The sequence below is a fragment of the Staphylococcus sp. HMSC077D08 genome, from assembly GCF_001837945.1.
GTDB classification, from domain to species: Bacteria; Bacillota; Bacilli; order Staphylococcales; family Staphylococcaceae; genus Staphylococcus; species Staphylococcus epidermidis.
Window position 1 is genome coordinate 117586 of the sequence record NZ_KV834828.1, and the last position, 57671, is coordinate 175256.

Annotated in this window: 42 protein-coding genes and 3 pseudogenes (2 of these 45 only partly in view); 29 read left to right on the forward strand and 16 right to left on the reverse strand. The window is 31.8% G+C overall.

Features of this window, described 5'->3' with window-relative positions:
• Window positions 1–1267, reverse strand: the 5' portion of a protein-coding gene (locus HMPREF2663_RS11680; protein WP_002490901.1) for a bifunctional metallophosphatase/5'-nucleotidase. 269 nt of this gene lie to the left of the window's left edge; only the first 1267 of its 1536 coding nucleotides appear in the window; it begins with the start codon at window positions 1265–1267; the stop codon falls past the left edge of the window.
• A 96-nt stretch (window positions 1268–1363) separates the two neighbouring features.
• Window positions 1364–2914, reverse strand: coding sequence for a motility-associated ABC transporter substrate-binding family protein (locus HMPREF2663_RS11685; RefSeq protein WP_070846512.1), 1551 nt, complete (start codon window positions 2912–2914; stop codon window positions 1364–1366).
• Between the two features lie 234 nt (window positions 2915–3148).
• Here HMPREF2663_RS11685 and HMPREF2663_RS11690 point away from each other — a divergent pair, with 234 nt between their 5' ends.
• The 12 genes and pseudogenes from HMPREF2663_RS11690 (at window position 3149) to HMPREF2663_RS11745 (ending at window position 16443) form a co-directional block, all read left to right on the forward strand.
• Entirely contained in the window at window positions 3149–4105 is a 957-nt protein-coding gene (locus tag HMPREF2663_RS11690) for a phosphate/phosphite/phosphonate ABC transporter substrate-binding protein (RefSeq protein WP_070846514.1), read from the forward strand.
• Window positions 4106–4213: 108 nt separating this feature from the next.
• Window positions 4214–4987 carry a phosphonate ABC transporter ATP-binding protein gene (gene phnC / locus HMPREF2663_RS11695; protein WP_070846516.1) on the forward strand — a complete coding sequence of 258 codons (774 nt, stop codon included), beginning with the start codon at window positions 4214–4216 and terminating at the stop codon, window positions 4985–4987.
• A 49-nt stretch (window positions 4988–5036) separates the two neighbouring features.
• Entirely contained in the window at window positions 5037–5789 is a 753-nt protein-coding gene (phnE, locus tag HMPREF2663_RS11700) for a phosphonate ABC transporter, permease protein PhnE (RefSeq protein WP_162832815.1), read from the forward strand.
• Complete coding sequence (phnE, locus tag HMPREF2663_RS11705; protein ID WP_002476085.1) at window positions 5786–6601, forward strand: phosphonate ABC transporter, permease protein PhnE; 816 nt, start codon at window positions 5786–5788, stop codon at window positions 6599–6601. The genes phnE (HMPREF2663_RS11700) and phnE (HMPREF2663_RS11705) overlap by 4 nt, the downstream gene beginning before the upstream one ends.
• A gap of 275 nt (window positions 6602–6876) precedes the next feature.
• A complete protein-coding gene (locus HMPREF2663_RS11710; protein WP_070846518.1) occupies window positions 6877–8178 on the forward strand; it encodes a hypothetical protein in 1302 nt (433 codons plus the stop codon).
• A gap of 73 nt (window positions 8179–8251) precedes the next feature.
• Window positions 8252–9541 (forward strand): annotated as a pseudogene (gene asp2, locus HMPREF2663_RS11715) (accessory Sec system protein Asp2); the annotation flags it as partial.
• Window positions 9528–10100, forward strand: coding sequence for an accessory Sec system protein Asp3 (gene asp3 / locus HMPREF2663_RS11720; RefSeq protein WP_070846520.1), 573 nt, complete (start codon window positions 9528–9530; stop codon window positions 10098–10100). The pseudogene asp2 and the gene asp3, both read left to right, overlap by 14 nt.
• Window positions 10093–12483: an accessory Sec system translocase SecA2 gene (gene secA2 / locus HMPREF2663_RS11725; RefSeq protein ID WP_070846522.1), complete on the forward strand. Its 2391-nt coding sequence runs from the start codon at window positions 10093–10095 to the stop codon at window positions 12481–12483. The genes asp3 and secA2 overlap by 8 nt, the downstream gene beginning before the upstream one ends.
• Before the next feature lie 17 nt (window positions 12484–12500).
• Window positions 12501–14009, forward strand: a complete 1509-nt coding sequence (gtfA, locus tag HMPREF2663_RS11730) for an accessory Sec system glycosyltransferase GtfA (protein ID WP_070846524.1) — start codon at window positions 12501–12503, stop codon at window positions 14007–14009.
• The gene (gene gtfB, locus HMPREF2663_RS11735; RefSeq protein ID WP_070846526.1) at window positions 14002–15342 is read left to right on the forward strand and encodes an accessory Sec system glycosylation chaperone GtfB; all 1341 of its coding nucleotides are present in this window, start codon (window positions 14002–14004) and stop codon (window positions 15340–15342) included. The genes gtfA and gtfB overlap by 8 nt, the downstream gene beginning before the upstream one ends.
• A 105-nt stretch (window positions 15343–15447) precedes the next feature.
• Window positions 15448–15795 (forward strand): magnetosome magnetite crystal formation protein family, encoded by a 348-nt coding sequence (locus tag HMPREF2663_RS11740; RefSeq protein ID WP_002446939.1) that lies wholly within the window; start codon window positions 15448–15450, stop codon window positions 15793–15795.
• 168 nt (window positions 15796–15963) lie between these two features.
• Entirely contained in the window at window positions 15964–16443 is a 480-nt protein-coding gene (locus tag HMPREF2663_RS11745; protein WP_070846528.1) for a peptide-methionine (S)-S-oxide reductase, read from the forward strand.
• Window positions 16444–16588: 145 nt separating this feature from the next.
• On the opposite strand, the gene HMPREF2663_RS11750 is transcribed toward HMPREF2663_RS11745, so the two are convergent.
• Complete coding sequence (locus tag HMPREF2663_RS11750; RefSeq protein ID WP_002446941.1) at window positions 16589–16945, reverse strand: hypothetical protein; 357 nt, start codon at window positions 16943–16945, stop codon at window positions 16589–16591.
• Between the two features lie 340 nt (window positions 16946–17285).
• On the opposite strand from HMPREF2663_RS11750, the gene HMPREF2663_RS11755 reads away from it, so the two are divergent.
• Window positions 17286–18458, forward strand: a complete 1173-nt coding sequence (locus HMPREF2663_RS11755; protein WP_002446942.1) for an MFS transporter — start codon at window positions 17286–17288, stop codon at window positions 18456–18458.
• 161 nt (window positions 18459–18619) lie between these two features.
• Window positions 18620–19309: a flavin reductase family protein gene (locus HMPREF2663_RS11760; RefSeq protein WP_002446943.1), complete on the forward strand. Its 690-nt coding sequence runs from the start codon at window positions 18620–18622 to the stop codon at window positions 19307–19309.
• A gap of 231 nt (window positions 19310–19540) precedes the next feature.
• Here the strand turns inward: HMPREF2663_RS11760 and HMPREF2663_RS11765 are convergent, their stop codons facing one another.
• Both HMPREF2663_RS11765 and HMPREF2663_RS11770 read right to left on the reverse strand, forming a co-directional pair.
• Window positions 19541–19717, reverse strand: a complete 177-nt coding sequence (locus tag HMPREF2663_RS11765; protein WP_001831885.1) for a hypothetical protein — start codon at window positions 19715–19717, stop codon at window positions 19541–19543.
• 313 nt (window positions 19718–20030) lie between these two features.
• Entirely contained in the window at window positions 20031–20459 is a 429-nt protein-coding gene (locus tag HMPREF2663_RS11770) for an organic hydroperoxide resistance protein (protein WP_002446944.1), read from the reverse strand.
• A gap of 249 nt (window positions 20460–20708) precedes the next feature.
• Here HMPREF2663_RS11770 and HMPREF2663_RS11775 point away from each other — a divergent pair, with 249 nt between their 5' ends.
• Window positions 20709–22739, forward strand: a complete 2031-nt coding sequence (locus tag HMPREF2663_RS11775) for an LPXTG cell wall anchor domain-containing protein (protein ID WP_002476087.1) — start codon at window positions 20709–20711, stop codon at window positions 22737–22739.
• Window positions 22740–23107: 368 nt separating this feature from the next.
• Here HMPREF2663_RS11775 and HMPREF2663_RS11780 read toward each other — a convergent pair whose 3' ends face one another.
• A complete protein-coding gene (locus HMPREF2663_RS11780) occupies window positions 23108–25075 on the reverse strand; it encodes an amidase domain-containing protein (protein WP_070846530.1) in 1968 nt (655 codons plus the stop codon).
• A 288-nt stretch (window positions 25076–25363) separates the two neighbouring features.
• Between HMPREF2663_RS11780 and HMPREF2663_RS11785 the strand changes: the two genes are divergently transcribed.
• Window positions 25364–28222 carry a YhgE/Pip domain-containing protein gene (locus tag HMPREF2663_RS11785; protein WP_002458341.1) on the forward strand — a complete coding sequence of 953 codons (2859 nt, stop codon included), beginning with the start codon at window positions 25364–25366 and terminating at the stop codon, window positions 28220–28222.
• A 310-nt stretch (window positions 28223–28532) separates the two neighbouring features.
• Here HMPREF2663_RS11785 and manA read toward each other — a convergent pair whose 3' ends face one another.
• The 4 genes and pseudogenes from manA to HMPREF2663_RS11805 all read right to left on the reverse strand — a co-directional run bounded on the left by manA (window position 28533) and on the right by HMPREF2663_RS11805 (window position 34083).
• On the reverse strand, window positions 28533–29483 hold the full coding sequence (manA, locus tag HMPREF2663_RS11790) for a mannose-6-phosphate isomerase, class I (protein ID WP_060545495.1): 951 nt from the start codon (window positions 29481–29483) through the stop codon (window positions 28533–28535).
• Window positions 29484–29498: 15 nt separating this feature from the next.
• Window positions 29499–31439, reverse strand: a complete 1941-nt coding sequence (locus HMPREF2663_RS11795; RefSeq protein WP_070846532.1) for a fructose-specific PTS transporter subunit EIIC — start codon at window positions 31437–31439, stop codon at window positions 29499–29501.
• 84 nt (window positions 31440–31523) lie between these two features.
• A pseudogene (locus HMPREF2663_RS11800) lies at window positions 31524–33391 on the reverse strand (transcription antiterminator).
• Window positions 33392–33948: 557 nt separating this feature from the next.
• Complete coding sequence (locus HMPREF2663_RS11805; RefSeq protein WP_001831873.1) at window positions 33949–34083, reverse strand: beta-class phenol-soluble modulin; 135 nt, start codon at window positions 34081–34083, stop codon at window positions 33949–33951.
• A gap of 298 nt (window positions 34084–34381) precedes the next feature.
• Between HMPREF2663_RS11805 and HMPREF2663_RS11810 the strand changes: the two genes are divergently transcribed.
• Window positions 34382–35161 (forward strand): (S)-acetoin forming diacetyl reductase, encoded by a 780-nt coding sequence (locus HMPREF2663_RS11810; protein ID WP_002486877.1) that lies wholly within the window; start codon window positions 34382–34384, stop codon window positions 35159–35161.
• Window positions 35162–35605: 444 nt separating this feature from the next.
• Here HMPREF2663_RS11810 and HMPREF2663_RS11815 read toward each other — a convergent pair whose 3' ends face one another.
• The 3 genes from HMPREF2663_RS11815 to HMPREF2663_RS11825 form a co-directional block, all read right to left on the reverse strand.
• Window positions 35606–37768 (reverse strand): hypothetical protein, encoded by a 2163-nt coding sequence (locus HMPREF2663_RS11815; RefSeq protein ID WP_070846534.1) that lies wholly within the window; start codon window positions 37766–37768, stop codon window positions 35606–35608.
• On the reverse strand, window positions 37761–38675 hold the full coding sequence (locus tag HMPREF2663_RS11820; RefSeq protein WP_080048038.1) for a DUF1672 domain-containing protein: 915 nt from the start codon (window positions 38673–38675) through the stop codon (window positions 37761–37763). Before HMPREF2663_RS11820 ends, HMPREF2663_RS11815 begins: the two co-directional genes overlap by 8 nt.
• Window positions 38676–38879: 204 nt before the next feature.
• Window positions 38880–39383: a hypothetical protein gene (locus HMPREF2663_RS11825; protein ID WP_002486837.1), complete on the reverse strand. Its 504-nt coding sequence runs from the start codon at window positions 39381–39383 to the stop codon at window positions 38880–38882.
• Between the two features lie 305 nt (window positions 39384–39688).
• On the opposite strand from HMPREF2663_RS11825, the gene HMPREF2663_RS11830 reads away from it, so the two are divergent.
• The 9 genes from HMPREF2663_RS11830 to HMPREF2663_RS11870 all read left to right on the forward strand — a co-directional run bounded on the left by HMPREF2663_RS11830 (window position 39689) and on the right by HMPREF2663_RS11870 (window position 51613).
• On the forward strand, window positions 39689–40933 hold the full coding sequence (locus tag HMPREF2663_RS11830; protein WP_002486866.1) for an ArgE/DapE family deacylase: 1245 nt from the start codon (window positions 39689–39691) through the stop codon (window positions 40931–40933).
• 432 nt (window positions 40934–41365) lie between these two features.
• Complete coding sequence (locus tag HMPREF2663_RS11835; RefSeq protein ID WP_070846536.1) at window positions 41366–42889, forward strand: M4 family metallopeptidase; 1524 nt, start codon at window positions 41366–41368, stop codon at window positions 42887–42889.
• Window positions 42890–43402: 513 nt separating this feature from the next.
• The gene (locus HMPREF2663_RS11840; RefSeq protein WP_002486840.1) at window positions 43403–43864 is read left to right on the forward strand and encodes an arginine repressor; all 462 of its coding nucleotides are present in this window, start codon (window positions 43403–43405) and stop codon (window positions 43862–43864) included.
• 337 nt (window positions 43865–44201) lie between these two features.
• Window positions 44202–45437, forward strand: coding sequence for an arginine deiminase (arcA, locus tag HMPREF2663_RS11845; RefSeq protein ID WP_070846538.1), 1236 nt, complete (start codon window positions 44202–44204; stop codon window positions 45435–45437).
• Window positions 45438–45541: 104 nt separating this feature from the next.
• Window positions 45542–46549 carry an ornithine carbamoyltransferase gene (argF, locus tag HMPREF2663_RS11850; protein ID WP_002458332.1) on the forward strand — a complete coding sequence of 336 codons (1008 nt, stop codon included), beginning with the start codon at window positions 45542–45544 and terminating at the stop codon, window positions 46547–46549.
• Between the two features lie 260 nt (window positions 46550–46809).
• A complete protein-coding gene (gene arcD / locus HMPREF2663_RS11855) occupies window positions 46810–48213 on the forward strand; it encodes an arginine-ornithine antiporter (RefSeq protein WP_002496632.1) in 1404 nt (467 codons plus the stop codon).
• Between the two features lie 244 nt (window positions 48214–48457).
• Window positions 48458–49144 (forward strand): Crp/Fnr family transcriptional regulator, encoded by a 687-nt coding sequence (locus tag HMPREF2663_RS11860; RefSeq protein ID WP_001831835.1) that lies wholly within the window; start codon window positions 48458–48460, stop codon window positions 49142–49144.
• A gap of 291 nt (window positions 49145–49435) precedes the next feature.
• Complete coding sequence (locus HMPREF2663_RS11865) at window positions 49436–50194, forward strand: alpha/beta hydrolase (RefSeq protein WP_070846540.1); 759 nt, start codon at window positions 49436–49438, stop codon at window positions 50192–50194.
• 252 nt (window positions 50195–50446) lie between these two features.
• Window positions 50447–51613, forward strand: coding sequence for a CapA family protein (locus tag HMPREF2663_RS11870; RefSeq protein WP_070846542.1), 1167 nt, complete (start codon window positions 50447–50449; stop codon window positions 51611–51613).
• A gap of 346 nt (window positions 51614–51959) precedes the next feature.
• On the opposite strand, the gene HMPREF2663_RS11875 is transcribed toward HMPREF2663_RS11870, so the two are convergent.
• Window positions 51960–53609 carry an alpha-keto acid decarboxylase family protein gene (locus HMPREF2663_RS11875; RefSeq protein WP_070846544.1) on the reverse strand — a complete coding sequence of 550 codons (1650 nt, stop codon included), beginning with the start codon at window positions 53607–53609 and terminating at the stop codon, window positions 51960–51962.
• Window positions 53610–53778: 169 nt separating this feature from the next.
• Here HMPREF2663_RS11875 and HMPREF2663_RS11880 point away from each other — a divergent pair, with 169 nt between their 5' ends.
• Entirely contained in the window at window positions 53779–54225 is a 447-nt protein-coding gene (locus HMPREF2663_RS11880) for a MarR family winged helix-turn-helix transcriptional regulator (protein WP_002446968.1), read from the forward strand.
• Window positions 54226–54376: 151 nt separating this feature from the next.
• Here HMPREF2663_RS11880 and HMPREF2663_RS13145 read toward each other — a convergent pair.
• Together HMPREF2663_RS13145 and HMPREF2663_RS11885 are read right to left on the reverse strand one after the other, a co-directional pair.
• A pseudogene (locus HMPREF2663_RS13145) lies at window positions 54377–54592 on the reverse strand (hypothetical protein); the annotation flags it as partial.
• Between the two features lie 367 nt (window positions 54593–54959).
• A complete protein-coding gene (locus HMPREF2663_RS11885) occupies window positions 54960–55919 on the reverse strand; it encodes a CHAP domain-containing protein (protein WP_046044167.1) in 960 nt (319 codons plus the stop codon).
• Between the two features lie 242 nt (window positions 55920–56161).
• On the opposite strand from HMPREF2663_RS11885, the gene esxA reads away from it, so the two are divergent.
• Both esxA and esaA read left to right on the forward strand, forming a co-directional pair.
• Window positions 56162–56455 (forward strand): WXG100 family type VII secretion effector EsxA, encoded by a 294-nt coding sequence (esxA, locus tag HMPREF2663_RS11890; protein ID WP_002458326.1) that lies wholly within the window; start codon window positions 56162–56164, stop codon window positions 56453–56455.
• A gap of 133 nt (window positions 56456–56588) precedes the next feature.
• Window positions 56589–57671, forward strand: partial view of a type VII secretion protein EsaA gene (gene esaA, locus HMPREF2663_RS11895; protein WP_070846546.1) — the start only. Its footprint extends 1968 nt past the window's final position; the window shows 1083 of its 3051 coding nt (coding positions 1–1083); the start codon lies at window positions 56589–56591; the stop codon falls past the right edge of the window.

Consider the following 57671-nt stretch of genomic DNA (forward strand, 5'->3'; position numbering starts at 1 on the left):
CTGCAAATATGTCATAGTTGAAATGCTGAGGTTTAGGTTCTAGAAACTCTTTATTAACTGTGATTTTATGGTTAACAATGTCAAAATAACTTGCGCTTCGTTCAATTGCAAGTTTAATATCTTTTCCACTAAGTTCTATCACTTTAAAAGTATTAGGAAAAGGATAATTATTGATGATATCACGCATGGTTACTTTCTCATCAAAGCCATTTGCGGAATCAAATAGTGCTGTACATGCAATATCTGCACCACTTTTTTCTAGTAAAATATAATTAAGAAGGTTAACAAATGCATGCGGTGATTTTCTTGCCTCAAATGAATTGTTTATTCTCATAGCGTAGGGGAGTTCTGCGATTTGAGTATCAAGCCAATCTTCTAATTGATTACGTAAAACGATATCTTCGTCATTCGGCTTAAAGGAGGTATTGTTATGAACATTCATTAATTTACATTCTTTAATTAATACTTTTTTATCATGCGTATATTCAATAACTATTTTTCCAACTTTTGTACCTTTTGAACCTGGTTGAATGATGGCTGTTTGGTTCTTGATTGTCGCAATATCACGATGTTGATGGCCGGTTATCAACACATCGATACTATCGCTAAACTGACTTAGAATATCATACCCTTCGTTTTCCCCAGTAAGCGCCTCTGTCGGGATGCCACTATCTAAATCACGTTCAAAGCCACCATGATAACTTACTACTACAATATCACTCTTTTCCCTAAGTGTAGGTAACTCAGATTTTAATGTGTGGAAAGCACTGTTAAAAGTGAGTGTCTTAATGTAATCAGGTTGTTCCCAGTGAGGGATATATTGAGTGGTTAATCCAATAGTTCCTATAGTTAAACCATTTACTTTAAAATAATGAATACCTTGGCCAGTGAATGGCTGTGTATTTTCAATTATATTTGCACACAAAACTGGGTAATGAAGTTGATTGATGGCCTGTTTTAGATAAGGTAAATCATAATTAAATTCATGATTGCCAACAGTTCCAAAATCAAACCCTAAACGATTATATATTGATGTTAATGGGAGACTACTCTTTAATTTAGATACTAAGTAGTTACATAATGGAGAACCTTGTAAGAAGTCTCCATTATCAATCTTTACACTGTCGTCATAGTGCACGCAGTCTTGCTCGATAAGATGATTGGCTTTTAACAACCCCATGGGTAAATCTTTTCCTCTTGATGAAAAATCTGTTGGGAATATAAAACCGTGGACATCACTAAGGATATAGAAAGCAATTTGAGACATTGAATTAACCTCCTCAAGTACGGGGAAGAGACATAGTTCTGTGATATATAAATTAAAAACAATGTCTCACTTTTCAACACTAAGTTATTATCGGTGTTAAAAATTTTCATTCATTTTTTGAGTTAATAGAATTTTTTTCCCTTGTTTAACACGAATATTAGCATCTTTAATTTCATCTGTCACTCTAGCTGTGAGTGTGATTGAGGCTTCACCCGCTCCAGTTGTTTTAATTGATTGGCTAGGACTATAGCCGGGAGTATTGAATTGGTTACGGTTAGAAGAAAAGCTACCGATTTGCTTACCTCCATCTTTATAAAGTCCAACTCTTACATCGTTAATTGTGCTATTAGGCTCATATCCCGTGAGTTTGATTGTAAATTGAAATGGATGATGCGGTTGGATATTTTGAGGTAAAGTTAATTCAACTTTGCCATTTTGTTTTTGATGAGAAGAGCTATTGTCATCTACTCCATCGTCTGCCCCCTGTTGATCACTTCCATAACTCCCTTTTTTAAATGTTGAACGATCATACCATTTGTAACCTTCTATTGGGTTAGTCCACGGTTCTTTTTGAGGTTCAATTGAATTCTCAGGTTGCTCAAAGTTAAGTAACGGTGTTTTATGATCAAGTTTAATACGCATGTCTTTCATAGAAGATTGAGATTCTTTTTTGCCTAGCCATGTTGTTAAATTATTTAATAACTTTCCATTATCTTGTTCTTTAAAACCATCGTACGTTTTTTTAGGTTTCCCATTATCTTCACGAAGATATTTAGGTGAACGATCTTCTACGAGAGAGCTATCACCAATAAATGCAGCTTTTCCTTTACCAATTTTTGAAATGGCTACATAAGGTCCTTCGTTGATGCCACCACCATTGTAAATACCTTGATCAACTGCGTGAGACCATTTTTGACTATGTGTTAAATGTTCGGGCATATAAATAATGCCTTTAGCTTTATTAGGATTAGTTATTGCTAATGTTGAACCTGAGTGCATTGAAACTGAGTGTACACCTTTAGTAATACCAAAGCTATCTTTGCTTGAAACGATATTTTGAGTATTGATATCTCCAAGTGCATTATATCTAAAACGAACACCGAAGTTTTGTGAGAGCCAATCAGAACTCTTAACGTTATGCATAACGTTAGAATTTTTTTCTTCATTATTCATATCTTTAGTCATATTTTGGTATGCGCCACGTCGATAACCATTCATTGATTCTGAAGAATCAATACGGTTTAAATTACGATCGGCATTATAGTGGTCTGAGATGAAAATGACGCTACCACCATTTTTAACAAAATTAATGATTGCTTTCTGCTCATTTTCTTTAAATGGATTGTTAGCTTCGGGAATAACTAATACATGCGCCTGCTGTAAAGATTGATCAGAAATGTTTGATTCTCCTTCTAGTTCTTTAACTTGGTAACCTTGCTTTCTCATTGAATCTGCATAATCTGAGAAAGCGCCATCAATCACCCAATCGGCAGCGCCCGCAGTTTGAGCGTGAGAATTATCAAAAAGTACTGTTTGTTGTGTCTGATTTGTAGCAGTAGATTCTGTTGATGCAAATGTTGATGGAATCACAGTCACAGAAAGAACAGATGTAACTAGTATAGAACTTAAAGTTTTAAATATTTTCATCTCTATGATTACTCCTTATATAAAAGATGGAATTTTTAAAAAGTATAGTATAAAAGTATAGCGTATTGTGCTTGCTTAACAGATTTTTTACAATTTCTTACGATTTATTATAAAAAATTTATAATTTTAATTAAAATTAAATGCCCATCACTTATAAGATATGCTAATCTATAAATATAGTTTCAAAAATATACATATTACACCAATATTGATATGAAGGGGACAGTAAGTAGAATGAAAAATCTTAAGTTTTTAGTGGTGCTTGTTTTATCGGTGGTTATTTTTGCAGCAGCCTGTGGGAATTCAAGTTCTTTGAATAATAATAAAAGTTCTGATAGCGGATCAGATTCAAAATCAGGTAGTTATACACCTAAAGAATTAACAGTACAATTTGTACCATCTCAAAATGCTGATACACTTGAAGCTAAGGCAAAACCGTTAGAAAAATTGTTGTCAGATAAATTAGGGATTCCGGTTAAAGTATCAGTTTCAACAAACTACAACACGATAGTTGAAGCGATGAAATCTAAGAAAGTGGATGTTGGTTTCTTGCCACCAACTGCATATACTTTAGCACACGATCAAAAGGCAGCGGATTTATTATTAAAGGCAGAACGTTACGACGTTAATGAAGATGGATCTCCAAGTAAAAAGTTAGTTGATGATTATAAATCAGAAATCCTTGTTAAAAAGGACTCTGGTATTAATAGTCTCAAAGATTTAAAAGGTAAAAAAATAGCATTACAAGATGTAACTTCTACAGCAGGATATACATTCCCTCTAGTAACATTAAACAAAGAAGCTGGTATTGATGCAACAAAAGATATGAAGATAGTCAATGTTAAAGGACACGACCAAGCAGTTATTTCATTGTTAAATGGAGATGTGGATGCAGCAGCTGTATTTAATGATGCACGTACAGTTGTAAAAAAAGATCAACCAAATGTATTTAAAGATACTAAAATATTAAAACTCACTAAACCTATTCCTAATGATACGATTTCAGTACGTCCTGATATGGATAAAAAATTCCAAGATAAATTGAAAAAAGCTTTTAAAGAAATTTCTAAAACTAAAAAAGGTCATAAAATCATTAGCGAGGTATACTCTCATGAAGGTTATGTTGATACTAAAGATTCAGACTTTGATATCGTTAGACAATATGAAAAAGCTGTTCATGATATGAAATAAATTGAATGAATTATAAAAAGAAAAGCTAAGGGATTAAACGTGAAGGTTTGTAGACCTCTTGCGGTTTGAGTCTCATAGCTTTTCTTTATAAAAGAAGGGTGTTTGTTGATGAGTCAAATCGAGTTTAAGAATGTTAGTAAAGTGTATCCAAATGGCCATGTGGGATTAAAAGATATTAACTTAAATATAGAAAAAGGTGATTTTGCAGTTATTGTTGGATTGTCTGGAGCAGGTAAATCAACATTACTACGATCGGTTAATCGGCTACATGATATTTCCAAAGGTGAAATTACTATCGAAGGTCAATCAATAACTAAAGCACGCGGTAAAAAATTATTAGAAATGCGTCGAAGTATAGGGATGATTTTTCAACATTTTAACTTAGTTAAGCGTTCAACAGTGCTTAGAAATGTTTTGAGTGGTAGGGTAGGATACCACCCTACTTGGAAAATGATACTTGGTCTTTTTCCTAAGGAAGATAAAGTCAAGGCAATGAATGCTTTAGAACGTGTCAACATTTTAGATAAATATGACCAACGCTCTGACCAGTTGTCAGGTGGTCAACAACAACGTATATCAATAGCTAGAGCGTTATGTCAGGAACCAACCATTATATTAGCAGATGAACCAGTTGCTTCATTAGATCCATTAACTACAAAACAAGTGATGGATGACTTAAAGAAAATCAATGAAGAACTAGGTATTACTATTTTGATTAATTTACACTTTGTAGATTTAGCAAAGGAATACGGCTCGAGAATAATTGGTTTAAGAGCGGGAGAGCTCGTTTATGATGGTCCCGCGTCTGAGGCAAATGATGAAGTATTTAATCATATATACGGTCGCTCAATTAAGGACGATGAAAAATTAGGGGTGGAATAAAGTGACGACACCAACAACGCATAAATATAATCGCTATTTAAATAAACGGATGTCTCTTAAAACTAGCTTTTCAATTATTTTAATCACGGGTTTGATTATTTGGAGTTTTATTTATACTGGTTTTAGCATTGGAGATTTAATGATAGGTCTTCCACAAATTGGCGTATTCTTCAAACAAATGATACCACCAGATTGGGGTTACCTAGATCATATTACACAACCAATGCTAGACACGATTCGTATGGCAATTGTCGGTACTTTTCTAGGAAGTATTGTCTCCATTCCAATAGCGCTACTATGTGCGAGTAATATTGTTCAAACTAAATGGATTGCGATACCATCACGTTTTGTTCTTAATATTGTACGCACAATACCTGATTTATTATTAGCTGCCGTATTTGTAGCCATATTTGGTATTGGACAAATTCCGGGTGTATTAGCACTTTTTGTTCTAACAATATGTATCATTGGTAAATTATTATATGAATCATTAGAAACAATTGATCCAGGACCTATGGAAGCTATGACAGCTGTAGGGGCTAATAAAGTGAAATGGATTGCATTTGGCGTTGTTCCTCAAGCACTTTCATCATTTATGTCATATGTGCTATTTGCTTTTGAAATTAACATTCGGGCATCAGCAGTTTTAGGTCTTGTTGGCGCAGGTGGTATTGGGTTGTTCTACGATCAAACGTTAGGATTATTTCAATATAAGAAGACAGCAATGATTATCCTGTTCACTCTAATCATTGTAGTTATTATTGACTATGTGAGTTCGAAAGTGAGGGAAAGATTAGCATGAATACGTTGGATAGTAAATATGAATTAAAATCAAAAAAACATCGTCAACGAATAATTAAAAATTGGATTATAGTCATTGTTGTTGCAGCTATAATTATATGGGCGTTTGCAGGGATTCCAGGCCTTGAACTTAAAAGTAAGTCTATTGAAATATTAAAGTCTATCTTTTACGGATTATTTCATCCAGATTTAAGTTACATATATATACCTGATGGTGAAGACTTACTTAGAGGTTTGCTGGAAACTTTTGCTATTGCAGTAATTGGCACGTTCATTGCATCAATTATATGTATTCCTTTTGCATTTTTAGGCGCTAAAAATATGATGAAATTACGACCAGTTACGGGTATAAGTAAATTCATATTAAGCATTATACGTGTGTTTCCTGAAATTGTAATGGCGTTAATATTTATTAAAGCTGTTGGACCGGGTTCGTTTTCAGGTGTACTTGCACTGGGGATTCATTCAGTCGGTATGTTAGGGAAACTTTTTGTTGAAGATATTGAAAGTTTAGATTTTAGCGCTGTAGAATCTTTAAAAGCGAGTGGAGCAAATAAAATGAAGACGTTAATGTTTGCTGTAATACCACAAATTTTACCATCGTTTATTTCACTTATTTTATATCGATTTGAATTGAATTTACGTTCAGCCTCCATTTTAGGATTAATCGGCGCAGGTGGCATAGGTACACCATTAATTTTTGCTTTACAAACACGATCTTGGGACCGAGTTGGCATGATTCTAATTGGTTTGATTGCGATGGTCGCTTTAGTTGATTTAATATCTGGCGCGGTTCGTAAACGTATCGTTTAGTGCATTTATGGTGAAAGGATATGATTATTGTCTAAAGCATTAATTGTTTTCATTTATTGGAATAAAAATTTTAATTTAAGACATACGTCATATTCATCATTTTAATTTTCGGTAGGAATGTATTCATGTTATAATTCTAAAATATAATGAAATTATTTAGAAAAATATTTTGTTGATAGCGTGTAATTATTTATAATAGAAATATAATGACATGTTCGTAATTAAAAATTGATCAAACACTTACATCACGAATTAGACAACTTGAGGCTTATATCATGAAACAATTTTTAAATATCACTCAACGTAAATTTATCGAATGGTTGATTATCTTATCCATTTTTATGATTAGCATTCCTAATAAATGGACATTAATGATATCTATCGCTTTATCTTTATTACTTCTTAAAAGAGGGGCACTAGGTGTCGTTCAATTAATCATACTCTATATGCTCAGATCGCAGATATATACTCCCTTTGACACACTAGAGATGACGTATTACATAGTAAGTATGAAATATATCTTGACTTATGTCATTGGGGTATTTTTTCTATTTAAATATGTAAAAAATTGGATAAGAAATGAAATGATATTAAGGTTTATCAAATCTACTATGATTATTATGCTACTTTATATCATAATGAGTTTAGTTGTATCTAACGATCCGATAGAATCTATTCTTAAATTACTTAACTTCTTTATACCGCTAATTTTGATTGTTATGTATGTTAGTTTAATAAAAAAGATAAAAAATCTTATTAACTGGATTAATCAATTTATCACGCTAATGATTGCCTTTACTTTTTTACTTATAGTTATAGCGCCAAAATCATATTTAATTGATGGGGAATCACTTCGAAGTGTTTTCAAAGATGAACATTCATTCGCAATTATTCTTGCTATGGGACTAGTTTTATATATGGTAACAAAAATCAAACAACAAGATTATGATGTATTCAATTTATTATTGTTAAATATTGGAATGATAGAGCTCTATTTATCAAATTCTCGTCATATTTTTATATCTGTTATTTTATGTCTAATGCTTCTATTACCGTTATCTCACATGAAAAAGAGAATTAAACATCCCATAATTGGTGCTATGATACTAATGACAATTGCTATAATCAATCAACCATACATTTATCACCTTTTTATTAAACTAATCTTAAAAGGGAAGAATAGCCAGGAAGTCTTTATGCCGAGTGATATGAATATTAAAGCTATTGATTATGCGCTAACTGAGCATCCTTTTTTAGGAAGCGGTTTTGGTATACCGATGATAAAAGCGAGTTCAGAAATACAATACTTTAATGTAGAAACGAGTAATATCATCTTCGGTATGATTATCTTTACTGGAATAATAGGACTTACTTTATGTACGATATACATGCTTCATATGGTACTTTTAGTTACTTTTCCAATGAGTATAACTATTTTATTATTTTTAATCACTATCTTTGTTAATATGAATCATATTATTTTATTTGATTCCATGGGGCTAGGCATATTGTGTTATATATTTTGGGGAATATATTTAAAAGAAGGTATGTATCAATACAACAACGGACAATGGTAAATAATATTTTGTCTAAAGAAATTCATTAATCAATAATTTTAAAACTAACTTTATTTAAAGTTAGTTTTTTATTCGTTACCAACAAGATAAGAAAATACAACGTAATTTTATAAAACCACTCATTTATGAAAATGAAGAACAATTACAACAAAAATTAGAAGCAGTTACATTTCCTGGGCAATATGGAGATAAAGTAAAACCTATTCATTGTCGCGTTAGTATTCATTTTGATGGTTCTTATCAATTTAATGGAAATGAATCTATTGAAGTATCAGGACGATTTGGGGAATCATACCAACCCCTCATTACATGGAGTCAAAATATCATCGCTGATGCCAATAAGGTGAATCAAATATGGCCAAAATTTAAAGTTGAAGGTGATGCTAAAATCCAATATACATTGAGATTGACGCCTGTTTATTCAACTGATCAACCAGTAGAAAAGCTAATATATGAACAAGACGATTTAGACGCTCCCATAGAACTACCTGCTCGTCCTTATCAAACATATGTGAGTGTATCAATCAAAGCTAAAGGTAAAGGAACATTATTTATAGGTGCTATTCATAAACGTTGGTCACGCTTGGAATTAGGGCAGTTCATATTAGGCGGAAAACGATATAGTGATGAAAATAAGCAAGAATTTATACATTACTTTCATCCTGGAGATTTAAAACCACCACTCAATGTATATTTTAGTGGGTATCGTACTGCTGAGGGCTTTGAAGGGTACTTTATGATGAAACGCATGAATGCTCCATTTATTTTAATAGCTGATCCTAGAATCGAAGGTGGTGCCTTTTACCTAGGGTCAGAGAATTATGAACAGGCAATCCGTAAGGTCATCCAAAATGCTTTGGATTATTTGGGATTTGCGAACAACCAATTAATTCTTTCAGGGGTATCAATGGGATCATTTGGCGCACTTTATTACGCTACAAAATTAAATCCAGCGGCTGTTATTGTAGGAAAACCTTTGATAAATCTAGGTACTATTGCTAATAATATGAAACTCGTTCGTCCAAACGATTTTGGAACGTCACTTGATATTTTGCGATTGAATCAAAATGACATAACTAACAAAGATGTTGTTCAGTTAGATAATCATTTTTGGAAGCAAATTCAGCATAGTGATTTGTCAATGACAACATTTGCGATTGCTTACATGGAGCATGATGATTATGACAAATATGCATTTCAAGATTTATTGCCTGTTCTTACAAAACAACATGCACGTGTGATAAGTAAAAGAATTCCTGGTAGACATAACGATGATTCTGCTACTGTTACTCATTGGTTTATTAATTTTTATCATTTAATCATGGAAGAGCGATTTGGGAGGGTGACACATGCAAAAAGATAGGAAATTTGAAGTCAAATGGCGACTAGTTAATTCATCAACGTTTATGTATGGTACAAAATTACGTTTTAATCAAGATAATATCTATTTTGAGAACCCTTTGATGCCATCCGGTACAATCATTCACAGTTGCTATATGTTAACTGATTTTGCAGAAGACCGTGTAAGCCCTAAGCTACCTATTTTAAAAAAAGGGCACCAATATCAATTTCAATTTAATTTTGAAGTTGAACCTAAGGGTGTGGCTTATTTTAAAATGAAATTTTATCGTAAGAATAAAGAAATTCTTAGTCATCAAATTTTAAAAAATAAAAAAGAAAATATTGTCTATCCTAGAGAAGCATATTCATATGATTTAGAACTTATTAATGCTGGCATGAATCATTTATCTTTTCGCAATATAATTGTGCAAGAATTAAGAGAAGATAGTAATCAAGCTTACGAGGCAACGAAATATATAGATCCTGAGAAAAAACTTAAAGTAATTAATCAAATCATAACCAATATAAGGACACATCATCTAGACATATCAAACTATCACAGGAGTGATATGAATGGCTAAAGGTGTCAACCAAATTATTAATAATATTAGGTTAAGAAAATTGCGTAAAATATTAAATCAAATTAATGCGTTGAGTGAGGAATTCTCAAATTTTAGTGATGAAGCACTTCAAGCGAAGACAAAAGAATTTAAAGTTTATTTAAATGATAATAAATCTTCACTCAATCACATTCTGCCACAAGCTTATGCCACAGTTAGAGAAGTTTCCAAGCGAGTTTTAGGTATGTATCCAAAAGATGTGCAGATTTTAGGAGCAATCGCTATGCATCAGGGGAATGTTGCAGAAATGCAAACAGGAGAAGGTAAGACGCTTACAGCTACCATGCCTCTGTACTTAAATGCACTTACAGGTAAAGGTGCTTATCTAATCACAACAAATGATTACTTAGCAAAACGCGATTTTTTAGAAATGAAACCACTATATGAATGGCTAGGCTTGTCTGTATCATTAGGATTTGTGGACATTCCAGAATACGAATACGCTGAAAATGAAAAATATGAACTGTACCACCATGACATTGTTTACACGACTAATGGGCGATTAGGATTTGATTATTTAATTGATAATTTAGCTGATGATATTCGTGCCAAATTTTTACCGAAATTAAACTTTGCTATTATTGATGAAGTCGATTCTATTATATTAGATGCTGCCCAAACGCCTTTAGTTATTTCTGGTGCGCCACGTGAACAATCTAATTTATTTCACATCGTTAAAACGTTTGTTGAAACACTTGAGAAAGATAAAGACTTCATAGTTAATTTTAATAAAAAAGAAGTGTGGCTCACTGATGAGGGCTCGGAAAAAGCAAACCATTATTTCAAAGTGAATAATATATACCAACAGCAATATTTTGATTTAGTGAGGATGATTCATTTATCGCTTAGAGCTAAGTATTTATTCAAATATAATTTAGACTATTTTATTTTTGATGGTGAGATTGTGCTTATAGATAGAATCACTGGTCGTATGCTACCTGGAACGAAGCTTCAGTCTGGTTTACATCAAGCTATAGAGGCTCTGGAAAATGTTGAAATTTCTCAAGATATGAGTGTGATGGCAACCATAACATTCCAAAATTTATTTAAACAATTTGATGAATTTTCAGGTATGACTGGAACAGGTAAATTAGGGGAAAAAGAATTCTTTGATTTATATTCAAAAGTTGTTATAGAGATTCCGACGCACAGTCCGATTGAACGTGATGATAGACCCGATAGAGTATTTGCTAATGGTGACAAAAAGAACGATGCAATTTTAAAGACAGTGATTGATATACATGAATCTCAACAACCTGTGTTACTAATTACACGTACTGCAGAAGCGGCAGAATATTTTTCAGCTGAGTTATTTAAACGTGATATACCTAACAATTTATTAATCGCTCAAAATGTAGCTAAAGAGGCACAAATGATTGCTGAGGCGGGACAATTATCTGCAGTTACTGTTGCTACAAGTATGGCAGGGCGTGGAACTGATATAAAGTTATCAAAAGAAGTTTATGATATCGGTGGCTTAGCAGTGATAATTAATGAACATATGGATAACAGTCGTGTTGACCGTCAATTAAGAGGGCGCTCAGGTCGCCAAGGAGATCCTGGATATTCACAGATTTTTGTATCACTTGATGATGATTTAGTAAAACGTTGGAGTAACTCTAACTTGGCAGAAAATAAAAATCTCCAAACGATGGATGCATCTAAACTAGAAAGTAGTGCACTCTTTAAAAAACGTGTAAAGTCAATTGTTAATAAAGCGCAACGTGTATCTGAAGAGACTGCTATGAAAAATAGAGAAATGGCAAATGAATTCGAAAAAAGTATTAGTGTTCAACGAGATAAAATTTATGCTGAACGTAATCACATACTTGAAGCAAGCGATTTTGATGATTTTAATTTTGAACAGCTTGCACGAGATGTGTTTACAAAAGACGTTAAAAATCTTGGCTTAAGTAGGGAACGTGCACTTGTGAATTATATATACGAAAACTTAAGTTTTATCTTTGATGAAGATGTATCAAATATTAATATGCAAAATGATGAAGAAATCATACAATTCTTAATACAACAATTTACTCAACAATTTAACAATCGTTTAGAAATTGCGACGGATTCATATTTAAAACTTCGTTTCATTCAAAAATCAATTTTGAAAGCGATAGATAGCGAATGGATTGAGCAAGTGGATAACTTACAACAACTTAAAGCCAGTGTAAACAATCGACAAAATGGACAGCGTAATGTCATTTTTGAATATCACAAAGTGGCTCTTGAAACGTATGAATATATGTCTGAAGATATAAAAAGGAAGATGGTTAGAAATTTATGTTTAAGTATTCTAACCTTTGATAAGGACGGAGATATGGTCATTCATTTCCCATAAACAAAGAGGTGTTAGACATGACGATTTATAATATCAATTTTGGAATCGGTTGGGCCAGTAGTGGTGTTGAATATGCACAAGTGTATCGAGCAAAACTATTAAGGCAATTACCTTATCCAACAAAATTTATATTTTTAGATTTTATTCAATCAGAAAATATTCAAACACTAACAAGCAACATAGGTTTTAAAGATGATGAAGTTATTTGGCTATATCAATACTTCACAGACGTAAAAATCGCGCCTACAACGTACACAGTTGATGATTTAATTTCAGAGTTAGGTAATGAGGTTACTCGAAAAGAACAAAACGGTAAAGTATTACGACTCTATTTAAATAATCAGCAAACATTCGTAACCTGCTATTTAAAAAATGCTGACGAACATTACGTTGATCGTGCGGAGTTTGTGGTGAATGGAATGTTAGTTAGGAAAGATTTTTATAGCTATGTAAGAACATTCTCGGAGTATTATGCTCCTTTTGACAATAAAGCTAAAATATATATGCGTCAATTTTATAATGAAGATGGATCAATTGCATACCGCGAATATATAGATGAAGATGAACATGTTTTTGTGTTTGATGATGCACGTTTATACAGTAAACAAGCACTCGTCGCATACTTTATACGCCAATTGCGATTGGATTCAGATGATATCATTATTATTGATCGAGCAACTGATGTGGGACAAGCCATATTAGAAAACAAGGGGTCCAGTAAAGTTGGCGTAGTCGTTCACGCTGAACATTTCAGTGAAGGTGCGACTGATGGGACTCACATTTTATGGAATAATTATTATGAGTATCAATTCGAAAATGCACAGTATATTGATTTCTTTATCACAGCGACAGATTTGCAAAGGCATACACTAAGTGAACAATTTAAACAATATAAGAATGATTGCCCACGTATACGTACAATTCCAGTAGGTAGTATAGAATCGTTACAATATCCTGAAAAAGAAAGAAAACCATATTCCATCATAACCGCATCACGTCTTGCTACCGAAAAACATGTTGATTGGATAGTGGAAGCTGTGATTAAAGCTAAACATCAGTTACCTCAATTGAGTTTTGATATCTACGGACAAGGAGAAGAACAAGAAAAAATTAAAAATATTATTATCAAACATCGTGCTGAGGATTACATACAAATTAAAGGACATAGAAATCTTCGTACAATATATCAGCAATATGAATTATTCATAGCTGCCTCACAAAGTGAAGGATTCGGACTGACATTAATGGAAGCGGTTGGCTCAGGTTTAGGTATGATTGGATTTGATGTGAATTATGGCAGTCCGACATTTATACGACATCATCAAAATGGCTATTTGATACCGATAGATTTTGAACAAGCGTCTACTGATGATATCACAACGCAAATCGCTCATATGATTATTCGATATTTTAAAGATGGTCCCATAAGGGCACATGAGGTATCGTATAACATTGCCGAATCATTTAAAACATCGCATATTGTTGATCTATGGAGACAACTCATTGAAGAGGTGCTATATGATTAATTTATTCGAAAGTTATAATCAAGAAACACAGGAATTACATCACTCTCTTAAGCATGCTGGTTACAATCACTTTACGATTGTAATTAATGATGATGGTTTTTTACCTGATGATGTGACATCGCCGTATCGTTTTTTCGCAGCATATCAAATTTATGAAGATGATACCCCTGCTTTTTTTAATGATATTGATACGCCTCCTTTTTGGGAAATTAAAGGAGATGCGACAATGGCTACCATTACAGATATGGGTGAGCTTAGAGGTAAAATCTTTTATAAGGAACATTATAAGACACGGGTAGTTAGCCATGTAGAGTGGCTTGATTCAAAACAGCGTTTGCGTTCGGTTGATTATTATACAAAAGAAGGATTTAAATTTGCTGAAACAGTTTACGATTTGTTAGGTAATGCAATATTAAAAAAGTATATGACACGTGAAGGTAAAGAAGTGATTTATGAGAATTATGTAACTAACGATGTAGTTGTAGAATATGAAGGGAAATCTTATTTTTTTGAGTCATATACAGAGTGGATTAAATTTTACTTGAGTGAAATGGGCGTTGAGATAAAAGAAGTTATATTTAATACTTTATCAACACCATTTTTAGCAATTTATCATTTACCGACATTGAAAAAAGGTATTTTATTTTGGCAAGAGCAATCTCATGGTTATATCCCAGGAAATATGAAAGTCATGTTATCACAAAACCTTCAAAGTCGCTTTGCCGTTATTGTTCCTAATCAAAATGAATATAAATTAATCAAAGAACAACTATCTAGAGAGGAACAACAGAAAGTATATGCATCTGGTTACTTATATGACATGTATAAACGGAATCATTATTCTAAGAATGTATTAACATTAACAAATTCAGATCAAATACCACATGTTGAAACGTTGATACGTTTGCATAAAGATTATCAATTTCACATAGGCGCTAAAACTGAGATGTCTTCAAAATTATTAAGTTTATCGCAATATGAAAATGTTAAATTATATCCAATAATTAAAGATCAAACAGTTCAAACCTTATATCAACTATGTGATATCTATTTAGATATTAATGAGGGGAATGAAATAGGGAATGCTGTAAGAAGCGCATATAATCATCAATTGTTAATTATGGGATATAAAGAGGTTGTTCATAATCAAGATTTCGTTGCAATAGAAAATCAGTTTCTTGTAAATGATATAAGTCAGTTGAGTAACGCTTTGAAGGAGATAGGGACTCATCGTGGTCAATTTGAAACACGTTTAGCACTACAACAACGTCATGCTAATGCTGTGTCGGTATCAACATTTAAATATGCATTAGTACAAGCATTAAGTGGTTAATCATTAGTATTTTTGTATCGAAACTTACAATATTGTAATTGTATTCCATATCACTTAAATGAATACTCAGAATGTGTTTATATTTAAATTGAGGTGATTGATTGTATGGAAAATTTTGATAAAAGCTATCATGATAAAACGGATGATATGTTAGGGGCTTTAAGTTATCTAAGTGTATTTTTTGCACCTGTATTGTTTCCATTAATCGTATGGATTGTTGGACAACCACCAGCATCTACGTATTCAAGAAATGCATTATTTAACCATATATTGAGTTGGGTGTGTTTGGCATTAGGACTTATATCATTTGCTGCTGGACTATCCTTGATTGATTCGACAAATGGAGTTGCTGTACTAGTGATAGGAGTAATTATTGGAGGTATTCTACTTATCGCTTCGCTTGTATTATTTATTATTAATATTGTGAAGGGTATCAAATTATTGATGCCTTAGTAAGACAGAATGAACAGAGTAATCAAGTTAATAATATGGAACCTGATACATCAATCATATGTACAGGTTCTTTTCTTATTTGATTGTAATTGAATGAACTGAGAGACTTATTTTGAATTCTTTATTATTGAAAAGGGAGTTAACACATTTGTTTTAGGGAGTGAGGATATGGAAACGGTATATTTTGCTGGTGGATGTCTCTGGGGAACTCAAGCTTTTTTTAATACGATTCCAGGAATTATTCAAACAGAAGCTGGAAGGGCAAATGGAACGTCGAAATGTTTAGATGCTCCTTATGATGGCTATGCCGAATGTGTGAAGATACACTTTGATCCTGCAAAAACTTCAATACATATGCTGCTGGATTATTTGTTTGAAATGATAAATCCTTATAGTTTAAATCAACAAGGTCAAGACAAGGGTCAAAAATATCGAACAGGCGTGTATAGTGAAAGTTCGAAGCATTTAAATGAAGCAAAAGACTACATTAAGCGCAGGGAAGACGCGAAACAAGTAATGGTCGAAGTACAACCTCTAAGTAATTATGTGAAGAGTGCAGAAGAACATCAGAATCATCTTGAGAAATTTCCGGAGGATTATTATTTATGTCATGTTCCTCCAGCATTGCTTAATAAATACAAGAAATAATCATTGTCGTATTCATCTAGACTGATGAATTGAATGCATTTTTTTCGTTGATAGATAACATAAAAGAAGCGGTAATTCCTTAATAAGATTAATAAGGAAATTACCGCTGTTACTTTATTTAATATATATTTATATGTTGAAGTACTTATTTTTTGCAAGAAAAAGTATCTAATAAGCTAAGTGTTGATAAACCTAATAAGTCTAAAGCATGTTGTGCACCTTTTTTACCATGCCCTGCTTCAAAATGTTTGTAAGCTGCAACACCAAGTACTGAAATTGCTGCAAGTGAGCCTAAGCGTGAAATATTTTTATTTAAAAAACTTGCAGCAAATAAACCAGCAGCTGCAGCTTCAACGCCACCTGCTAATTTAACTGAGTTTTCCGGTAAACCAAATGTATTAGTGAACGTATCAATCATACCTTGATCGCCTTTTAATTTAGGTTTACTTGCATCATATAATTCTTTAGCTAGTTTTAAATTTGTAGCATAACGTAAAATCATTAAAGATTCCTCCTATTTATCTGTAAACATGAATTCCTTCTAGACATCTCTTTTCCCTAAAATAAAAATTAAATGCACAATTTAACAGAAATGTTGTAATATATTAACGATTTAATCATAGGTTTGTTAAATATAGATATTAAAAGGTAAAGGTAATCTTAAATTGAAGTAATCTGAATGTCAATTTTTCAGCTCTCATGTGTCTATAAATAAATTAAATGTATACAAGTGTATTTATATTATTTTAATTTTTCGTCAATTTAAATATCTCTTTAGGAATTTGAAACAACCTGTCATAATAATCGTATTGAATAAAATTTAGAAAGGAGTATGGAAATCTATGGAAGAAAGTAAAAACTATAATCTCATTACGACAATCATGTTTATTTCAGGTATCATTGTAATGGCAAGTTTATATACGGCTCTACCTCTTACAGCAACTTTCGCAGAAGACTTTCATGTTCCTGAATCTATAGCAACTTTAAACGGTGTTTTATTCTCATTAACATATTCAATCAGTTGTCTATTTTATGGAACGATTTCTGAAAAGTATGGCAGAATTAAAACTATTTTAGTAGGTATGAGTGCATTAGTTATCATCTGTCTTATGATAGGCATTGTTCATTCATTTACAGTGTTATTAATATTAAGAGCACTACAAGGCGTATTTGCTGCATCATTTTCTCCTGTAGTCATGACTTATACAACTGAAACTTATCCACGTGTGAAACGTGTAACAGCAATTAGTTTTATCAGTACAAGTTTTATGTTATCAGGTGTGTTAGGGCAAAATATGAGTGAATTAGTGGTAAGTTATTTGAATTGGCAATGGGTATATTTTATTTTAACAATCCTATATTTAATTCTCGTATTAGTTATTTATAAAAATGTACCTGAGAGTCCTCATAAAAATCCTGATATACAACTCTTTAAGTTTTTCAATAACTTTAAAGATTTCAAAGACAATCTTAAAGTTTTCTACTGTTTATTTATTTCACTAACATTATTGATTATGTTTATAAGTATGTATGATATTTTAAATGAATATGTCACATCACACCAAGTTGGAGGAGACATGTCTGTGTCCTCAATGATGAAATTGTTCGGTGTGATAGGCATGCTATTATCTCTATTTGCAGGGCGTTTAAGCAGTCGTATAGGTATGAAGCGCTTGATAACTATCGCATTAACAACATGTATTGTGTCGATCATACTCATGGGTGTGACTACGAATATTATACTTATTACAACATTTAGTGTGTTGTTTGTTGCAGGCATCGCATTTGCGATTCCTACTGTTATTTCAAAAGTAGGTGTAGTTGTTAAAAACAATCAAGGTTTCTTTTTATCTGTTAATACATTTGTATTATTCTTAGGAACAGCGATTGCACCTATTTTAATGTTATTTGTAGGCGAACTGTCTAACTTTTTCTTACAGTTTTTAATGATTGCTATTGTCGGACTGATTGCTTTAGTTGTATCAATATTTATGCCAGGTGACCAACGTTCTTGAAAATAGCTTCAAATGATAAAAGCAATATTGGTTGTTAAAAGTTATAAATATTATTTTTAACTTTTAACTATATTGAAATGATTGATAAATATTAGACAATGCTAAGTCAAGTTATGTAACCTTAAGTTGATAGAACGATTAACGATAGGAGTGGATATAAAATGAATTATTCACCAAAACAAGGTGTTAAAAGTCATGGATTGCCACATGATCCGTTCAAAAGTAGCACAGTACCTAGACCTATAGGTTGGATTTCTACAGTATCTAAAAAAGGTAAAGATAACTTGGCGCCGTACAGTCAATATCAAAATCTTACATGGGATCCCCCAATGGTAATGTTTGCGGCTAATCAGTCAGTGCTTGGCGATCATGAAAGAAAAGATACAGTTAAAAATGCGGAAGAAACTGGTTGGTTTGTATGGAATATGGCAACATATGATTTGCGTGAAGCAGTGAATTTATCATCCAAAGCATTACCTCCAGAAGATGATGAATTTGATTTTGCTGGTGTGACGAAAGAATCGTGTATCGAAGCTCCTGGAAGTAGAGTAAAGGAATCACCTGTTCATTTTGAATGTGAATACGTTCAAACAGTAAGAATTCCCACTGGAGACCCTGTTTCAACTGTGGATATAGTCATCGGTCGTGTAGCACAAGTGCATATTGACGATAAAGTAATTATGGACAACGGAAAATTAGACATTAAGTCAATCAGACCTATAGCACGTCTCGGTTATTATGATTACACGGTTGTCGATGAAATATTTGAAATGAAAGCACCTGCAGCGTCGAAAGAAGAATTGGCTGGACTTGAAGGTCGAAATTTTGACAACACTAATAAAGAATCATGATACATCAAAAAGAATGAAATCATATTCATATTAAATTCGTCGTTCAGATTCATTAATGAGAACTAGAAATTTAAAAACTTGAAAAAGAGTATTTTAAATTTAACTGACAAAAGCCAATAGCTAAATATGCCTAGGACATTGATGTCCTAGGCTCTTTTAATATTTACAAAATTTTTTAATACTATGTTTTGTTATAGAGATGTTGGTATGTTTTACAGCTTTGAAAAAAGATCATACGTAGCCATTAACAAAGTGACCGATTAAACTTAAGAGTCCTACTAAAAAAAGGCATACACCGGGTATAAACATTTTTTCTTTAGCATCTATCGGTTTTGAATGATAGATAATTTGACTTAAAACGATAAGCACAACACCAATAATCATAGCGATGATTGATATGGTAAACATAAATAGTCCTCCTTCGGTGATGGGCAACTTTACATTTTATGAAGAAAAAATCTACTTACTTATACTATTCCCATTTTAACCTTTTTATAGTTGTTTTAAAGTAAAATTTTTTAAAAAGTATGAAATTGATTTAAAAAAAGATATTTTGTTTATGAAAAGTAAATTTAATGAGGGATTGAAAATGAAAACCAGTGATTGTGGAAGTATGAGAGTATATAAAAAGAGTAGAATAGAATTCAATTTGAATTCATTATTCTACTCTTTAATCGTGTATAGAATTATTTGCAAAGAGTTAGTTGTACGATTACAAGTTTTATTGAGCTGTAACGTCTATCTGAACGTCAATATTACCACGTGTTGCTTTTGAGTATGGACAGAATTGATGTGCTTGCTCCACAAATTTCTCAGCATCTTGTTGGGACATATTTTCAAGTGTGACTTTAATATCTGCGCCAAGTTTAAAACCATTGTCAGTATCATCTTTAAGTAATTCAATAGTGATTTCAACTTCTGGGTTTGCATCACTTATTTTATTTTGAGATAAGATTAATGATAGCGCGCTATTAAAGCATGCACTATATCCAGCAGCAAATAATTGTTCAGGATTAGTATCGTTGCCTCCTTGACCACCCATTTCCTTAGGTGTTGCAAGGTTTTGAACAAATGTATTATCTGGACTAAAAACGCGACCATCACGTCCACCATTTGAAATCATTGTAGTTGAGTAAATAGAATTTGCCATTATAAAAACTCCTTGTTTTTGAATTACACTTAACTTAATATATTATTTAAATAATTAAGTGTGTAAAGAAGTGTAATACCAAATTACTAATAATTACAAGAAATTTGTTTTTTAAATTTGTTATTTTAGGTTCATTATCTACAAATCTATGAAATTATGTATTATAATGTGATATGTATATTTTTGATTAAATCATGTAAATCTATTTAAAGAATAATACAGGTAACTTTATTAAAGGAGTATGTGTAAATGAAGAGAACAGATAAAATTGGTGTCTACCTCAAGCTGTCATGTTCTGCGTTGTTACTTAGTGGTTCGCTGGTTGGTTATGGCTTCACAAAAGATGCTTTTGCAGATTCAGAAAGTACATCATCAAATGTTGAAAATACTTCTAATAGTAACTCCATCGCTGACAAAATCCAACAAGCTAAAAATGATATTAAAGATTTGAAAGAACTTTCTGACGCAGATATCAAAAGTTTTGAAGAACGTTTAGATAAAGTCGATAATCAATCAAGCATTGACCGTATTATAAATGATGCAAAAGATAAAAATAATCACTTAGAATCGACAGACTCTAGTGCCACATCATCAAAAACTGAAGATGACGATACATCTGAAAAAGATAATGATGATATAACTAAAGACTTAGATAAAATTCTGTCAGATTTAGATTCAATTGCTAAAAATGTTGATAACCGTCAACAAGATGAAGGAAGTGTTTCTAAACCTAGCGACTCAACAACCGATGAAGAAGATGATTCAAATAATAAAGTACACGATACAAGTGCTAGTACACGTAATGCAACTACTGATGATTCTGAAGAGTCAGTTATTGATAAATTAGATAAAATCCAACAAGATTTTAAGTCTGACTCTAATAATAAGCCTTCTGAACAAAGCAATCAGCAAGCATCACCATCTAATAAAACAGAAAATAACAAAGAAGAATCTAGTACAACAACAAACCAATCTGATAGTGATAGTAAAGACGATAAAAGTAATGATGGTCGTCGCTCAACATTAGAACGTCTAGCATCAGATACTGATCAAATTAGGGATTCAAAAAATCAACATGTCACAGATGGAAAACAAGATATACAAGCAATTACACGTTCATTACAAGGTAGTGATAAGATTGAAAAAGCACTTGCTAAGGTACAAACTGACAATCAATCACTAGATTCTAATTATATAAATAATAAATTAATGAATTTAAGAGCACTAGATACAAAAGTAGAGGATAATAACACTTTATCTGATGATAAGAAACAAGCGCTTAAACAAGAAATTGATAAAACTAAGCAAAGTATTGACCGACAAAGAAATATTATTATAGATCAACTCAATGGTGCTAGTAATAAAAAACAAGCAACCGAAGATATCTTAAATAGTGTTTTTAGCAAAAATGAAGTAGAAGATATAATGAAACGTATTAAAACAAATGGCCGAAGTAATGAAGATATCGCTAATCAAATTGCCAAGCAAATCGATGGTCTTGCATTAACTTCTAGTGATGATATTTTAAAATCAATGTTAGATCAATCTAAAGATAAAGAAAGTTTAATTAAACAACTGTTGACGACACGACTTGGTAATGATGAAGCAGATCGTATTGCCAAAAAATTGTTAAGCCAAAACTTGTCGAATTCTCAAATCGTAGAACAATTAAAACGTCATTTTAATAGTCAAGGAACAGCAACAGCTGATGATATATTGAATGGTGTGATTAATGATGCTAAAGACAAAAGACAAGCGATTGAAACAATATTACAAACCCGTATCAATAAAGACAAAGCTAAAATTATCGCTGATGTTATTGCGCGTGTACAAAAGGACAAATCAGATATCATGGATCTCATTCACTCTGCGATTGAAGGCAAGGCAAATGATTTATTAGATTTAGAAAAACGAGCAAAACAAGCTAAGAAAGACTTAGAATATATTTTAGATCCTATAAAGAATAGACCATCCTTGTTAGATCGTATTAACAAAGGTGTCGGTGATTCTAATTCAATATTTGATAGACCAAGTTTACTTGATAAACTTCACTCAAGAGGATCTATTCTTGATAAATTAGATCATTCGGCACCGGAGAATGGATTATCTTTAGATAATAAAGGTGGCCTTTTAAGTGATCTATTTGACGACGATGGTAATATTTCATTACCAGCGACAGGTGAAGTCATCAAACAACATTGGATGCCAGTGGCTGTTGTACTCATGTCATTAGGTGGGGCGCTCATCTTTATGGCTCGTAGAAAAAAACACCAAAATTAATTTGAAAATGATATATACTAATAGACATCATCAATCTTATGTGTAGTTAAACTATTACACAGTTAATGATTGAGTTGGTGCAACGCTTACTCAAAGTTTATAACAAGAGTCAGTATAAAAGAGTAGGACTAAGAATTTAAAATCAATTCTGTCCTACTCTTTTTTGACATGCAATAACGATCGTTATATATAATGAATAATATACTTTTAGAAATCACTTGAGAAAAATATAAAAATGGACTTTTTAATGTAAACTTACTCAAATATAGTTATTGAATATAAAATAAGCACAAAGATGCATTGTAAATTGGAATACATCTTTGTGCTATTATTTTGTGGGTAATACCTCAAATAATTTTAAATTTTTACTATTTACCTTTAATGTAATCTAAATCTTGAGCATCTTCTGCATCAATAGTTCTGAATGAAATGACACCTAATCCTTTAACATTTGATTCAGAAATAACAATTGAACCGTCGTCATTAACTTTTTCAACGAAAGCAACATGACCATACTGTGTATCAGCACCTAATTGTCCAGCTTCAAACACAACTGCAGTATGATTTTTAGGTGTGTGCGTTACCGTATAGCCTTCACTTTCAGCACGGTTATTCCAATTATGAGCATCACCTAAGTCACCAGAAATGGATGAATCAAATTGATTCATACGGTGGTACACATACCAAGTACATTGACCATGTGGGTAAGGTGATGTACCGGAAGTTTCAGTAAATGGTTTGAAGTCATTACCAGACACATCTGTACCTATTGATTTGTTGTATTTCTTCATGTTAGGCATTTTTTCTTTGTCAAAAGATGTTAAATGATAATGTTTAATAATACTATTTAATTTTTTAGAATAATTAGGATCTGTGGCGTATGAGCGTGACAGATGTGAAGTAGCATCTTTATATGATAGAGCTTCACTCTTCCAAGTTGGTTTATAAATTGACGGATTACCATCGATACCATGTTTGATTAAATCTGCATAATCTTCAAGAGATTGTTTAGTACTTGGGTATTTACGGAAACCTGCTTGGATACTAAACATATGATTACTGCTATCAGCTTCTAAAGTATTAAAAGTTACAGATTGTCCTTTGTAGTCACCTTTGATTCCAAACAAGTTATGATTTGGTGATTGTGCAAGTGAACTTTTTCCAGAGTCAGATTCTAAAATAGCTTGAGCAATCATAACTGATGCATATATATCTTGGTCTTTTCCAATCTGATGCGCATCTTTAGCAATTGATTGAATGAAATCACGTGTGTCTTGACTGTCAACAACATTAAATGAATCAGAAGATAAGTCACCATTGTCTAATTCAGGTAGTTGTTGGAAAAGACTTGTTGAACGTGTATTTGAGCGTTTAATGTCATCCTCGAATGATTGTGCAGGTTTTGATTGATGTTTTAATTCATCATCTGTTGGTAATTGTGGATTTTTGTCAGTATGATCACTTTGAGATGTTTTAGTATGACTTGTATTTTTGCTTTTATTGTAATCTTTTTCTGTTTTCTTAGCATCCTGACTATATTCATCTAAAATAGAGTCTAATGCTGAATCTGTAATACTAGAATATTTCTTGTTACGTTCTGAGCTATCATCATTTGCTTGAGTTTGTTTTTGCTCAGAAGAAGATTGATTTTTGTTTGTATCTACGTCTTCGCTTTCTTGATCTTCTTTATCCATTTCTCCAAGTAAATCACTGACGTCAGAATCGGCTTGGTGGTTAGTTGTCTTTTCTTTTTCATTGTTTGATGGTTCTTGATCTTGTTTAGCAGACGACTGTGAGTGATTTTGATGTTGTGATGGTTGCTTTGTCTGATCTTCTTGATCTACTTGATCTTTTTCGTCATTGGAAGAATGGTTTGTCTTTTGTGGCTGTTCGTAATCTGTTATATCAGAATCGAAATCAAATAAATTTTGGATGAGTGACGTTAAACTAAAACTATCTTCGTATTTATTCGGTTCCCAGTATTTAGAAAAATCTACTGACTGAGACTTAAAATTATCATAAATTTGATCAACTAAATTATCATCTTTCATTTTATAGTTGCGATGTGTTGAGTCAGCTGATAATGATTTATTAGAGTCTTTGTCCTTGCTGTCAGAAGTGCTTTTTTTATCATCAGAATAGTGTTTAGAATCATCGTTGTTAAATTCATCTTTTTCAGATTGCTTTGATGTTTCTTTTTGTGCTTGATGTTGTTCCATTTTATCTGAGCTTGTATTTTTATTAGATGAATCTTCAGCAAAAGCTGTTTGTGTAGCGAAGGTTGGCGTGATAAGCGCCGTCGATAGTAAATATACTAAAAATTTATTTTTCTTCATCTTAGTGTGTGCTCCCTTAAAAATTATTTTTAGTTATTGTCATAACAAATGAGAATTTGATATAATTTATCTTATGATTTATAAAGTTGACAAGTATCAACAAAAATGAATTATGCCTTAATACAAATATTATACTAATCAACATTAGAAAAATAAATCCATTTAATCAAATTTTAATATAATATGTGTATCATCTTTACGTAAGCAAAAAAATATGCACATTTAAGTAATCATCTGTACGGAAATGTATTACAATAAAAAAGAATAATGATAATTAGGAGTGTGAAAATGAAAAACGCACTAAAACTTTTTATCACGGATTTAAAAAGAGTTGCTAAAACACCAGGTGTATGGGTCATCTTAGCTGGTTTAGCAATTCTTCCTTCATTCTATGCATGGTTTAACCTCTGGGCTATGTGGGATCCGTATGGTCATACAGGACATATCAAAGTTGCCGTAGTGAATGAAGACCAAGGTGAAAAAGTTCGTGGTAAGAATATTAATGTAGGAAATAAAATGGTCAAAACTTTAAAAAAGAATGATAGTTTTGACTGGCAATTTGTGAGTAGAGAAAAAGCTGACCATGAAATTAAAATGGGAAAGTATTATGCAGGTATTTATATACCGAAGAAATTTACACATGAAATTACTGGTACTTTAAGAAAACATCCTCAAAAGGCGGATATAGATTTTAAAGTAAATCAGAAGATTAATGCCGTAGCAGCTAAATTAACTGATACGGGATCGTCGTTTGTGATTGATAAAGCAAATAAACAATTTAACAAAACCGTAGCAACCGCTTTACTTTCTGAAGCTAACAAAGTCGGACTATCAATTGAAGATAATGTACCTACAATCAATAAAATTAAGAGTGCTGTATATCAAGCTAATAATTCATTGCCTAAAATTAATCAATTTGCAGACAAGATTATTGAACTAAATAAACATCAAGATGATTTGGATGCTTATGCTAATCAATTTAGAAGTTTAGGAAAGTATAAAGGGAATGTATTAGACGCTCAAGAAAAACTTAATGCTGTTAATTCGTCTATTCCGGCGCTTAATGAAAGGGCTAAGTTGATACTTGCACTTGATAGCTACATGCCTAATATTGAAAGAATTTTAAATGTTGCTGCTAATGATGTTCCAGCACAATTCCCTAGAATCAATAGAGGTGTTGATATTGCAAGTGAAGGTATTGATGCAGCGAGCGGTCAGTTAAATGATGCAAAAGGTTATTTGACTCAAGCTAAAGCGAGAGTGGGAGACTATCAAGAAGCAGCGGGCCGCGCTCAAGATGTGAACAACCAAGCAAATCAAAATTTAAGAAATCAAGCATCAACTACACCCCAAAGCGCTATAAAATCATCTCATTCGGAAGGGAAGAGTCATTCAAACATTAAAACAGTACCTGTGAGTCAATCAGGTGAGAATCAACCCGTATACAGTGATAACATTTTATCTAACAGTGATGTAAAATCAATGAATACAGCTTTAACAGAAGCTTTATTATCATTATCTAATCAAACAGATCAACAAGCACAAGCTACCCAACAAGACGTTAAATCATTAAAAAATATAGCATATGGTGTCATCGCTTCAGATAAACCATCAGAGTTTAAAGAACCATTAAAAAATATAAAATCACGCTTAGAAAACGCATCTAAGTATAATCAACAATTTATAGATATTTTGTCAGAGTTGGAAAAAAGTGAACATGTTGATTTATCTAATGAAATTAAGCAAGTGAAAGAAGCAAACAATAGCATTAACGATAATTTAAAAAGTACCAATCAATTAATAGATGCATTGTCAAATGGTAGCTCTGGACAATTAGAAGCAGTCAATGTATTACGTGACTTACCTAACTTAAATAAAAGGTTAGATACATTACGAAATTACATTAAAAAAGAACTTAATCGTAATTTACTAGCTGTTTCTAATGAGATTACTGATCAACTTAATAAAGGTCAAAATACATTATCGACAATCCAGTCTAAATTAAATACTATTAACCGAGTGATTAACGCTGGTCAAGATATTTTAAATAGCGGTAAAAAGAGAATTGATACGATTCAAACTGCATTGCCAGCGATCGAAAACGCATATATAAATGCAATGAGAACTGCACAGGCTTACTTCCCAACAGCTAAAAAAGATGTCGCGAAAGCCGCAGACTTTGTACGTAATGACTTGCCTGGATTAGAGAGAGAATTAGCCAATGTAACACAGTCTGTAAACCAAAAAATACCATCTTTATTTAGTCGTTATGATAATGCTGTAGATTTATTAAACGAGAAACAGCCTCAAGCTAAAGAAGCACTTGCTTCGCTTGCCGATTTCTCAGAAAATAAATTGCCAGATGTTGAGAAAGACTTGAAAAAAGCAAATAAAATCTTCAAAAAGTTAGATAAAGATGATGCTGTAGATAAGTTAATAGATACACTGAAAAATGATTTGAAGAAACAGGCGGATATTGTTGCTAACCCTATTAATAAAAAAACGACAGATGTGTTCCCAGTAAAAGATTATGGTTCTGGTATGACGCCATTCTATACTGCATTGTCTATTTGGGTTGGAGGATTATTAATGGTTAGCTTATTATCTGTGGATAACAAACACGAACACTTACAACCTATTATGACGAAGAGACAAGTGTATCTTGGTAAATCTGGTTTCTTTTTCTTATTAGGTATCATACAGGCATTAATAGTATCTATCGGTGATTTAGTTATCCTTAAAGCATCGATAGAATCACCGATATTATTTGTCTCTGTTGCCGTGTTTAGTTCACTCGTATTTAACTCGATCATTTACACATCTGTATCATTGTTAGGTAACCCTGGTAAGGCTGTTGCTATTATCTTACTTGTGTTACAAATTGCTGGTGGAGGAGGTACATTCCCAATTCAAACAACGCCAGAATTCTTCCAAGCGATATCTCCATATTTACCATTCACGTATTCTATCGACGCATTACGTGAAACAGTTGGAGGTATAGTTCCAGAGATACTGATTACGAAAGTGATTATTTTAGGTTTATTCGGAATTGGATTCATGGTTGTAGGTTATTGCTTGAAACCTGTGACTGACCCTATTATCCGTAAAATTGCTGAAAAAGCTGACGAAAGTAAAGTAACTGAATAAAGATCAACGATTTTACTTAATTAATGTTAGAACAGTATGATTTAAAATGATACTTACAGTAAAACATGTTGTATTGTTCTTATCTTAGAAAGATAAGTTAAAAAACGGTTATTCACCTTAACAGAAGGTGGATAACCGTTTTTGTTTATCCTAAGTTTAACAGTGACGGATTTTATTACTATAGAAACGGGCACAGTTGTAATTATCGATGCTTCTCTTATATGAAAGAAAAATATATGATTAAGTCAGTTCAAGTAACATGATGTTTTATTCAATTGATTTAAATTAAAAATTGATGCAACCCGTTTATTTAAGTTGCCTCATCTTTACTAAAACTGACTATTATATCCATATTACCAACAAAGTTAATATATTGATCTTCAGAAGTTAAAATAAAATGATCACCCTTATCGACTTTATATACTTCGTTATTGATTGAAACTTGCCCGTGGCCGTTAATCATTGACACTAAGCAATAAGTGTGTGGTTTTTGAAAATCTAATATGTCTTTGATAGACCATTCTTCAACCGTAAAGAAATGATTAGCAACAAATTGAGTGTATTGATTGCCATTTATCATTTCAGTCTTAGGTGTTGTATTAGGTTCAGTTGTAGTGATATCAATAACATCTTTACTTTGGTTTAAATGTAATTCACGCGTATGACCATTTTTATCTTTTCGGTCATAATCGTATATACGATATGTTGTATCTGAGGATTGTTGGGTTTCCAAAATGAGTATTCCGGAACCAATAGCATGAACTGTACCGGCTGGTACATAAAAGAAGTCACCAGGTTTAACAGGTACATGTTTAAATAAATAGTCGAATTCATGATAATCAATCATATGTTCAAGTTCATTTTTACTTGTAGCATTAACACCATAGATAATTTCAGCACCAGGTTGAGCGTCTAAAATATACCAACATTCAGTTTTACCGTATTCGCCTTCATGTTTAAGTGCATATTCATCATCAGGATGTACTTGTACTGACAAACGATCATGTGCATCTAGAATTTTAGTGAGGAGTGGAAAATCTTTACGTGAGTCATTTCCGAAAAGTGCTTTATCCTCGTCCCAAACTTGTTTTAAAGATTTTCCCTTATGTTTTCCGTTAAGAATTGTGTTGGGACCGTTTTTATGTGCGGAAATTGCCCAGCATTCACCCGTAGAATTATTCGGAATATCGTAACCAAATTGAGTGAGATTGGTGCCACCCCATAAACGTTCTTGAAATACGGGTTGAAGAAAAAGTACCATTTGTCATACGCTCCTTTATATCTCTTTTAAAATATTAAATATTTCATCACGACTTTGAGCATGAATTAACTCATCACGCGTATTATCATTCATGAGCGTTCGTGATAAACGTTGTAGCAGTTTTAAATGTGTACCGTTATTGTCATTGGGAACTGCTATAAGGAAAATGAGCTGAGGATTTGATTCATCTAGACTTTCCCACTCTACACCTGCTTTATGATTTAATACAGCGACGATAGGACGTTTAACTGCATGAGATTTAGCATGTGGTATTGCAACGTTCATTCCGATAGCAGTTGTTGACTCAGCTTCTCGTTTAAGGATTGCGGTTCTTACCTCTTCTATATTCGTAATGTAATGACGATGGCATAACTTTGTAAGTAATCTATCAATCGCTTGATCTCTTGTCATTGGTTCCTTGGTAATTTCAATGAGTGATTTATCGAACACCATATGATGTAAGGATTGTGTAGTGTGATTAGTAGATTGGTCATCAGAAAATACATTGTCAGTTCCAACAGAAGTATCATTTCCACTACTGTTTTTTGCTGTAGCAGGGGTGTGACGTTTAAATAACAAGACTGTCAACATGGTTGCTAGACTTCCGACAATAACAGCTACAAAGAACCATAAAATATTACTGATTCCACCTAGTACAGCGACAATAGGACCTCCGTGAGCAACTTTATCACCGACACCACCAATGGCCGCTATCACTGAAGCGAACATCGCGCCAATCATATTAGCTGGAATGATTCTTAGAGGATCTTGTGCAGCAAAAGGGATTGCTCCCTCAGTGATACCAAATAATCCCATCGTAAATGATGCTTTACCCATTTCTTGTTCTGCTTTATTAAATTGGTGTTTACGAACAAACGTTGCTAAACCTAAACCAATCGGTGGTGTACATACTGCAACAGCAACCATTCCCATCACAGTGTAGTTGCCTTCAGCAATTAATGCAGAACCGAATAAGAATGCTACTTTGTTAACTGGACCTCCCATATCAAAAGCAATCATTGCGCCAATAATAAGAGCAAGAATAATGATGTTAGCCCCTTGCATTCCTTTTAACCATGATGTTAATGCACCAAAAATATTCGAAATTGGTGCGCCTATTACAAATATAAAAATGAGACCAACTATTAATGAAGATAGAATAGGTATAATAATGATAGGCATAATAGGGGCCATAGCTTTAGGAACTTTAATCTGTTTAATCCATTTTGCAATATAGCCCGCTAAGAAACCTGCAACGATACCACCAAGGAAACCGGCTCCTGCTTCACTTCCATATAAACTACCATCTGCAGCAATGGCACCACCAATCATACCTGGAACAAGACCAGGTTTATCAGCAATACTCACCGCGATATAACCTGCAAGGATAGGAACCATAAATTTAAACGATAAACTACCAATATTTTCAATAGATTTCCAAAATGAATCTTCGGGGATAACTAATCCTTTTGGAGTGGTGTGTCCTCCAAGAGTTAAGGCAATAGCTATGAGTAAACCGCCAACGACGATAAATGGCACCATGAAGGATACACCATTCATTAAATGCTGATACACCATTTGAATATTACTTTTATGAGATTTTTCTTGATCTCTAGACATATTTGTAGAAATATTTTGATCATGGTAAATTTGTGCATCTTGGTCAATCACACGTTGTATTAATTCCTTGGGTCTATGAATACCTTCACGTACACTTTCATTGATCAGAGGTTTACCATTAAATCTTGATAAATCTACCTGTCTATCGGCAGCAATGATGATTCCATCAGCTTCTTTGATTTCTTTAGAAGTGAGCACATTTTCTGCTCCGACGCCTCCTTGAGTTTCAACCTTAATATCAACGCCCATATCTTTTGCCGCTTGTTCTAATTTTTCTTGAGCCATATATGTATGAGCAATTCCATTTGGACATGATGTAACTGCAAGTATTTTCATAGTATGCACGCTCCTTTTCCTAACAATAATTGTAAACGCATACATTTAAGCATAAAAAAGAATAATTGCCGTCAATAGTGGCAATTATTCTTTAAAACGTGCATACAAAGTGTTTTTTAGTTGTAAATCATCTAAAAGACATAATTGATGGATGTCATCTTCTTCTAATTGAGCAATTGTTTGTATAATTTTACGGTTAATATTTAAATCTTTTTTACTCATTGCTAAAAAGAAAACAAGTTTAACTTTATGTTGTTTCCATGTTATAGGTTGAGAAGGTTTAAATATAATCATGTGTGATTTTAGTACTTTTTCAGGGTTGCCGTGCGGGAGTGCTATCCCTTTACCTATATATGTTGAGGATTGTTTTTCGCGATCTATTGCACTTTCTATATAGCCATCTAGAGTTGCATGATGATAATCTAAAATTTCTTTGGATTTCTCAAAAATTGGAAGAATGTGATTTGAATGATTCAGTTTGAAATTGGACTCAACACTCAACTGAATTTTTGATAATATATCATCTTTTGATAATGGGTTTTGCATGGCTTTTATAAAGAATTCGATTTTTTTAGCATCGTCATCTGAAAATAAAGGTGATACTTGTATGACTTTAGGTGTTTGTAAAAGTTGACTTGTATCAAAGTCTTGAGTAGTAATTAATAAGTCAATCCCTTCAAAATGATAGTCGTTAATATCTTCAAGTTTTAATGTATCTACGATTTGTATTGCATGATTAAGTTGTTTGATTTTCTCAGCGAGTAACGTTGAGATGCCTAAACCATAATAACAAGCAATTACAACATGAATATGTGATGACTTATGACGTTCGATAGAAGACTGAAAATGTATAGTTAAAAAGGCAATCTCGTCTTCACTTAATTGGATATTTGTATCTTGTGATAATTGTCGAATACTATCATATAGTGTATTAAAGACAAAGGGATATAGTCGTTTAATTTGACTTGTTAATGGATTATTTAGATACACATGACGCATTAATCGCAAATATGTACGACTAAAGTGGACGTTCATATTATCTTTTAAAATTGTATCTTGTGAAAAGGGAAAACCAATATGCTGCTCCATTAATTCAATGAGGCGATCGATATAACTTTGGATAAATAGTTGTTGGACCCCTAAATCAAACTTATTGTAATGGTAGCTAATAAAAAAGGAAAAGCATTCGCTTGTTTTATTGTTAAGTTGATATCCAAGCGTTTCGTTGATATCTTTTATACACTTTTTCGCAATAGTTAAAGATTCTGTATCAGTGCTCCAATCTTCTTCCTCTGGTTGAGAATGTTTAATAATTAAAATTAGATGCACAAGTAATTGTTGTATTTTATTTTCAGAAGTTGATAATTGATGATTATCTATATGCTTTGAGATAATTTGTTTTATTTTTCTAGTATGGACTTGAGGTAACTCTTGTAAAATAAGGTTTTCAACTTTAAAGTCATCGTCTGTAAGTTGGTTGATATGAAGTACAGCATTACTGATACTCGTTGTACTCGCATCGATTATGATACCTTGCTTCTTTTTAATTAATAAATATCAAATTTTATAGCCCACGTTTGTATACGTGTTATATAATCAATCACTTTTGATTTTGTTAAATGGTAAGTTGAAGATAGCTCTTTGATAGTGAATGTATGCTTTTCCATAAATAACCTATAAGCAATTGTGATAAGTAATTTATTCTCTTTTACAATAACTGACTCTAAAGCAGATTGTATCTCATCAGGTGTATAAAGCCATGTATTTAGCATATAACCTTTAGATTGTACACTTAAAATTAATTCATTTAGAAATGTAGTATGTATAGTTTTAATATCATTACGAATAGTTCTATTAGATACATTTAACTGTTTAGCAATATCATGGCCACTTATATATGTATCTGTATAATTTAATAACAATTTGATGAGTTTGATTTGTCTATCAATCACGATTAATCACTCTTCTCTATATAAACTTTGAGAAAACGCTTCAATGATTTACTTTAATTCTATTATTAAAATTGAACACAATCAATATGGGGAAAACGTGAAAAATATTACCATCATCTTAATTACAATTATAAGAAGTCGTTATTTATAATTAAGTTATATTTTTAGAATAGTAGACATCAATTATTAAAAAAGTAAAATTTGAATTAAATTCGATTTGAGTTCGATATATATTAAGTGGTAAAGAGATGAAATTAATATCTCTAATAAAAATTGCTTCACTTTAAACCATGTGGAAATCAGTTCGCTTAAGAGTGAAAGTTAATGGTCCAGTATGATGGTGGAGTATTAGAATAAATGATTTTGTCAGAGAAATAGAGGGCTAAAATGATAAATTCTAAAAGGCTATAGAATTAATATTTTAAGATGAATAGTATAGTCACTTGTACAACTTAATTAGCATCTACAAATACCATAAAACAAGGCAAGGACACGAATGTATCCCAGCCTTGTTTTATGGTATTTAGAAACAATGAGGTTTCATATGCTATTTTGAATTAAACAAATTTTAAAACTTGGTCAACGATTTTTGCAACTGTATCTGCAATACCGAATCCCATGTCTACCCAATCTTGTTTTACGTGTAAACCAGCGTTTACAGCGTTATGTAATGATTCAACGATACCTGACATAATAATATAATCCTCCCTTGTTGTTTGTGATACGCTTACATAACTATTTCTAACATACATATAGATACATGTAAAGGGGGGTGAGAAATTTTAACAAATTCTTTAAAAACAATATAAAATTGAGAACTAGAAATTTGGAATATTGCGACTTCTTGTAATTTAATTAATTGCAATAGATGAACATTGAAAATTAAATGTTAATAAAATTGTGCATTTATTCACAATATCTTCACATCAAATTGCACAAATTATGATAATTTAAATATATAATCTTAAGAAATATTGAGGAGTGGTTTTGTTGAGTAACTCAAAAAAAGTAGCCGTTGTCACAGGTGCAGCACAAGGTATTGGCTTGAAAATTGCTGAGCGTCTATTTGAAGATGGATATAGCATCGCGCTTGTAGACTTTAATGAAGCGGTAGCTAAAGAGTCAGCTGAAAAATTATCAAAAGAAGGGCAAAAAGCAGTTGCTTTTAAAGCAGACGTTTCAAATCGTGATCAAGTATTTAGTGTGTTAAATCAAGTCGTTGAACACTTTGGCGATTTAAATGTCCTAGTTAATAATGCTGGTCTTGGTCCAATGACACCAATTGAATCAGTAACACCTGAACAATTTAATCAAGTTGTAGGTGTTAACGTAGGTGGTGTATTCTGGGGCATCCAAGCTGCAATTGAACAATTTGATAAATTAGGACATGGCGGTAAAATTATCAATGCCACATCTCAAGCAGGTGTTGAAGGTAATGCAGGCTTATCTCTATACAGTAGTACTAAGTTTGCTGTTAGAGGATTAACTCAAGTAGCAGCACGTGATTTAGCTGAGAAAAATATTACAGTCAACGCATTTGCACCTGGTATTGTTGAAACACCAATGATGAAAGGTATCGCTGAAAAGCTTGCTGAGGAAAATAACCAACCAATGGAATGGGGTTGGAAACAATTTACAGATCAAATTGCTTTAAAACGCTTGTCTAAACCTGAAGATGTAGCTAATGTAGTAAGCTTCTTAGCAGGTAGCGATTCAGATTATATTACTGGCCAAACAATCATCGTTGACGGTGGTATGAGATTCCACTAAGATAAATATCAATGAGATATAAAAAAGTTGAGTAAAGTTAATTCTAGAGATTTTAAATTTCTAGAATTAACTTTTTTAATTATCAAACATTAACATTCTTCTATTCTGTAAAAATAACTTAAGCTATTTAAGGTACTTTAACCGCTTAGAAAATGGTCAATATTTATAATTAGTAATTAAATTTAAAATTGATTGCGTGATATATTGTGGCATATCTTTTACAACAGGTATGCGCTTAGAAAAATATTCACTCTCAAATCCAGAAACGACATGAAATCTAGCAATTGCAAATATTGGATAATCTTTAGGTAAACAATGATTGATACTTTGATTTGTTCATTGCTTTATCATTTAAACAAACATAGTGATTTTAATTTTTATCATATAAAAGAATGAAGATAAAAAAGATGTATGTGAAAAGTGTGCTCACATACATCTTTTTTATTAATATACAGATAATTTTTCTAATTGTGCATTTACTTTTGACATATTCGAACGTATCACTGATGCTGATTCATCCATAGTTTTGATGGCTTGCCCAGCATTTTCATTCAACCCATTACACACTACTTCAAATTGTTGAGCCATTTGATCTAAACGCGCTTGAGCTTGAGTATTTAAAATAAACATATCGTCATAATGACTTGGTTCAAAAATCATATTAACAATCGTAGGTTTCGCATTTTCTATAATGTCATCTAAGTGATTTTCGAGAATAGGCGACGCAACTTTCAAATCATTTAGTAGAGATACCCACTTATCTATTTCACCTACTAATCTTTCAAGTGCAGAAATTACAATTGAAGGACTAAATGGAGAAGCTTTCAATGCAGTAATAATAGCTGGGTTTTTCAACATTGATTTAATAGTATGTATACTTAATTTCGCATTTGTAAGTGCAGTAACTGTTTTATCGATATCATCCTTAACAGGTTTGAAATACTCGTTATATAACTCTTCTACATATTCTGCTAAATCTTTTATGCCCTTATCAATATGATCTTTTAAAATTGACATTTTACGAGTTAAGTAATTGGAAGATTCGATTGAACCGTAAACCATATTTTCACCACTATAGTTTATATTAGTATTACCATCCATTATAGTGGCATCTTGTTGAGACATGATATTTTTAATATCTGCTATTTGACGACCATAAATATCATTTTGTTGTTTTACTTGTAAAATATTTTTAGATACCACTTGAAGATGCTTCATCATTTCTTCAGCCACACCATCGTGAAAATCATTATCCAAATTTTGAAAGATTTTTTGGATTTTTGCTTCAAGTGTATCGTGAATTGCTTCAATACCCTTTTCTAAATTACGGACTATTTCAGAAATATATTCTTCAAGTGATTTAAGACCTATAGAAGGTATTAAGCCAATTATAGGATCGATAACTTTGTGTACTTGATCAATCGCTTCTTCAAAAGACTGTCGTTTGTGTTTAATGGAATTACATAAATTTTCCAAGGAATCAAGGCATATTTTATCAATGAAATCACTTTTAAGTTTATGCTTACGATTACTAAAGTTATTGTTTTCATGTTGAGATATATTAAAGCTTTCATTTAGAAATTTAACACATTCAGATAACATTTTACTTGTTTCACCAGTAACTAAATTATGGAGATTTTCTAACTTTTCAATATCTAATTTAATTAATGTGCCAGTACCAGAACGAGAAATAGATTCTCCTGTCCAGACATTTATTGGGATTCGGCCGTCCATGTCTAAAGTAATATCAATCGTTTTAGGTTTTGATTTGCCTTTTTTAGTATCCGTATCCTTAACAGATTTTATCTTTTTAACAGGTATATCTTTGTATGTGTTATTTATTTTATTAAATTCTCTTTTATAACCTAAATGACTATCAGCAAGACCTTCAAGAGTAGGAACACCGGTTTTAAGGTCTACACGTTTCCCGGGATTATTTTTAAATACCGGATCTTGAACCCAAGACAATATATCATAAGTGCTATGATAATTTATAATATTATTATGTTTTTTAGATTTAGTACCTCTCCAAGACGCTTCAGGTAAGGTTGCAGGATCAGTCGTAACTACTTTTAAATTAGGATTCTTAACACCTGCTAATTTAGCACCAACTGCTCCTTGAGAATTTCCACCACTATTAACTATTTTTACATCTTTAAATCGTTCTCTTTCTTCTCCGTATTTTATATAAAATTCATCAGAATTTAATTTTTTAGCATCATTTATTTTTTTATTGTATTTATTTATAAAACTCTGATTTTGTTTAATTAAAGCAGTACTTTTATTATTATTGTTCATTAATTTTATATTTTGAAGCCAATCATCTGCAAGTTTACCTTTCAAAGGATTGTTAGGATTAATAGTTTCATTATTATCAGTGCCCTGAAATACTATAAATTGTTCACCCGAAGGTATACCGTATCTATCTAATAACTCGTAAACTTTGATATCTGCTGCACCATTAATATTTTGATTATTATTATCTTCATACCCTCCAACTTGTTTAAAATTCTTGTCATTTACTGAAAATGTTTTCAGTTTTTTTGTATCTTGATAAGCCCAAAAGCTATTTAATTCAGCAATATCTCTATCATTGATTTTATTCATGTTTATGCACTCCATATTCTAATGGGTTATTAGCATCATAAAATGCACGTGTAGAATTAATTTTTGGTTCACTTAATTGTAAAGTTATGTTTGTGTTTTCAGGTTTTTCTTTGTAATGATATAAATCATCACTTAAGAATAATAAATCTTTCTTAGAGTTATTTTTAGTAAAATCAGATTTAGTACTGAATAATGTTGAAACGACTTCAACTTTGGCTTTGAAATTTGTTGCTTCATTTGCTTTTTTCATGCCTTCTTTGAAACTCTGAGAATCTTTTTTTATTAAAGGTTCATAATATTTTCTATAATTATTAATATTAGTAACGTTACCTGCTAAATAATAATACTCATTTTGATATCCAACATTCTGTGTCTTATGTATTGCTTCTTTAGTAAAACCGGTATATTGATATTTTTCTTCATTGTTTTTAAAGAACTTTGTTAAGTTATCATATTTTTCTTTTTGTGCTTTATATTCGAAACCACTTAACACAGTTCCAACCATATTACTCATGGTATCTCCGTTATCATTGCTTCGCATGGAGCCTTCTTCATGTATTGCTTCCTTATCAAAAGGGATGCTTGCATTAAACACAATGTCATGATCATCGCAATGAACGTAGACTTCGACGCCATCACCACTTCCTACAACATTTGTGGCTTTAACATTAAGGCTAAAATTATCTTTAAAAAATTGTTCACCAAGTTTTTCGTATTCTTCACGATGTTTTTTCGCATGTGCGATAGCACTTTTTTCAGCTACTGGTTGGAAACCTTGACCTTTGTATTGACTTGCGGGAACTTCTTCAGGAATTGATTGTGATGAATGTTTTGCTTCTTTATGCACTGTGGAACATCCTCCAATTAATAATGTTGAAACGATAATGGTAGATATCAGTTTTCTCATGATACACCTCAATATAAGATTAGTTACTTTTATTTTAACTTAATTTATAAATTATATAAATAGAATTTATAAAAGTATTAAACAAATATAACATTTTTCACATATTAGTTAAATCGATTTTATAGTATTTTCAAACATATTCGAATAAAAAAATAAAAAGCTTATACAATATAATTTGATACATGCATAAGCTTTGTCATATGATTAACGATTTTTATTCTGATTATCATTTGTTCCATGATTTTGATTGTTGGAATTATTATTTGAGTTGCCATTTTGTTGTGAATCAGATTGATTATGATTAGGTTGTGACGACTGTTGTGGTGTTGATTGTGATGGTTGATGATCTGATTGATTAGTTTTGTTCTGATTCGGTTTCTGTTTGTTATTTTCTGAAGAGTTATTTTTATTTGAACCAGACTGTTGATTATTATTTGGGTATTGATGGTAATTAGGTTGTTGCGCTGGTTGTTCAGTACCTGATTGATTATCGTTGTTATAGTCACTATTTGTTGGTTGCGTTTGATCTTGTTGTTGATGAGTATCACGATTCTGATTTGAAGTATTATTTTGTTTGTTTTTGCGATTGTGTTCTATTTTTTGATCGTTCTTATTAGAAGTCGTATGGTGGTTAATAGCTGCATATAATGAAAAGCCCAATGCACATATAAGAATGATTACCACTATTGTAGCTAAAAATTTTTTCAAAGCGTATATCCTCCATCCTTTTTATCAACTATATTTTATTATAATCCTTTTTTTATTGTAAGTAGAATTATTCTATAAAGTACATTAAAAATTCCAGATTTAATTTTCTAGTAATATATTACAAACTAGAATTATCGTTTAACGTCTAAGCATGATGTCATGACTGAACCATTATGCTTGTTATAATCAATTAATATAAGTATTGTAAGGTAAACAATATAGATAAATGAGATACATTATAGAATAAAAGTTATACTTACATTGTTAAATTAAAAGTTTTACAAATTAAGAAAGGTGGAATAACGATGCGGGTATTATCTGATGAGGAAAGAATTAAAATCTTATCCGATATAGTGTCAATAAAAACTGTAAATAGTAATGAATTAGAGGTTGCACAGTACTTAGAAAAACTATTTAATCGGTATGGAATTCGTTCACATATTGATACAGTTACAGATGGTCGAGCAAATTTAATTGCAACCGTTGGTTCAAGTCAACCAGTTATAGGAATATCTGGTCATATGGATGTAGTATCTGAGGGAAATCATGATCATTGGACGTATGATCCTTTCACACTCACAGAGGATCAAGGCTATTTATACGGTAGGGGAGCTGCAGATATGAAATCTGGATTAGCAGCTTTAGCCATTGCTCTTATTGAAATTAAAGAAAGTGGTAAGTTAACTCAGGGAACTATTAAATTCATGGCAACAGTGGGTGAAGAAATGGAACAATCTGGTTCGCAACAGTTGTTTGAAAAAGGATATGCTGATGATTTAGATGCATTACTTATTGCGGAACCATCATTTCCTAGTTTGGTGTATGCACATAAAGGTTCAATGGACTTTAGAATAAAATCTAAAGGACGTGCTTCACATAGTTCATTACCATTTTTAGGTCAAAATGCTATTAAGCCATTATTAGAATTTATTCAAAATATAAATCAAGAATATGAAAAAATAACACAATCAGTAAAAGGTGAATCCTTAGATTTTTCAAACATGATAAATAATTTAGGAAGTCAACTACCTAACCATATAACAAAGGAAAAGGCACAAGAACTTATTCAAGGACTTGTTATGACTAATAGTATTGTTCAAGGGGGAACACAAGTTAATTCAGTACCTGATTTTGCTACAGCTGAATTTAATGTACGCACAATACCAGAATATAATAATAACAAAGTTAAAGCGCTATTTAATGAATATATAGAGCAAGCAAATCAAAATGGTGCTAGTTTGACTCAAGAACTTTATCTTGATTTAGAACCTGTAGTAACAACAGGTCAAAATCGCTTGGTAGAGCTAGGGTTTGATATTGCAAAAAGCCATTTTTCTAACGAAAGAGATTTAATCGTTACTCCTACTGTAGCAGTTACTGATGCTTCCAACTTATTAAAAGGAAAAGATGAAAACTTTCCATTTTTAATGTTTGGTCCGGGAAATGGACCTCATCAAATAAATGAGTGCGTAGAAAAAGCCAATTATTTAGAATTTGTGGAATACTATATAGAGTTTATCACTTCATATTTAAATGAAGAGAATGAGTAATAAAGATGTGACGTTACACTCTCCAAGTAGAATTTAAAATATTCAACTTGGAGGGTGTTTTTAATATAACATCGTAAAACTAAACAGTATTTAAAAAATACGCCGTACCATATTGTTCTAGAATTGTTGATTCTTCAGAAAGTGACGACTTTTTAGATCTATTTCTCAAAATATAGCATTTGAAGTGAAACGTTTTAACTATTTGATATAATAATTAATTTTATTTCATTTTAATTAACTGATGTGTATTATAACATTAATTCTAAATTAAAATTTTAACATAAGTTTTTTAAGTATTGTACAAATTATTTATACAAAAAAATTATAAGTGATGATTATGTGAATTAAATGAAATTTTCATTTACTTTTCAGAAAAATTTAATTACTATTATATAGTAAGTTGTTTTTCATTAATTTATAGGAGGTAATAAAATGAAGAATTTTTCTAAATTCGCACTTACAAGTATTGCCGCATTAACTGTGGCAAGTCCTTTAGTCAATACGGAGGTTGACGCTAAGGATAAAGTATCAGCAACTCAAAACATCGATGCGAAAGTAACCCAAGAATCTCAAGCAACTAACGCATTGAAAGAGTTACCAAAATCTGAAGATATAAAAAATCATTACAAAGATTATAAGGTCACTGATACTGAAAAAGATAACAAAGGATTTACGCATTACACATTGCAACCGAAAGTGGGCAACACGTATGCACCCGACAAAGAAGTAAAAGTTCATACGAATAAAGAGGGTAAGGTAGTTCTTGTCAATGGTGATACTGATGCTAAGAAAGTTCAACCTACGAATAAAGTATCGATAAGTAAAGAAAATGCCACAGATAAAGCTTTCGAAGCAATAAAAATTGATCGTCAAAAAGCTAAAAACTTAAAAAGTGATGTCATCAAAACCAATAAAGTTGAGATTGATGGAGAAAAAAATAAATATGTTTATAACATAGAAATTATTACAACTTCACCAAAAATTTCTCATTGGAATGTGAAAATTGATGCTGAAACGGGTCAAGTAGTTGATAAATTAAATATGATCAAAGAAGCAGCTACTACAGGTACAGGTAAAGGTGTACTAGGTGACACGAAACAAATTAATATTAATAGTGTCAGCGGTGGCTATGCACTACAAGATTTAACTCAACAAGGTACACTTTCAGCTTACAATTACGATGCGAATACTGGTCAAGCTTACTTAATGCAAGATAAAGATAGAAATTTTGTTGATGATGAACAACGTGCAGGTGTAGATGCAAATTATTATGCTAAAGAAACGTATGACTATTATAAAAATACTTTCGGCCGAGAATCATATGATAATCAAGGTAGCCCAATTATTTCACTCGCACATGTAAATAACTTCCAAGGTCAAGATAACAGAAACAATGCGGCTTGGATTGGTGATAAAATGATTTACGGTGACGGAGATGGACGTACATTTACAGCGCTGTCTGGTGCAAATGATGTTGTTGCACATGAAATTACACATGGTGTAACACAGCAAACTGCTAATCTTGTTTACCGTTCTCAATCAGGTGCATTAAATGAAAGTTTTTCAGATGTATTTGGTTACTTCGTTGATGATGAAGATTTCTTAATGGGTGAAGATGTTTATACACCTGGCGTAGGCGGAGATGCCTTAAGAAGTTTATCTAATCCAGAGCGTTTTGGACAACCATCTCATATGAATGATTTTGTTTATACAAATTCTGACAATGGAGGCGTACATACGAATTCAGGTATTCCGAACAAAGCAGCTTACAACACAATTCGTAGTATTGGTAAACAACGTTCTGAACAAATTTACTATAGAGCGTTAACTGTTTATTTAACTTCAAATTCTAATTTCCAAGATGCCAAAGCATCATTACAACAAGCAGCATTTGATTTATATGGCGACGGTATTGCTCAACAAGTAGGTCAAGCATGGGACAGTGTTGGCGTGTAGGCGAACCGTTTTAAAATAAAAATATGTTAACAAGTATCTAAAAATGAATTTTAAAGAACCTTAACAAAGAAGAAGTAATGTTAAATATTTACAATCTTTAAAGCCTTAATCGAAATGAGTGTTGACTTAATTTCGACTCAGCCTGAGACAAACTTAACTGTCTCAGGTTTTTTATTTCATCATAAGAGTGAACTAAAATCTTCAGGAATTTTTAAACTAATACAAAGCCGCTTACTTTACCTTGAGGTAAGACTACGGTTTGTCTAGCGTAAGTGTGACTGCATAGTAATGAGTATAAAAAACCTAATAAGAATAAAAGGGGAAATATAGATAAAATGATAGTTAAATAAACAAATTAATTTTAAATTTGAATGTATGTTTACGTACTTTGTCACAAACGACATAAAAATTCTTATTATTATCAACAATAAAATGATAAAGTATAATTAAATAAAAAGAAATTTTAATTTATAAATTAAAATAAATTAGTTATCTATAGGAGTTGATCATTCAATGAAAAAGAGTAAACGACAAGATTTAGTAACTATGATTGTTAAGCAAAATCACATTTATAAAAAAGCAGATATTATTGATTACATTGATGATCACTTTGGTGTACGTTATAGCATGACTACTATTGCAAGAGATTTAAGAGAACTCCATATTTATCGCCTGCCTGTGAAGGCAAATCAATATGAATATAAATTACTTACGCAGCAGTCTCAATTAGACTCAAGAGTAAAACTTAATGATTACATAAAAACAGAAATTATTAACACTATGATTAAAGAATCGTATATACTAATAAAGACGACACCAGGATTTGCACAAAGCATAAATTATTATATTGATCAGTTACAATTGAAAGAGATTATAGGAACTATAAGTGGTAATGATACGATTATGATTCTTACACATTCCCAGTCTATAGCTGAATATGTCTATTACAAAATATTTAATCATAATTATTCATAAAAATTTATAAAGTTGTTTATTATAAATATAACCTGGTAAGCGCATACATCGTTTATCAGGTGTTTTTTATTTCAATAAATATGAGTGTTGTTATTTGATTAAGTATTCAAATTTATGAATAAAAAACTTTTATCCATAAAGATGTAAATGTTCATATTACTCAAATATTCATTTTTTCAACGAAAGTATGCAATAGTAATGTATATTCAAACATAATTATGTATTGAATAACCAAATGTTGCGAAACTTTTTACATTTAGTATGTGATAATCATCACGAACTTAGTTATTAATCAGTTTTATACTGATAATGTAGCGAAGAAAAGGAGGAAATGAGTATGACAAATGGACCTATTCAAGTTAACAGTGAAATCGGGAAACTAAATACGGTATTACTTAAAAGACCAGGGAAGGAATTAGAAAACTTAGTGCCTGATTACTTAGATGGATTATTGTTTGATGATATTCCATTTTTAAAGGTAGCTCAACAAGAGCACGATCGTTTTGCTCAAGTTCTTCAAGATGAAGGAATAGAAGTGCTTTATTTAGAAAAATTAGCAGCACAAAGTATAGAAGATTCAAATGTCAGAGAGCAATTTATAGATGACGTTTTAGCAGAATCTAGAAAAACTATCCTAGGGCATGAAACAGAAATAAAAAAACTCTTTTCAACTTTGTCAAATCAAGCATTAATTAATAAGATTATGGCTGGCGTACGCAAAGAAGAAATACAACTTGAATCGACACACCTTGTAGAGTACATGGATGATAAATATCCGTTTTATCTTGACCCAATGCCTAATCTATATTTCACACGTGATCCTCAAGCTTCAATTGGTAAAGGTATGACAGTAAATCGCATGTTTTGGAGAGCAAGACGCAGAGAATCGATTTTCATTTCATATATTTTAAAACATCATCCTAGATTTAAAGATGAGAATGTTCCTTTATGGTTGGATCGTGACTGCCCATTCAATATCGAAGGCGGAGACGAACTGGTGTTATCTAAAGATGTACTTGCAATAGGGATATCTGAACGTACTTCTGCACAAGCAATTGAACGTTTAGCACGACGTATTTTTAAAGATCCGTTATCTACTTTTAAAAAGATGGTGGCGATTGAGATTCCAACTAGTCGAACATTTATGCATCTAGATACTGTTTGTACAATGATTGATTACGACAAATTCACTACACATTCAGCAATTCTTAAATCAGAAGGAAACATGAATATCTTTATCATCGAATACGATGATAAAGCTGAAGATATCAAAATCCAACATTCTAGTCATCTTAAACAAACATTAGAAGAAGTGCTCAATGTTGATGAAATTACATTAATACCAACTGGAAATGGTGATATCATCGACGGAGCTCGTGAACAATGGAATGATGGTTCGAATACTTTATGCATCCGTCCCGGTGTGGTTGTAACTTATGATCGTAATTATGTTTCTAATCAATTGTTACGTGAGCATGGTATCAAAGTTATTGAAATTCCTGGAAGTGAACTTGTACGTGGTCGAGGAGGCCCTCGTTGTATGAGTCAACCTTTAATAAGAGAAGATCTATAGATATAAGATAGGGTGTTGAATAGATATAGCTTGAGCATCACGAAATACATTCACTTATGCTATTAAATTTGATAGCGACTTATAAAATGAAAGGGGCACATCCCATGAAAAACATCAAGAAACCCTTCGATTTAAAAGGTAAGTCACTGCTAAAAGAGTATGATCTCACAGGTGAAGAATTTGAAGGTCTAATCGATTTTGCTATGACGTTAAAAAAATATAAACAACAAGGCACACCACATCGATATTTAGAGGGTAAGAACATTGCTTTACTCTTTGAAAAGACGTCTACTCGCACGCGTGCCGCATTTACAGTCGCATCTATTGATCTAGGTGCACACCCTGAATTCTTAGGGAAAAATGATATTCAATTAGGTAAAAAAGAATCTGTTGAGGATACTGCCAAAGTTTTAGGAAGAATGTTTGATGGAATTGAATTTAGAGGTTTTTCCCAAAAAACTGTTGAACAATTGGCCGAATTCTCTGGAGTACCGGTATGGAATGGGTTAACTGATGATTGGCATCCTACACAAATGTTAGCTGATTATATGACAATTAAAGAAAATTTTGGATATTTAAAAGGCATCAACCTAACTTATGTAGGAAACGGACGTAATAATGTTGCACATTCGCTTATGGTGGCGGGTGCGATGCTTGGCGTAAATGTACGTATTTGTACACCCTCATCATTAACACCAAGAGATGTATATTTTAATATTGCTAAAGATCAAGCGTCTAATTATGGAGGTTCAGTTAAGATGACTGATAACATTCATACTGCCGTCAAAGATGCAGATGTTATTTATACTGATGTTTGGGTATCAATGGGTGAAGAAAGTGAATTCGAAACACGTATTCATTTATTGAAAGACTATCAAGTTAATAGAAAAATGTTTAATTTAACCGGGAAAGTAAATACGATATTTTTACATTGCTTACCAGCTTTTCACGATACACAAACAGAATATGGTCAGGATATTTTTGAAAAATATGGCTTAACTGAAATGGAAGTGACAGACGAAATATTTAGAAGTGAGCATTCTAGAGTGTTTGACCAAGCTGAAAATCGAATGCATACGATTAAAGCCGTGATGGCAGCAACTTTAGGCTAGATTTACTACAAGAAAAATAAATAGGGATAAGATCACGTGTATGCTTTATTAAATAAACGAATATTTTTTTCAAATTGTGTCACATAAAAAAATAATTTTTTTCAAAATCATGTTGAGAGGATGATATAGAACTTCGGTCAATGACTATCAAAGATGTGTCGTTACTCATCTATATCTTTCCGCTATACATCTATATATATGCATGTGTATTTTAAAAAGCATATACGTTTTCAATCCCTCCTTCTAAAGGAGAAATGAATATGAATGACACAGGAGATAAAAGATTAAGTCGAACATCATTAATCGGTCTTGTTATAGGTTCGATGATTGGTGGCGGTGCTTTCAATATTCAATCTGATATGGGAGGCCACGCTGGAGGATTAGCAATTATAATTGGATGGTTGATTACTGCTATTGGAATGATTTCTTTAGCACTTGTCTTTCAAAACTTAACTAATGAACGATCTGATTTAGATGGTGGTATTTATAGTTATGCTCAAGCGGGTTTTGGTGATTTTATAGGGTTTGCAAGTGCTTGGGGATATTGGTTCTCAGCTTTTTTAGGTAATGTCGCATATGCAACGTTATTAATGTCTTCTATAGGGAACTTCTTTCCAATATTTAAAGGGGGCAACACATTTCCTAGTATCATAGTGGCATCAATATTATTGTGGAGTGTGCACTTTTTAATATTAAAAGGAGTTGAGACGGCTGCTTTAATCAATAGTATTGTTACTATTACAAAATTAATTCCTATCTTATTAGTGATTATATGTATGATTGTAGCCTTTAATTTTAATACATTCAGGATAGGTTTCTTTGGAATGGATGGATATGGCTCATTATCATTTCATTTCGCTAATACGATGTCACAAGTTAAAAGTACGATGTTAGTGACAGTTTGGGTATTTATTGGTATTGAAGGTGCTGTTGTATTTTCCGGAAGAGCTAAAAATAAAAAAGATGTTGGAATTGCCACTGTTATCGGACTTATTTCAGTATTGCTCATTTACTTTTTGCTGACTGTATTAGCACAAGGTATTGTAATTCAAAATCATATTTCTAAACTTGAGGCACCATCAATGGCACAAATTTTAGCTTATATTGTTGGTGATTGGGGAGCAACATTTGTCAATATTGGTCTTATTATTTCAGTATTAGGTGCATGGCTAGGTTGGACATTGCTTGCCGGAGAGTTGCCTTTTATTGTAGCTAAAGATGGTTTGTTTCCTAAGTGGTTTGCAAAAGAAAATAAAAATGGGGCACCTATGAACGCCTTATTCATTACTAATGTATTAGTTCAAATATTCCTTATTAGCATGCTGTTTACCAAAAGTGCTTATCATTTTGCATTTTCTCTCGCGGCAAGTGCTATACTTTATCCATACATGTTCAGTGCGTTTTATCAGGTGAAATATACAATAGAACACAAGTTAACTGCAACGCCTAAACAATGGATTATAGGAATTCTAGCATCTATTTATGCAATTTGGCTGGTTTACGCGTCAGGTATAGATTATTTGTTACTTACCATGTTGCTCTATATTCCGGGGATTATCGTCTATGTAGTTGTTCAAAAAAATAATCAAAAGCGACTTACACAATTTGACTATATTTTCTTCAGTCTTATCGTTATTTTAGCATTGATAGGGTTATTACGATGATGTAATTTATATTTTTAAATGTTATAGATATTGATCAATCATGAGTTATAAAGGGAGTTTAATCGATAAAAATCAAACAAAGAAAAGTATATAAAATATTTGATATTTAAACTATTGGTATAATAAGAACAGTGGTCCATAGTAAATATTGTCTGTAGTATATACAGAATTCTAATAAATTTTAAATCGGAGAAATTATAGCGTCCCCTTTGACCATAGTCTAAGGCAATAAGGAGTTATTTTTATGACTGGAAATCAAATGTTTTGTAGAGAAAATGAACTTGATGAAAGTTTTAAACAATTAGCATCTTATATCAATATTCCTGTAGGCGTATTACTGCCATTTAAAAGTCAATGTTTTGTGAGACATTACAACAAAGGACAAATTGTCTACTATTCGTCTGATGAAACCACGCATATCTACTTACTCTTAAAAGGTAATATTATGAGAGAAAATTTTAATTTGAATGGTGATGTATATCGATATTTGAATAGAGAAAAAGTGCTCTTTCCTTTAAATAACTTATTTCAAGATAAAGTTCCTAATGAAATGTGTACAGCCCTAACAGATTGCGAAATGATTGGAATTCCAAGAGATTTAATAGAATATTTATGTAAAAATCACGAAGAGATTTTTGTGAAATTATTCTCCTTATTAAGCGAAACACAATGTCAACATATTGAATACAATATGGCTTTAACGAGTAAATTAGCTAAAGAACGCGTGACTAAGATTTTACGTTACCTATGTCAAACAGTAGGTTATGATCATGATGAGTTTTATGAAATTAAGCATTTTATGACAATACAGTTATTGAGTGATATGGCAGGAATATCTAGAGAAACGACGAGTCATATCATAAATGAACTTAGAGAAGAAAAAATACTCTTTAAAAACAGTAAAAATTGGTTGGTTAGTAAAGACTTATAATGAGTGCGTCTCACTCATACATAATTGAAAACAAACGATGGTCGAATAGGTTTCTATGAAATCATTCACTATCGTTTTTTTATTTCATGATTTATTGCTTTAGAAATACATTATATTTAAAGGTTAGACAATCTATAGTAAATCAACTTGTTTAATATAGAGAATAAAATTTTAGTTCTGCATTGAGAAGTATAGAAATTTATATAATCTATAGTCAAAGTTGCGTTTTTTCTATAAATTGATAAAAAGAATAAGTAAAATAATAGATAATACAGTAGAGGAGTGACACATATGGCTTTAATAACAATGAATTACAATTCACCAACGATAGGAATGCATCAAAATTTAACGATTATTTTACCGGAGGATGTAACATTCTTTGATAGTTCAAGAACAGCGAAACATTTGAAATCAATGTTGTTATTACATGGATTGTCTAGCGATGAAACAACTTACATAAGATATACAAGTATCGATCGTTATGCAAATGAACATCAACTTGCGATTATAATGCCTAACGTCGATCATAGTGGCTATGCAAATATGGTATATGGACATAGTTACTATGATTACATATTAGAAATTTACGAATACGTACATCAAATTTTACCACTTTCTAGAAAAAGAGAAGATAATTTTATTGCAGGACATTCAATGGGTGGTTATGGAACGATTAAATTTGCGCTAACTCAAAGTGATAAATTTGCTAAAGCTGCACCACTTTCAGCAGTTTTTGAAACACAACGGCTCATTGATTTGGATTGGATTGATTTCTCTCCACAAGCTATCACCGGAAGAGATACTCAAATTAAAGGTACAGAACTCGATACGTACTACTTACTTGATCAAGCCATCGATGCTAATGTAGATATTCCTGAATTGTTTATCATGTGTGGTAAAGAAGACTTTTTATATCATGATAACCTTCAATTTATTGAGACGTTAAATGAAAAAGGGGTTTCTTATAAGTTTGAAGATGGTCCAGGAGATCATGATTATGCTTATTGGGATAGAGCTATTAAACGTGCGATTGAGTGGTTTGTCCAGTAATGATACAAAGGGTTGAATTTGGATATTTAGGCGGACATCTTATTAAACGAATATAAAAAATTGTTACTCGCCTTAGTATTCTTCTCTTATTGATTTTGTTCGGTGTTACAGTTAATCCAGATGACAGGTAAGACAACTATAGTTATTTATTAAAATCATTATGTTCACATATCATATATTGTTTATTAAAGTTAATAGAGATATGATGAAGATAAATACAAAAGTTTATAAAAGGGGATAAAGTATTAAAAAATGAAAACAGTATCTAAATATTTAGTGTATACCATGATATTATTTACGTTTTTCATAGTTGTTAGTGGATGTACGATTAATCAATCTTTTGGTAATAAACAAAATGCAAATAAAACGATACGTGTTGTTGCTGTAGGTGATAATTTAATCCACCCAGTTGTATATAAAGATGCACAAATTACGGGGAATAGTTTTGATTTTAAACCCATGTATCAACCAGTAAGAAAAGACATTCAAAACGCAGATATTTCTTTTGTTAATCAAGAATCACCATTAGGTGGGGATGATAGGCCTTATTCAGGATTTAAAAACTTTAATACACCGAGTAGTATTGCTCAGGATTTAGTAGATACAGGCTTTAATTTTATAAACGGTGCAAACAATCATGCCTTAGATCAAGGAGAGCAAGGTGTAAGAAATCATATTCATACTTGGAACAAATTTAAAGATCAAGTTTTGTTCACGGGTGTATATGAATCAGAACAAGCACACCGTCAAATTCCTATTAAAACAATTAAAGGTGTGAAAGTTGCTTTATTAAGTTACACATTTGGTACAAACGATCATCAACCAACTCATGATTATACGGTAGATACGTTTGATGAAAATAAAATTAAGCAAGATGTTAAGAAAGCCAAACAACAAAGTGATGTAGTACTTGTTTCAGCACATTGGGGTAATGAAGGTAAGCATCAGCCTAACGCCACTCAAAAAAAATATGCACAAATTTTCGCTGATGCAGGTGTTGATGTAGTTTTAGGTACACATCCTCATGTGATTCAACCAGTAAAATGGGTTGACGGTAGAGAAGGGAATCGTACACTCGTAGCATATTCTCTAGGGAATTTCTTGAACGGTCAGTCAACAGGGAATGAAAGTAATGATTTATTAGGCCGAATAGATTTTAAAATTAGTAAGAAAAATAAACAGTTTCAAGTTCAAGATGTGAAGTGGAGAAGTATGGTGAATTATTACGAATTAACCCAACACCAAAACCAGTTCCTTAAGTCGAACTTTAAAGTGATGATGCTAGATGACTATAATGACAAAGATGCCACTCATCATGGTCGCAATCAAATGGATAGTTCTTCGATGAGCCCAGCACACTTACGAGATATCACACGTTCAGTTATTGATAAACAATATTTAGATAATCGGAGTTTATAGAGAATTCAAATAAGCCTCACATTAAAGAATGTGCAGGCTTATTTGTATATTTGGAATTTTTAACTCGGAAGTTAAAACAAATTCTAAAACTATAGCAATGGCTAAAGATATGATTGAGTTCATTAAAAAAGGCGTCTTAAGAATGATTTATTAGAGTCATAAATGTTTGTGATTATTTATACATTTTACTTTTAATTGATATAAAATATAACGTTAAATGAATGTTGTTTCACGGGAAACGTCATTTTTTAAGTTTCAACTTCTATAAAGATATATTTAACACCCGTATAACTAGAGAATCATACGGGTGTTTGAATTGTTTATATTATAGAATTTTAAAAAGATATTAAGATGATTTGTTTTGTGATGCGAATGCTTTAGCTATATTACTTAATTTAGCTGGTGCATCTTCAACAGCCATTTTCACTTCTACAAAGTGCATGCGATCACTATTAGATTTAATGTTTTCGAAGGTGAGCATGAGTTCTTCTGAAGTGTTTACATCATGAACTAAAACATTGTCACCACCAAATACAGAAGGTAATGATTTGTAATCCCACATGCGAATGTCATTGTAAGGTTCTTTCATACCATGAATCATTCTCTCAACTGTATAACCATCGTTATTAATTACAAATATCACAGGGTTTAAATGTTGACGAATCATTGTAGATAATGATTGAACAGTTAATTGTAGTGAGCCATCACCAATTAATAGAATGTTTCGACGATATGGATTTGCAATTTGTGTTCCTAACGTTGCTGGTAGTGTATAGCCGATAGAACCCCATAATGGTTGTCCGATAAAAGTATTATCTTTGTACAAGGCTAAGTCATAAGCACCAAAGAATGATGTACCTTGTTCAGCGATTAAAATATCATCTTGTTGTAAAAAATCTTGCATCATATTGAAATAAGTCTCTTGAGTTAATGGCTGATTACTAAGTTCATAATTATGTGCTTGTGGTCTCTCATATTGTGGGAAATCATTAGTATTTTTGTAGTGAATATACTTATTTAAACCATTTAATATATTTGGTAATGAAAATGCTTCGATGCATGTATCATTAATTTTAAATTCATTATGATTTAGCATAATCACATCATTAATATCAAATTGATATGAGAAACCAGCTGTTGCAGAATCTGTTAATTTAGCACCAATATTCAAAATAGCATCACTTTGATTGACATAATCTTGAATATCTTGTTCTGCTATTGAACCATCAAAGATACCTATATAATAAGGATTTTCTTCATTAAATGCACCTTTACCTAAAGATAACTGAACAACTGGAATTTGAGTTTGATCAACGAATTGTTCGAGTTCTTTATGCAGATGGAAACTATTTATTTCATGGCCTGTAATAATGACAGGTTGTGTTGCTGATTCAAGTTTGTCTTGAACCATATTGATATAACTTTGAACGTCTTTTTGTGGTTCGACTTCTGCTTTGAATGGCTTTGAAGCTTCAATCTCTGTGAGTGCGACATCAATAGGTAAATGAATGTGAACTGGACGACGTTGTTGAATCGCCGCGTTGATTACTCTTGGAATTTCTGTGGTAGCATTATCAGGTGTAATATAAGCTTGCGCTGTTGTAATAGGCTCAAACATTTTTCTATAATCATCAAAAGTTCCTTCGCCAAGAGAATGGTGAACGTATTTGCCTTCTTGTTCTACAGCTCGAGTAGGTGCCCCAGTGATGGCAATAACTGGCACACGCTCAGCATAAGATCCAGCGATTCCGTTGACAGCACTTAATTCACCCACTCCAAATGTTGTTACCATTGCACCGATGCCATTAATACGTGCATATCCGTCAGCGGCATAACTTGCATTAAGTTCATTTGTATTACCAATCCATTTAATATGATTATGTGCAATAATATCATCTAAAAAGGCTAGATTAAAATCTCCTGGGACACCAAAAACTTTGTCAGCACCTGCTGAATAAACCGCGTCCATTAAATATTGTCCTACGCGTTGTTTCATATATGATTCCACCTTTGATTTTTTTATCTTACAAGTATCATAGTAACGTCAATCTGAAATAAAGTCAACTAAGTTGACCTATTAAAAGTTTGAACAGTTTCTGAAATATATGACTATCAGTCAAAAGTTTATTATAATAACGATATTGAATAAAAAAGGATAGTGTTAAATGTCTAAAAATAAAAATGATTACGAACATATGCTGTTTTACTTCGCGTATAAGACTTTTATTACTACAGCGGATGAAATTATTGAGCAATATGGCATGAGTCGCCAACATCATCGATTCTTATTTTTCATTAATAAATTACCGGGTATAACAATTAAAGAACTTTTGATTACGCTTGAAATATCTAAACAAGGATCGCATGCAACGTTACGTAAATTAAAAGAAGAAGGTTTAATTATTGAACAAACATCTAAGCAGGATAGACGAGTAAAAAAACTTTTTACCACTGAAGCGGGTGATGATTTAATAGGTAAGTTAAACCAAGCACAAGATGAATTAATTCAACAGACACTACAAAAAGTAGGCCATGATTGGTACGCGATGATGGAAGAACTAGCTAATTATCGTGAAGGCTTCAAAACAATTGAACATTTGAAAGAAGATTAACAAAGATGTTGGAACATAAAGGTCTTAGACGAAGAAAAAGACAATTTCTATATTTATTCAATAGAAATTGTCTTTTTTATAATTACTCAAACTAAATTTAGTTCGCTAAGTTACTATCTATTGGGTTCTATTGCACAGGCAAAAAATTTAACTAATTATCACTTTTAAATGGTGGTATTCTCTTAACTGACCAACATGTGACGAATGTCGTAGCACTGTGGGAAATCCATAGATCTGAAGAGACCTGAGATTTTTTAAAAGACCGTAAATATATTCAATACTTTTTAAAGTTTGATGTATTGATGTTTGGATGCCTTGTCTCTCTCACTTTAATATGGCGGTAATCTTGCTCAATGAGGATATTAATATTTTAGATATATTACGATAACCAAGTGCATATCTTAAATATTAGCTAACAGGTACAATAATTACGTACTTATAAATTGCTTATATCTAAAAAATTCACAGAGATCTTTTCTTTTTTGTTTAAATTACTCTATAAAATTAACTTTGCAACAGAATCTCTTTTTCTTTCGCAACTCAAACCTCTTATGCTTATCTATGCTTACTTTCATTTCTTTATATGATTCTTAAAAACTCATTTAGCTTTGATTAGAATACCTCTCAAATTGAACAATACATAAAGTATTAGGATGAATCTATTTGATAGTATTTTAGTTTATTTCAAAAGGACAAATTATATTAAGCTAAGTCATTACAAGGTCTTTCAATTTTTAATGTATGAAAGTATAAGAATCAACCTCGGAAGCAGATATTGTACGTGTTGAAACGATATATGGTGCTATCCAGTTCATTTCAGAAATAAATATGCTTCCATCCTTATTAACACGTTCAACATATGCAACGTGACCGTATGGGCCATTGGTCGTTTGCATGATTGAACCTTCTTTTGGTGAATGATCGACTTTAAAACCAGCACTTGATGCTTGTCCTGCCCAGTTTCTTGCGTCACCCCAGAAAGTACTTATTGTATGTCCATCTTGTGCACGTTTATCAAAGACGTACCAAGTACATTGACCTGCAGTATATAAATTATTTTTGTCTGTGAATATGGGTTGATCAACGATTTTTCCATTACCAATAGCTAATGGTTTTCCATCATTTGTCTTAGCTTTATCATTGAATTCAGCAATTTGCAACTCATCATATAACTCATCCATATCAATGGTAGTAATCATTCCATGCTTATCTTTTTGATAAGCATTTTTTTTAGTATCAGATTGATAGTTATCTTTCATATCATCAGACGTTGGTGGTATTACAGGTTGTGGTGTATCAGTTTCATTTAATATGTCACCTTGGTCATTTCTGTTATTTTGAGGATCAGGTGTTTCAGATAATTGATTATTACTTTGATGATTTTGAGATAAGTTAGATACTTGATTGTTATAAGGTGATAACTGAACTGAATGATTTTGGGATGGGTAATGATTTATTTGATGATTTGATGGCTGATATTCTTGTTTCTTCTTATCTAATGATGATTGTGTGTTTCTATTGTCATATGTATAGGAAAACGTACCATCCTTTTTATTTACTTTAAAATCTGCATTGGGATGTTCTTTTCTAGCTTCATCAATATTACTGTAGTTAGCAGCAAAAGTATTAGTAGTTAAAGTAAGGCCGCTTAATAATGTTATAGACGATATACTGGTTAATAATATTTTTTTCATGTTAATCAATAATCCTTTACTTTAAATGATTTATTATTAGTATAAACTTCAATAGTAAAAAAATGAATAAAAAGTTAAAAATCAATTAAAATTAATGTGTTGAATAAAACAAATCACTTAAATTTGTTAAAAAGTATATACATATACTAGTAATTTGTATATTATTTACATAAGATACTTTAAATTTAAATTTTACTGTATCTTGTAGAAAATACAATCAAATTTTCAGGAGGTTTCTAATTATGGCAATGATTAAGATGAGTCCAGAGGAAATCAGAGCTAAATCACAATCTTATGGACAAGGTTCTGAACAAATACACCAAATTTTAGCTGATTTAACTCGTGCACAAGGCGAAATCGCAGCAAACTGGGAAGGACAAGCTTTCAGCCGTTTTGAAGAACAATTCCAACAACTTAGTCCTAAAGTTGAAAAATTTGCTCAGTTATTAGAAGAAATTAAACAACAATTAAACAGCACAGCAGATGCTGTTCAAGAACAAGACCAACAATTATCTAATAACTTCGGTTTACAGTAATATTTTGTTGAGGCGGGAAAACCTAACAGTGGATTAACAAACAGTGTTTGTTAAGGATTATCAGTTTACATTGATATTGAAGGGGTCTCGCCTCTTCGTTTTATTAGTATTGGTTTAGAAAGGGAAAAGAAACATGACAAAGAAAAATTGGATTTATCTTTCCAGCGTAATCTTAATCATTATTGTTGCTATAGTAGGAATGATTGCCTTTGTCCATTTTAAATATGGGAATCAGACTGAAGATAATACACAAAAAGAAGTTAAAAATAGTGAAAATATACATATTGCAATTGTCAACGAAGACCAACCAACTAAGTATAATGGAAAAAAGATTGAATTAGGTGAACCATTTATAAAAAAATTATCAAAAGAAAGTAATTATAAATTTGAAACTGTAACACGTAGTATTGCGGATTCAGGATTGAAAAATGGTAAATATCAAGTCATGATTGTGATTCCTAAAGATTTCACAAAATTAGCTATGCAATTAGACAAAAAGACACCGTCAAAAATGTCTATTCAATATAAAACTGCAGTTGGTCAAAAAGAGAGTATCGCTAAAGAAACTGAAAAAGTTGTAAGTAATGTACTTAATGACTTTAATAAACATTTAATTGAAATCTACTTAACAAGTATTATAGATAATTTGCATAATGCCCAAGAAAATGTAGGCGATATTATGAAGCGTGAACAAGGTGTTAATAACAACTTCGCAAATTATTTATTAAATCCATTAAATGATTTTCCAGAATTATTCACAGATACATTAGTGAATTCTATAACTGCAAATAAAGGTATTACAACGTGGATACAACAATATAATCATTCACTATTAAGCAGTAATTCAAATATATTTAATATTAGTAATGATTTAAGTGCTTCATCTATAGTTCAAGACCAAGATGAGTGGTTTGAAGGAAACTTATCAGCAATGGAACAAATATTAGAAGATTATCAATCTCAACGAGACAATGTTGATATAGAAGACTATATCAATCATTTGAAACAAGTTGATAATCAACTCGATAAACAAGCAGATGCTAAAGATCAATCTAAAGAAGAATACAAGAAAACATTTAAAGATCGCTTAAGCAAAGTCAAGGATGATGTTAAAAAGCAAGAATCGCCTTTTACTGACGAGATGATTGAAGATTATAGAAAAGAATTGACTAAATCAATGAGGGCACAACTAGACGATAATCAAGATCTTAAAGAT

Excerpts from the sequence above, each read along its gene's own strand:
- HMPREF2663_RS11685 (WP_070846512.1), bottom strand. The coding sequence starts at position 2,914 with ATGAAAATATTTAAAACTTTAAGTTCTATACTAGTTACATCTGTTCTT.
- HMPREF2663_RS11690 (WP_070846514.1), top strand. The coding sequence starts at position 3,149 with ATGAAAAATCTTAAGTTTTTAGTGGTGCTTGTTTTATCGGTGGTTATT.
- phnC (WP_070846516.1), top strand. The coding sequence starts at position 4,214 with ATGAGTCAAATCGAGTTTAAGAATGTTAGTAAAGTGTATCCAAATGGC.
- phnE (WP_162832815.1), top strand. The coding sequence starts at position 5,037 with ATGTCTCTTAAAACTAGCTTTTCAATTATTTTAATCACGGGTTTGATT.
- phnE (WP_002476085.1), top strand. The coding sequence starts at position 5,786 with ATGAATACGTTGGATAGTAAATATGAATTAAAATCAAAAAAACATCGT.
- HMPREF2663_RS11710 (WP_070846518.1), top strand. The coding sequence starts at position 6,877 with ATGAAACAATTTTTAAATATCACTCAACGTAAATTTATCGAATGGTTG.
- asp3 (WP_070846520.1), top strand. The coding sequence starts at position 9,528 with ATGCAAAAAGATAGGAAATTTGAAGTCAAATGGCGACTAGTTAATTCA.
- secA2 (WP_070846522.1), top strand. The coding sequence starts at position 10,093 with ATGGCTAAAGGTGTCAACCAAATTATTAATAATATTAGGTTAAGAAAA.
- gtfA (WP_070846524.1), top strand. The coding sequence starts at position 12,501 with ATGACGATTTATAATATCAATTTTGGAATCGGTTGGGCCAGTAGTGGT.
- gtfB (WP_070846526.1), top strand. The coding sequence starts at position 14,002 with ATGATTAATTTATTCGAAAGTTATAATCAAGAAACACAGGAATTACAT.
- HMPREF2663_RS11740 (WP_002446939.1), top strand. The coding sequence starts at position 15,448 with ATGGAAAATTTTGATAAAAGCTATCATGATAAAACGGATGATATGTTA.
- HMPREF2663_RS11745 (WP_070846528.1), top strand. The coding sequence starts at position 15,964 with ATGGAAACGGTATATTTTGCTGGTGGATGTCTCTGGGGAACTCAAGCT.
- HMPREF2663_RS11750 (WP_002446941.1), bottom strand. The coding sequence starts at position 16,945 with ATGATTTTACGTTATGCTACAAATTTAAAACTAGCTAAAGAATTATAT.
- HMPREF2663_RS11755 (WP_002446942.1), top strand. The coding sequence starts at position 17,286 with ATGGAAGAAAGTAAAAACTATAATCTCATTACGACAATCATGTTTATT.
- HMPREF2663_RS11760 (WP_002446943.1), top strand. The coding sequence starts at position 18,620 with ATGAATTATTCACCAAAACAAGGTGTTAAAAGTCATGGATTGCCACAT.
- HMPREF2663_RS11765 (WP_001831885.1), bottom strand. The coding sequence starts at position 19,717 with ATGTTTACCATATCAATCATCGCTATGATTATTGGTGTTGTGCTTATC.
- HMPREF2663_RS11770 (WP_002446944.1), bottom strand. The coding sequence starts at position 20,459 with ATGGCAAATTCTATTTACTCAACTACAATGATTTCAAATGGTGGACGT.
- HMPREF2663_RS11775 (WP_002476087.1), top strand. The coding sequence starts at position 20,709 with ATGAAGAGAACAGATAAAATTGGTGTCTACCTCAAGCTGTCATGTTCT.
- HMPREF2663_RS11780 (WP_070846530.1), bottom strand. The coding sequence starts at position 25,075 with ATGAAGAAAAATAAATTTTTAGTATATTTACTATCGACGGCGCTTATC.
- HMPREF2663_RS11785 (WP_002458341.1), top strand. The coding sequence starts at position 25,364 with ATGAAAAACGCACTAAAACTTTTTATCACGGATTTAAAAAGAGTTGCT.
- manA (WP_060545495.1), bottom strand. The coding sequence starts at position 29,483 with ATGGTACTTTTTCTTCAACCCGTATTTCAAGAACGTTTATGGGGTGGC.
- HMPREF2663_RS11795 (WP_070846532.1), bottom strand. The coding sequence starts at position 31,439 with ATGAAAATACTTGCAGTTACATCATGTCCAAATGGAATTGCTCATACA.
- HMPREF2663_RS11805 (WP_001831873.1), bottom strand. The coding sequence starts at position 34,083 with ATGTCAGGTATCGTTGAATCATTACATAACGCTGTAAACGCTGGTTTA.
- HMPREF2663_RS11815 (WP_070846534.1), bottom strand. The coding sequence starts at position 37,768 with ATGAATAAAATCAATGATAGAGATATTGCTGAATTAAATAGCTTTTGG.
- HMPREF2663_RS11820 (WP_080048038.1), bottom strand. The coding sequence starts at position 38,675 with ATGAGAAAACTGATATCTACCATTATCGTTTCAACATTATTAATTGGA.
- HMPREF2663_RS11830 (WP_002486866.1), top strand. The coding sequence starts at position 39,689 with ATGCGGGTATTATCTGATGAGGAAAGAATTAAAATCTTATCCGATATA.
- HMPREF2663_RS11835 (WP_070846536.1), top strand. The coding sequence starts at position 41,366 with ATGAAGAATTTTTCTAAATTCGCACTTACAAGTATTGCCGCATTAACT.
- HMPREF2663_RS11840 (WP_002486840.1), top strand. The coding sequence starts at position 43,403 with ATGAAAAAGAGTAAACGACAAGATTTAGTAACTATGATTGTTAAGCAA.
- arcA (WP_070846538.1), top strand. The coding sequence starts at position 44,202 with ATGACAAATGGACCTATTCAAGTTAACAGTGAAATCGGGAAACTAAAT.
- argF (WP_002458332.1), top strand. The coding sequence starts at position 45,542 with ATGAAAAACATCAAGAAACCCTTCGATTTAAAAGGTAAGTCACTGCTA.
- arcD (WP_002496632.1), top strand. The coding sequence starts at position 46,810 with ATGAATGACACAGGAGATAAAAGATTAAGTCGAACATCATTAATCGGT.
- HMPREF2663_RS11860 (WP_001831835.1), top strand. The coding sequence starts at position 48,458 with ATGACTGGAAATCAAATGTTTTGTAGAGAAAATGAACTTGATGAAAGT.
- HMPREF2663_RS11865 (WP_070846540.1), top strand. The coding sequence starts at position 49,436 with ATGGCTTTAATAACAATGAATTACAATTCACCAACGATAGGAATGCAT.
- HMPREF2663_RS11870 (WP_070846542.1), top strand. The coding sequence starts at position 50,447 with ATGAAAACAGTATCTAAATATTTAGTGTATACCATGATATTATTTACG.
- HMPREF2663_RS11875 (WP_070846544.1), bottom strand. The coding sequence starts at position 53,609 with ATGAAACAACGCGTAGGACAATATTTAATGGACGCGGTTTATTCAGCA.
- HMPREF2663_RS11880 (WP_002446968.1), top strand. The coding sequence starts at position 53,779 with ATGTCTAAAAATAAAAATGATTACGAACATATGCTGTTTTACTTCGCG.
- HMPREF2663_RS11885 (WP_046044167.1), bottom strand. The coding sequence starts at position 55,919 with ATGAAAAAAATATTATTAACCAGTATATCGTCTATAACATTATTAAGC.
- esxA (WP_002458326.1), top strand. The coding sequence starts at position 56,162 with ATGGCAATGATTAAGATGAGTCCAGAGGAAATCAGAGCTAAATCACAA.